This is a genomic window from uncultured Kluyvera sp. (assembly GCF_902485085.1).
Taxonomy (GTDB): Bacteria; Pseudomonadota; Gammaproteobacteria; order Enterobacterales; family Enterobacteriaceae; genus Kluyvera; species Kluyvera ascorbata.
This window is the reverse complement of sequence record NZ_CABTJS010000114.1, coordinates 1-57469: the sequence shown is the minus strand read 5'-3', so window position 1 is coordinate 57469 and position 57469 is coordinate 1. Positions and strand designations below refer to the sequence as shown.

Sequence of the window (57469 nt, the reverse complement as noted above, 5' to 3'; positions counted from 1 at the left end):
CGCTCAAGCAGCGAATTCCACGGCACCTTGCGGGTATTACCGTTCCAGCTGACTTTGTAGCGGGCAGCGATATCTTTCAAGCGCGCACGTTCAGACGGCGACCAACGGCCTTCGTACTGCTTAGAAACCAGCCAGTTACGATCCGCCGTAATAGCAGCATTCTGGCTTGTGATATAAGGCATTACCGTCCGGAGAAACGCTCTTTTCCTTGGGGTTCCGGAAGGGTATTTTCGCAAATCAGGAAGTGAACTGCTCTTTACACTATTGCGAGAATACTCTTGTTTACTGCTTGCCTTACTATAACTTGCCTTTGTTACTTTTGGTGCCGTCGCCTTCGTATGCTTTGTTACCGAGGCTTTCGGATGCTTCGTTACCGTGTGTGTTGTTGCAAACACCCCACCTGAAAATGTACAGATGAGTAACATAAGTATCGCGGCCCCATATCGTCGAATGGGAGTCGATATCATTAGGTCTCCTGGTCGGATTTAATCATTCCAACGCCTTATTATTTCAAAAAATTGAGAGCTGAATCTCAAATTATACCAAAAATACCCCGCCAACGCACGCTCAGGAAATAGTCCGATTCCGAAACGACGCGTGGACGCGATTCAGCATAGGACAAATTGCGCAGGCAAAATGTCATCCACCTCTCATTTTAGTTCATTTTTTGACCGCCATCACTCAGCCCTTTATCTCCTCCTTTCGCCAGGAGGAGTACAGCACGATAAACGGCTGGCAAACTTGGTAAAACCCGATGGCACAAGGATCCTGGAATGAAATTCGCTGCCCTGATACCGCTACTGATTCCCACTTTCGCCGGTGCTGCAAACTGGTCCACCGAGGGCTTTCCTACTTTTGCAGCGGACGGCACGGGGAAATTCAGTAGCCAAAAAACGCTCACGAAGGGTACCCGACCGTTAAGATTGAATTTTGACCAACAGTGCTGGCAGCCCACATCTGGGATTCGTCTTAACCAAATGCTCTCTCTGGAACCCTGCCAGGGGGATGCGCCACAGTGGCGTCTTTTCCGCGATGGCAACTACACGCTGGAGGTCGATACCCGCTCCGGCACGCCTACGCTCACTATCGCCGTACAAAGTGACACACAGAGCGCCGCAGAACAGGTCAACGTACGCCAGTGCCCGCGCTGGGACGGCAAACCACTGACGATGGATGTCGGCAAAACTTTCCCGGAAGGCGGCCTCGTTCGCGACTTTTATAGCGGCCAGACGGCGACGGTGAAGCAGGGAAAAATCACGCTACGCCCAGCCGAAAACAGCAATGGATTATTACTGCTTGAACGCGCTGACGTCGCTACCGCCGCGCCGTTTAGCTGGCATAACGCCACGGTTTATTTTGTGCTGACCGACCGCTACGTAAATGGAGATCCTAGCAACGACAATAGCTACGGGCGACACAAAGACGGCATGGAGGAAATCGGCACCTTCCACGGCGGCGACCTCAAAGGCTTAACCAGCAAGCTCGACTACCTGAAGAGTCTGGGCGTTAACGCACTGTGGATTAGCTCCCCACTTGAGCAAATCCACGGTTGGGTAGGTGGCGGCACAAAAGGCGATTTCCCGCACTATGCTTATCACGGTTATTACACCCAGGACTGGACGCGACTGGATGCCAATATGGGCAACGAAGAGGATCTGCGCGCGCTGGTTGATGGCGCACACCAGCGAGGCATCCGCATCCTGTTTGACGTCGTGATGAACCACACCGGCTACGCGACTCTGGCCGACATGCAGCAGTTCCAGTTTGGCGCGCTCTACCTCAAAGGTGATGAAATCACCAAAACGCTCGGGGATCACTGGACAAACTGGAAGCCCGGCCCGGGCCAGACCTGGCACAGCTTTAACGATTACATCAACTTCAGCGATAAAGCCGCATGGGAAAAATGGTGGGGCAAAGCGTGGATCCGCACAGATATTGGCGACTACGACAATCCCGGCTTTGACGATTTGACAATGTCGCTGGCGTTTTTGCCGGATCTGAAAACCGAATCCACCACGCCAAGCGGGTTGCCGAATTTCTACCGCAACAAACCCGATACCCACGCAAAAGACATCGCTGGCTTCACCCCACGCGACTACCTCACCCACTGGCTTAGCCAATGGGTACGCGACTATGGTATTGACGGCTTCCGCGTTGATACGGCGAAACACGTTGAGATGGCGGCGTGGCAGCAGCTTAAAACACAATCGGTCGCCGCATTGGCCGAGTGGAAAAAAGCCAACCCGCAGAAAGCGCTCGACGACGCGCCGTTCTGGATGACCGGCGAAGCCTGGGGACACGGGGTGATGGAGAGCGATTACTACCGCCACGGCTTTGACGCCATGATCAATTTCGATTACCAGGACCAGGCGGCGAAAGCCACCGACTGTCTCTCCAGTATCGACATGACCTGGCAACAAATGGCCGACAAACTCCAACGCTTCAACGTACTGAGCTACCTCTCCTCTCACGATACCCGCCTGTTCCGGGAGAAAGGCAATAACGCCGCCGAACTTCTGCTACTGGCTCCCGGCGCGGTGCAGATTTTCTACGGCGATGAGTCCAGTCGTCCATTCGGCCCTACCGGTTCAGATCCGCTACAGGGCACGCGCTCGCAGATGAACTGGCAGGATGTCGCCGGTAAATCCGCAGCCGAGGTTGCACACTGGCAGACGTTAGGCCAGTTCCGCGCGCGCCACCCTGCCATCGGTGCCGGTAAACAAACCACGCTCACGCTCGACCAGGGTTACGGTTTTGTCCGCGAAACGGACCACGATAAAGTGATGGTCGTGTGGGCCGGCAAACCATAATTTTTTCTTATCACGGCCCGTATCAGCCATACGGGCCTCTTTAGAATAAAAGACCATTCAAATACAAATATACCGATTTATTCTCTAAAACCCGTTCATCAAGCGCATTTGCACCCCATCGTCAGTGGCGTTATCGTTACCCACATCACAGAACAAGCAATAGAAATTCAGCTATGACATTTTCACTTTTTGGCGACAAGTTTACCCGCCATTCAGGCATTACCCGCCTGATGGAAGACCTCAACGACGGTTTACGCTCCCCAGGGGCTATTATGCTAGGCGGCGGTAACCCGGCGCAGATCCCTGAGATGAACGCCTACTTCAATAACCTGCTGACGGAGATGCTGGAAAGCGGCAAAGTCTCTGAAGCGCTGTGCAATTACGATGGTCCTCAGGGCAAGAATGCACTGCTTACCGCCCTGGCCGATATGCTGCGTAATGAATTAGGTTGGGATATTGGCCCACAGAATATTGCACTAACAAATGGCAGCCAAAGCGCGTTTTTCTACTTGTTCAATCTGTTCGCAGGTCGATGCGCGGATGGTTCTACCCGCAAGGTGCTGTTTCCGCTGACTCCCGAATACATCGGCTACGCTGATTCCGGTCTGGAGGACGATCTGTTCGTCTCAACCCGCCCGCATATTGAGCTGCTCCCGGAAGGGCAGTTTAAATATCACGTTGATTTCGATAATTTGCCGATTGGCAAAGACACCGGAATGATCTGCGTTTCGCGTCCAACAAACCCAACGGGTAACGTCATTACCGATGAAGAGCTCAAACAGCTCGACGCTCTGGCGAACCAACACGGGATACCGTTGGTTATCGACAATGCCTATGGCGTGCCGTTCCCGGGCATTATCTTCAGCGAAGCGACGCCGCTGTGGAACCCGAATACCGTGCTGTGCATGAGCCTGTCTAAGCTCGGTCTGCCGGGTAGCCGTTGCGGTATCATCATCGCCGACGAGAAAATCATCACCGCAATCAGTAACATGAACGGGATTATCAGCCTGGCACCGGGTGGTATTGGGCCAGCTATCATGTGTGAAATGATTAAACGACACGATCTGTTGCGCCTGTCAGAAACGGTGATTAAGCCTTTCTACTATCAGCGCGTGCAGGAAACCATCGCCACTATCCGCCGCTATTTACCGGAAGACCGCTGTCTTATCCATAAACCCGAGGGCGCGATTTTCCTGTGGCTATGGTTCAAAGACCTGCCGATTACCACCGAACTGCTCTACCAGCGCCTGAAAAAACGCGGCGTCCTGATGGTACCTGGTGATTTCTTCTTCCCAGGGCTGGATAAACCCTGGGACCATACTCACCAGTGCATGCGCATGAACTATGTACCGGATCCAGAAAAGATCGAAGCGGGCGTTAAAATCCTCGCCGAAGAGATAGAATTAGCCTGGAAAGAAAACCAGTAATATACGATATATCAGCCTCTGAAAATCAGAGGCTGATATTTTTCTGTGATCTTGATAGTTATTTAAAGAATAAAAACCAGAAAACCACCCTCTTTAATTCACTCGGATTACTCTCAATTTCCCACCGCCATTTAATTAACGCTTAACAGTAAAACCTATTATTCACCGCCGCTTAATATGTTAAATTCAAAGTAAGAACATGTTTCATAAGAGCATATTAATTTACATAGCAGACTTTGTTTACGCTTAAGTTAAATCGGACTTTTCCATACTTTCGTATGAAAAGAAACGCCCCATGCAAGGCTTAATTTCCGCCATACACTGACTAATACGCACTCGGCGTTTTTAACTGGTGGAGATAAGATCATGGCCTCTAAAAAAATTAGCCAATTAAGCATAATTGCTATGGCGGTGCTTCTTGCATTCTCACTCTCTGCCTGTAGCGGAAGCGGCGGGGGTTCTCATTCAACGGCCAAAAACGGTACCACAACGGGTAGTGGTTCTGGCGGCGGCGACGGCTCCGGTGGCGGCGATGGTAGCGGCGGCGGTGATGGTAGCGGCAACGGAAATGGCAATGGCTCTGGTAGTGGTCAAACGGCGGGCAGCAGCATTCTGGGTGAAACCGGGAAAGCGGTGTCCGGCGTAGGCGATACGTTGAGCGGTCTGGGCAGTCAACTGACTAGCACGGCAGGTAACAACCCGGTCACGTCAACCATTTCAACCACCGTCAGCGGTGTAGGTAACGCGGTTGATACTTTAGGGACGGGCGTCACCAACGGTGTAGGCAACTCATCAAACGCTAACGGCGTGGGGACAACGCTGCAGGGCACCACCAGTACCGTTACTGTACTGGGGAACACGGTATCCGGCGTGGGTAATAATCTCTCGACCAGCACCTCAGGTACCCCAGTCGCGGGCGTGACCGGCCTTGTTGGCAACGTGGTGAATAGCGCAGGTCAGATTGTCAGCAGCACTGGTACTGGCTTAACCAGCACCTTGCAAAGCCCAGGTGCGGTAGCCGCCACAACGGGCGTCACCTCTGTCGTTAATAACACGCTGTCTGGTGTCCAGGGCGTCACCCAGGGCGTCGGGACAACGACCGGTTTAGGTACGCCGGTTAACGGTCTGCTCACCCAAGTAGGTACCACCGTGAGCGGGGTTGGTAACAACATCAGCACCACCACACCAGTGCTCGGCGGCGTCGGACAGGTCGTCAGTAGCGTCGGGAATATCGTGACTGATACCGGTGGCTTAGTGAAACCTACCGGCACCCAGACCGGCAGCGGCGGCCTGCTGGCAAGCGCTTCGCTGGGCGGCACGGTCAGTTCATTAACGAATACGCTCAACGTTAGCACCTCTGCTAACGCTAACGCCAGCGCCAGCAGCAGCTCTTCAACCACGACGACGACCAGTAATCCTTTAGGTGGTCTGCTCGGCGGGTTAACGTTAAAAAAATAAGCTATATATTTATTAATGCTTTCCGTGCCCCCGCAATGGGGGCACGTTTTTCAGCAGAATAACAATAATCATCCTTGCACAATAAAATACACAAGGAACGCGTCATGAAAACGACCCTGGCTTATGCGCTATCGGGGGTTGTTCTGCTTAATATAGCCAGAGCAGATACATTACCCGCATTGATTGACCCCAATAACCCGGCCAAAGCGGAACATAACAGTACGCCGCAAGCCCCCCCTGCAGCAGCTCCAAGTTTAACCGTAAGCGTTCCCAAAAATAAATTAACGCCAGAAACACTTATTAAAGTCGATCATATTCAGTTTATTGGCGGCACCGTATATCCATTAAAAGAGTTATTGCAGCCTTTTGTCCCCTACGCGCACAAACAGGTCCCGTTGAAAACGCTGGTCGGGCTCATTAATAATATTACGCTGCGCTACCGCGCCGACGGCTACCCGCTCTCCTACGCCTGGCTTCCCGATGACAACTTTCATGATGGCACGATCAAAATCGTTCTGGTGGAGGGCTATGTTGCACACAGCGACATTCAAACGAACAACCCGAATCTGGCTGAGCGCTTAAAGCGACTGGCCGCCAAAATCATGGCCGAAAAGCCGCTGACGCAGGCTACTTTCGACCGCTATACCCAATTAATGACCCGCACCCCCGGCGTGACCGTCGATGCCAGCGCACAGCTACCGCAGAACATCTATGGCGCCGCGGCCATGCAGGCCAAAAGTATCCAGCCGCATATCTGGGATATTTCATCGACCATTGATACTCGTCGTAGCCAGAACATGGCGTTCGTTACCGGGTCGCTGAGTAACTTGACCAGCTATGGCGATCAGCTCGGGCTGGCGACATTGATTCCACTCGATAGCTCAACGCGGAAATCCTACTTAGGGCTTAACTATCAACAGTTCCTGACCGACGACGGGCTAATGATGCAGCTCAAAGGTAGCTACTACCGCGACAACCCACGGGACTATACGCCATTACAGTACTACTCGGGCGGCTACTTAGACTCCCGACAGGAGACCACGCAATATAACGGCGGCGCGATGTTCAGCTATCCGATTATCTTAACCGGCAAGCAGCAGCTCAACGTCAACGGAGGTGTGGACTATACCGACCGACGTAACGACAACCACGTCCGCCAGGTTGAGAACACACAAACAGTCGATAGCATCGACCTCAAAAGCCACGTTCGTTACCCGGCATTTGAATTTGGCATCAACGGTCTACAGGCGTTTGACCGCGCCAGCATTAACGGCAAGCTGACGCTGCGCCAGGGCGTGGACATTTCATCCATGGCAGATGCAGCGCCTGCATTTGGCAACGATCTCTCTTTCACGCTGTGGAAAAGCAATATTGATGCGGCCTGGATGATCACCGACAAATGGCGGCTCTCCACCTCGATGGAAGGTGACTGGTCGGATAACGATTTGCCTGAACCCGAGCGCGTCAGCTTCGGTGCCCAGCGCTTTGGGCGCGGCTATCAGGACGGAGAAGCCAGCGGTGACTATGGCTACGGCGGGCAGGTTGAGCTTCGCTACATTCATCCGATCAAAGAGAACAGCTGGGTTGCTACCGTGCAGCCTTACGTGCTGACCGACACCGCCCAAACCTGGTTCAACGCGCCGGGGCTTCCACATCAGCGGCTTGCGTCTGTCGCTGCCGGGGTGATGCTTGCTGATAACAAACACTACAGCGTGACGGTCGAGGCCGCGCGCCCGGTCGGCGATGTGCCCACCGACAGCCACAATCGTGACTGGCGCTACAGCCTGACGTTCAGTTGGAACTTCAACAACCTACATTAACCCCGGTACCGGGCGCTGGCTGACATCAACACAGGCCAGCGCTCCCGTCGGGCAAGCCGCCACGCAGGCAGGGCCATCTTCACGGTGGCGGCATAAATCGCACTTTATCGCCTGAGGCCGTCGCGCCTGCACGCTGACGTTCATCGCCCCAAAAGGGCACGCCAGCATACAGCTCTTACAGCCGATGCATCGCGCCTGCTCGACCGCCACCACGCCGTTTTCACGATGGATAGCGCCGGTAGGGCACACGTTACCGCACGGGGCATCTTCGCACTGATGGCAGGCCACCGCCGTGGAAAACGTCCCGCCCTTCACCACTCGAATGCGGGGAAGAAACGCCTCGCGCGAGACGCTAGCACACGCCTGCTCATCCTGATGCGCCACCACGCAGGCCACTTCACAGGTTCGACAGCCAATGCACTTTAAGGAATCAGCGACAATAAACGGGTTCATTCCCCACTCCGTTGCGAGAGATAAACCCTAAGAGTGCCAGAGCGGCTGGGCGATATGCTTTGATCCGAGGTGGGGAATGGGCATTTTTTGATAAATGCCCAGGTCAATGTGTCCAGCTGCCAGAATTCTTAGCTACGTACGCTAAATCCGAGCTCGTTGGAAATAGCCAGTGCGGTTTCACGCAGCGGCTTCAGGAGATTTTGCTCACCCACCTGCTTGAGTCGGGAGGTCGAAAGCGAAATCGAAATGGCGTACGGCACGCGGCCATGAATATCAAAAACGGGCACCGCCACGCACGATACGCCAAGCTCGTTTTCTTCACGATCCATCGCCATTTTGCACTCGCGAATTTGCGCCAGCTCGTCATACATCGCAGGAAGCCCGGTGATGGTATTGCAGGTCAACTGGCGAATCTCATCCTGATGATTCTCCCAATAATGCCGCACATAATCTTCCTGACCAAAAGCCATATAGAGCTTGCCCATTGCAGAACAATACAGCGGCATATGCTGACCGATATAGGCGCGAGTACGCAGCATGCCGGTTGTCGGCTCCAGTTTATAAATCAGGATCGCGTGATCGTCTTCGCGGCTGGAAAAGTTGACCGTTTCTCCGGTCGCGAGATTCAGCGTTTCCAGATGCGGCGCAGCGACATGGATGATATTGAGGGACGACAGTGCCTTTTGCCCCACCGAGATAAACTTGGTGGTCAGCCGATAGCTTCCCGCCGCCGGGGCCGGTGTGACATAGCCACAGGACTGAAGCCCCTGTAACAATCGGTGCACGGTGCTTTTATTGAGCCCCGCCAATTCAGATAGATGCGCCAACGGACATCCATTGGGATAGTTACTCAGGATTTCTATCAGCATCAACCCCCGGAATAGACTCTGGCTACCCGCAGGCTTCTCCTTATCCGACGCCACATCACTCGCTTTATTGCTCATGCTCCGCTCCTCGTCTCTGTCGCGACCTGATGGTAGCGCAAAGTGTGTTTCAGTTCACGATCTTGGCAGATAATTTGTAATCATTTGATTTTAAAACATTTTAGAAATTATGAAACAGATTGCTTTGTTAAAAAACGATCGCTATATTTGAAATCAGATTTCGCAATGTGGAATATTGAGATTAACAAACGATCTTTTTGCTGTTTCTTTAGACCATCAGGAACGCAGAAATGAAGACGCAAAATGGCCTTTAAGCCGCGTTCACCGAATGGCTAAAACGCTTGATTTAACGGAGACGATGTATGTTATTAAGCTTCGCAGACCTTAAAAACGAGTTTACCCGCGTACTCTTAGCCCGCGGCGTTGCCGCTGAAACCGCCGATGCCTGCGCCGAAATGTTCGCCAGCACAACCGAATCCGGTGTCTATTCTCACGGCGTAAACCGTTTTCCTCGCTTCATCCAACAGCTCGAAAATGGCGACATCATTCCGGATGCCCAGCCAAAACGTATCACCACGCTTGGAGCCATTGAGCAGTGGGATGCCCAGCGTTCAATCGGCAACCTGACGGCGAAAAAGATGATGGATCGCGCCATTTCTCTCGCGTCCGATCACGGTATTGGTCTGGTTGCTGTGCGGAATGCCAACCACTGGATGCGCGGCGGCAGCTACGGCTGGCAGGCTGCAGAGAAGGGCTACATTGGCATCTGCTGGACGAACTCCATCGCCGTCATGCCGCCGTGGGGGGCAAAAGAGTGTCGTATCGGCACCAACCCATTGATTGTGGCGGTGCCTTCAAACCCTATCACCATGATCGACATGTCGATGTCGATGTTCTCTTACGGCATGCTGGAAGTGAATCGCCTGGCGGGCCGTCAGTTACCGGTAGACGGTGGTTTTGATGATGAAGGCCAGCTCACCAAAGAGCCCGGCGTGATTGAGAAAAACCGTCGCATTCTGCCAATGGGTTACTGGAAAGGCTCCGGTTTATCTATCGTGCTGGATATGATTGCCACCCTGCTCTCCGATGGCGCTTCGGTTGCCGAAGTGACCGAAGACAACAGCGATGAGTACGGCATTTCGCAAATCTTCATGGCGATCGAAGTCGATAAGCTTATTGATGGCGCGAGTCGGGACGAAAAACTGCAGCGCATTATGGATTACGTCACCACGGCAGAGCGCGCAGATGAAAAGATGGCCGTCCGCCTTCCAGGCCACGAATTTACCCGACTGCTGGCAGAAAATCGCCGCAACGGTATCACCGTTGACGACAGCGTATGGGCCAAAATTCAGGCGCTGTAGGAGATGAATCATGATATTTGGCCATGTTTCACAACCGAATCCCTGCCCGCTACCGGCAGCGATTGAAAAAGCGCTCAACTTCCTGCGTACCACCGATTTCCATCAATGCGAACCGGGCGTGATTGAAATAGAAGGACGGAATATTTTTGCTCAGATAATCGATATGACGACCCGGCCCGTAGAGGAAAATTATCCAGAAGTTCACCGTCGCTATCTTGATATTCAATTTTTAGCCTGGGGTGAAGAGAAAATCGGTATTGCCATTGATACCGGAAAGAATGAAATTCGCGAATCATTGCTGGAACAACGAGATATTATTTTTTATCACCACAGCGAAAACGAATCATTTATTGAAATGGTTCCTGGCAGCTATGCCATGTTTTTCCCACAGGACGTTCACCGTCCAGGATGCAACAAGACAAAAACAACGCCAATTAGGAAGATTGTCGTAAAAGTGGCGCTGGCTGTATTGAATTAAAACGATATATTGTCAGGAGTAGCAAATGAAAACGAATAATACCGGTTATATTATCGGTGCGTATCCGTGTGCGCCCTCATTTCACCAACAAGGGGAGCAGCAGGAGAAAGAATTCTGGCGATTGCTTGCCGACACGCCAGATATTCGGGGCATTGAACAGCCGTGTCTTGAACATCTTCACCCTTACGGCGACGAGTGGCTGTTCCGCCATACGCCTGCTGAGTGGCAGATTGTCGTTACCGCCGTTATGGAGACGATGCGCCGTCGTGGCGGCGGTAACGGTGATTTTGGCCTGGCCTCCGCTGATGAACCGCAGCGTCTGGCGTGCGTGGACTACTATCGCCATCTGCTGAAAAAAATTAACCGTATTAATACGTCGCACCCTGGCAAAATTATCGCCCTCGAACTGCAGGCCGCACCGCAGGCGGGCAATACCAGCGTAACGCAAGCCACTGAAGCGTTTGCGCGCTCAATCAAAGAAATCACATCCTGGGACTGGTCATGCAATCTGGTGCTGGAACACTGCGATGCCATGAATCAAAACGCACCGCGTAAGGGATTTTTACCCCTAGAGTCAGTGCTGGAGGCGTTGTCGGGATATGATATCAGCGTCTGCATCAACTGGGCGCGTTCCGCCATTGAAGGCCGTAATCCGGCGCTGCCGCTGGCCCATACGCTGGCCGCTCAGCGGGCGGGAAAACTCGGTGCGCTCATGTTTTCGGGCACCACGGAACGTGGCCCTTACGGCGAATGGCAGGATCTTCACGCCCCATTTGCGCCGTTCTGTCCAGAGAGTCTATTAACAGCCGATCGCGCCCATGAATTATTCCAGGCCGCACCAGCCTCTACCTTACAATTTTCCGGCATTAAATTATTAGAAATTGATGCACAGGCAGATGTGCAGCATCGCATCGATATTTTGCGCGATGGCATTCGTGTTTTAAATAAAGCAGCTCATTAAAAAATAAAAACATCCTTTATTATTTAACAGAGAATATAAACATGAACACTTCCTCTCTACCATCTACACCTGTAGAAATACCACGCCAGCGCTGGTTAAGAATAATTCCACCGATTCTGATTGCTTGTATCATTTCTTATATGGACCGGGTAAATATTGCTTTTGCCATGCCGGGCGGTATGGATGCCGAATTGGGTATTTCCGCCACCATGGCAGGCCTTGCGGGCGGTATTTTCTTTATTGGTTATATGTTCCTGCAGGTTCCCGGCGGGAAAATCGCTGTTCATGGCAGCGGTAAAAAATTCATCGGCTGGTCGCTGGTCGCCTGGGCCGTCATTTCCGTGCTTACGGGCCTGATTACCAATCAATGGCAGCTGTTAGTGCTGCGTTTCTTACTGGGTGTCGCTGAAGGTGGCATGCTGCCGGTAGTGCTGACGATGATCTGTAACTGGTTCCCTGATGCAGAACGCGGCCGCGCCAACGCGATAGTCATCATGTTTGTGCCGATTGCCGGGATCATCACCGCTCCCCTCTCCGGCTGGCTCATTACCGCTCTCGACTGGCGCTGGCTGTTTATTATCGAAGGCATGTTATCCGTTGTCGTGCTGGTGCTGTGGTCGCTGACCGTTTACGACCGCCCGCAGGAGGCACGCTGGATCAGTGACGCGGAGAAAAACTGGCTCGTCGAAACGCTAAAAGCCGAGCAGTTGGCGATTGCCGGAAAAGAGGTACGCAACGCCTCGCTCAAAGCCGTGCTGTCCGACAAAATCATGTGGCAACTGATCGCACTGAACTTCTTCTATCAAACCGGGATTTACGGCTACACCCTATGGCTGCCAACCATTCTGAAAGAGCTGACGCATTCCAGCATGGGCCAGGTCGGCATGCTCGCCATTCTCCCCTACGTCGGGGCGATTGCCGGGATGTTCCTCTTCTCCTGGCTCTCAGACAAAACGGGCAAGCGCAAAGTCTTTGTCTGCCTGCCACTCGCCGGATTTGCCCTTTGCATGTTCCTGTCGGTAGCCCTGAAAGACAACATCTGGCTCGCCTACACCGCGCTGGTTGGCTGTGGCTTCTTCCTGCAATCCGCCGCAGGCGTGTTCTGGACCATTCCAGCCAAGCTGTTTAGCGCTGAAATGGCAGGCGGTGCACGCGGCGTAATCAACGCCCTTGGCAACCTGGGCGGGTTCTGCGGCCCCTACGCCGTCGGCGTCTTAATCACCCTCTATAGCAAAGATGCTGGCGTGTATTGCCTCGCTATCTCTCTGGCACTGGCGGCGTTCATGGCGCTACTGCTACCGGCGAAATGCGATCTCGCCTCCGGCGCATCTACCGATCCCCACGTTCCTGCTCGTAAACGCATCGCGTAGGGGTATCACCCGCCCGATAGCCACGGCTATCGGGCTGAAGAGAAAGTGTATTCCGGCAAATCCGGCAAAACAGAGATAAAGAGATGAGTGAAAAAGAGACCTTCTGGTTGGGTATCGATTGTGGCGGTACTTATCTGAAAGCCGGTTTGTACAACAGCCAGGGTAAAGAACACTGCATTGAACGTCAGGCTTTACACACGCTTAGCCCACTCCCCGGCTACGCTGAACGCGATATGACCCAGCTATGGGATGTCTGCGCCAGCACCATCGCACGGTTGCTGCAGCGAAATCATATTCAGGGAAGCCAGATCAACGGGGTCGGCATCTCGGCGCAGGGCAAGGGGCTATTCTTGCTGGATAAGCAGGACAAGCCGCTCGGCCACGCCATCCTCTCCTCCGACCGCCGGGCAATGGCTATCGTCCAGCGCTGGCAGCAGGATGGCATCCCGGAAAAACTCTATCCGCTCACCCGCCAGACGTTATGGACCGGACACCCAGCCTCGCTGCTCCGCTGGCTAAAAGAAAATGCGCCTGAGCGTTACGCCCAAATTGGCTGCGTGATGATGGGCCACGACTACCTACGCTGGTGCCTCACCGGCGTCAAAAGCTGCGAAGAAAGCAACATCTCCGAATCCAATCTCTACAACATGAACGACGGGGACTATGACCCTCAGCTCACACATTGGCTGGGGATTAGCGACATTGACGCCGCACTACCGCCGATCGTGGGCTCTGCCGAAATTTGCGGGGAAATCACACCTCAGGCAGCCGCCATCACCGGTCTGGCAGCGGGTACGCCCGTTGTCGGCGGACTGTTTGATGTGGTTTCCACCGCACTCTGCGCAGGGTTAAAAGACGAGCGGACGCTCAATGCCGTCATGGGAACCTGGGCGGTCACCAGCGGGATTACGCACGGCCTGAAAAGCCACGAAAAACATCCCTACGTCTACGGACGCTATGTCCAGCACAACGAATTTATCGTCCACGAAGCGAGCCCTACCTCCTCCGGCAATCTGGAATGGCTCACCACGCAATGGGGCGATATCTCTTTTGACGAGATTAATCAGGCCGTTGCCAGCCTACCGAAAGCCAGCAGCAGCGTGTTCTTTCTGCCGTTTTTATATGGCAGCAATGCCGGGATGGAGATGACCAGCGGTTTTTATGGCATGCAGGCGCTGCATACCCGGGCCCATCTTTTACAAGCGGTATACGAGGGCGTGGTCTTTTGCCACATGACGCATCTCAACCGTATGCGAGAACGCTTCACCGATGTCCACACGCTGCGAGTGACGGGCGGACCAGCGCACTCTGAGGTCTGGATGCAAATGCTGGCAGACGTCAGTGGCCTGACCGTCGAGTTGCCGCAGGTCGAAGAGACCGGCTGCTTTGGCGCTGCCCTCGCCGCCCTCGTCGGCACCGGCATCTACCCCGATTTCCACACGGCACAACGCACGCTGACTCACGATATCCGCGTGATAACCCCTGACCCGCAGGCGCATGCCGCCTACCAGCGCAAATACCGTGGCTACCAATTACTGATTGAATCACTTCAAGGCTTCCATAGCCGCATTAAGGAGTACTCCGCATGAATCGCCCACTACTGCAACTCGCTCTCGACCACAGCACGCTTCAGGCCGCGCAGAAAGATGTCGCCCTGCTATGCGACCACGTTGATATCGTCGAAGCAGGCACCATTCTGTGCCTGAATGAAGGGCTGCATGCCGTTCGCGCGCTGCGCCAGCAGTGCCCGGATAAGATTATCGTCGCCGACTGGAAGGTTGCCGACGCCGGAGAAACGCTGGCGCAGCAAGCCTTTGGCGCTGGCGCGAACTGGATGACCATCATCTGCGCCGCCCCGCTCGCCACGGTGGAAAAAGGCCACGCTGTCGCCCAGGCGCAAGGGGCAGAAATTCAGATGGAACTCTTCGGCAACTGGACGTTTGACGACGCCAGAGCCTGGCGCAGCATCGGCGTTCGCCAGGCAATTTACCACCGCGGGCGTGACGCACAGGCCAGCGGTCAGCAGTGGGGAGAAGCCGATCTGGCGCGCATGAAAACGCTCTCCGATATTGGCCTTGAGCTTTCCATTACCGGCGGCATCACCCCTGCCGATTTACCGCTCTTCAAAGAGATCAACGTGAAGGCTTTCATTGCCGGACGCGCGCTTGCGGGAGCAGCCGACCCTGTTCAGGTCGCCCGCGATTTCCATGAGCAGATTAATGCTATCTGGGGAGGTCAATAATGCGCACGCATCCGTTAGGCATTTATGAAAAAGCGCTGGCTAAAGACCTGAGCTGGCCAGAGCGCCTGGTGCTGGCAAAAAGCTGCGGCTTCGACTTTGTGGAAATGTCCGTGGACGAAACCGACGAGCGTTTATCACGCCTTGAGTGGAGCACCACGCAGCGCGCCTCGCTGGTTGAAGCGATGCTGGAAACCGGGATTTCGATTCCGTCCATGTGCCTGTCGGCACACCGTCGTTTTCCTTTCGGCAGCCGTGATGAACAGGTCCGCGCCCGCGCCCGCGAAATTATGCAGAAAGCCATCAGACTCGCCCGCGACCTCGGTATTCGCACCATCCAGCTTGCGGGTTACGACGTCTATTACGAAGAGCATGACGACGGCACGCAGCAGCGCTTTGCCGAAGGTCTTGCCTGGGCCGTTGAGCAGGCTGCCGCGTCCCAGGTGATGCTGGCCGTCGAGATCATGGATACCGCCTTTATGAACTCCATCAGTAAGTGGAAAAAGTGGGACGAACTGCTCGCCTCACCGTGGTTCAGCGTCTATCCCGATGTCGGTAACCTCAGCGCCTGGGGTAACGACGTCCCGGCAGAGCTAGCGCTCGGCATCGATCGCATCGCCGCTATTCACCTGAAAGACACGCTAGCTGTCACCAAAGAGTGTCCGGGCCAGTTCCGTGACGTGCCGTTCGGCGAAGGCTGCGTCGACTTTGTCGGCATCTTTAACGAACTGAAAAAGCTGAACTACCGCGGCGCATTTCTGATTGAAATGTGGACCGAAAAATCCAAAGAACCGGTGCTGGAGATTATCCAGGCCCGCCGCTGGATTGAAGCCCGTATGCAGGAAGGAGGATTCGTATGTTAGAGCAACTTAAAGCCGAGGTGCTGGCGGCAAATCTGGCGCTTCCTAAACATCACCTGGTGACCTTTACCTGGGGTAACGTCAGCGCCGTCGATCGCGAACGCGGTCTGATGGTGATTAAACCTTCCGGCGTGGAATATGACGTGATGCAGGCGGAAGATATGGTTGTAGTCGACATCGCGACCGGACGCGTTATCGAAGGCAAGAAGAAACCGTCATCCGACACGCCTACGCATCTGGCACTATATCGCCGCTACCCTGATATTGGCGGCATCGTGCATACCCATTCTCGCCACGCCACTATCTGGTCGCAGGCAGGACGAGATCTCCCGGCGTGGGGAACGACGCACGCGGACTATTTCTACGGTGCCATTCCCTGTACTCGCCTGATGACGCGTGACGAAATCAACGGTGAATATGAGTACCAGACCGGTGAAGTCATCATTGAGACGTTTGAAAAGCGCGACCTCGACCCGATGCAGCTTCCCGCCGTACTGGTGCATTCTCACGGTCCGTTTGCCTGGGGTAAAGATGCCGCCGATGCCGTACACAATGCGGTCGTGCTGGAAGAGTGCGCCTATATGGGGTTATTCTCCCGGCAATTAACGCCGCAGTTACCCGACATGCAGCCAGAGCTGCTGGATAAACACTATCTGCGCAAGCACGGTGCCAAAGCCTACTACGGCCAGTAGCGGCTAGTGCGAATTCACGTGTTCCTTACAGTACCGCCGCTTCCACGCGGCGGGCGTCAGCCCAGTATGCTTGCGGAAAATTTCCCGGAAATACCCGACATCGGCAAAACCGCACTGCTCGGCCACCTCCTTCAGTGAACGGGCATGATTACTCAACAGCTTCTCCGCCGCTCTCACCCGCTGGCGGTGTATGGCTTCAGTGATAGTGAGATGGAAAACGCGCCGATAAACGCGCCCCAGATAATCTGCATTGCAGTGCAGTTCACGCGCTAGCATGGAGGTCGACAGCGGCAGATGGTAGCGCGTATGAATCACCTGCTGCGCTTTCCATGCCAGTGCCGCACCGCCTTCATCCTTTGGCTCCGCCTGCTGAGCTGAGAGCGAAATATGCTGCAAAATAAGCAGCAAAATTAGCTCCAGCGATGCATTGCGCTGAATTTTTTCCTGCTCGTTGAGGAACTGGCGGAACAGCGACGTCAGGTACTGAGGGTCGTGTAGGGTGGTCTGCTGCGGGATAGCCAGCTGCGTTAACAACGGATGTGGCGGCACCGAAACGTTAACCTCGAAATGGAGCCAGTAGAATTTCAGATCCGCGGGAAAATCCTCGATGCCAACGTGTCGACGACCGGGCCACAGCAACAAACTATCACCCGCGGCAACGTGAAAAATACGATCCTCTTCCTGAATCGCTAACGTCCCTTTTTCAACAAACAACACCTCCCATGAGCGCAGTCTGCGGGCCGGATGCCGACCCACGCCCCGGGAGATAAAAAGCCCGCCGTTTTGTACCTTAATCGGAAGCGCTATGGATAGATTGAGCATAAATATTAATAATCCCGCTTGTTTGCTAAAAACAAACACTCTTTCTAATTGATTATTAACGATTAAAGCTGTTTACGCCCGATCATCTTCACACTTTTCCAATCAGGTCGGAATTACCCTCTTTTTATACTTCTTTACGACCTTGTTGCTCCCCGGTTTCCAGGCAAAATTAAACAGGTCATGACATTACAACAATATCCCTACTGAAGCAGACATCTCCACATTGCGAGGAGCACTCCATGACCGCTACACCTATTTCCACCAGCGAGGTCGTGCCGGGTTCACTGGACGATAAATTATCTGTCCGCGAAAAAATCGGCTATGGTCTTGGCGATGCAGGCGGTACCGTTATTACCTGCCTGATCATGAATTTCCTGACGTTCTTTTATACCGACGTCTTTGGCCTGACGCCTGCACTGGTCGGCACGCTATTCCTGGCACTTCGCGTTTTTGACGCGATTTCCGACCCGATTATGGGCGTACTGGCCGACCGCACGCAGAGCCGCTGGGGGCGATTCCGCCCGTGGCAGATGTGGATTGCCATTCCAATTGCGATCGTTGGCGTGCTCACCTTTACCGTGCCCGATGCCAGCATCGGCGTAAAAATCGCCTGGGCCTTCGGCACCTATCTGCTGCTATCCGTCAGCTACACCGCCATCAACGTGCCTTACTGTGCGCTTATCAACACCATGACCACGCGCCACAGCGAGGTGATCTCCTGCCAGGCCTGGCGCTTTGTGCTGTGCGGCGTGGCGGGCTTTTTAGTCTCCGTTGGTTTACCGTGGCTGGTGAAAGCATTGGGGCAAGGCAATACCGCGCAGGGATACCAATATGGCGTCGGCGTGCTGTGTGCCATTGCGGCGGTGATGTTCCTGTGCTGCTTCTTCTGGGTTCGCGAACGCGTATCGCTGGATATGATGGGCAAGTTCACCCTGCGTGAGCACATCGCCGGGCTGCGTAAAAACGACCAGCTTCTGCTGATGCTGCTGATGTCGTTCCTGCTGATTAACGTGTTCAATATCCGCGGCGGCGGCTACATGTATTTCATCACCTACGTGCTGGGCGGCTCGACGGGCTACACCTCGCTGTTCTTCACCATGGTGACGTTTGCCTCTATTTTCGGCTCGGTGATTATCAACCTGCTATCGCGCCGCTTTGATACCGTCAAACTGTACTACTACACCAACCTGGTGCTGGCCGCGATCGCAGCGGGAATGTGGTTCTTGCCTACCGGCCCTGCCTACCAGACCCTATGGCTCGCCGTGATCCTCGGCAACGGCATTATTCTGGGCTTCACGCTGCCGCTGCACTTCTCCTTAATGGCCTTCTCCGACGACTACGGCGAGTGGAAAACTGGCGTTCGCTCTTCCGGCATGAACTTCGCCTTTAATCTGTTTTTCATCAAGCTCGCCTGGGCGTCCAGCGCAGGCATTATCAGCCTTGTCTTTATTTATGTGGCTTATCAGCCAGGTGCTGCAAACCAAACCGCCTCATCGCTGGCGGGGATCTCCTCGATGGAAACCCTGCTGCCAGCCCTGTTCCATCTGCTGCTGGCGTTCTCCATCCGCGCCTGCAAGCTCAATAATCCTATGATGGCGCGCATCGCTACCGATCTTCGTGCACGTCACGTTTCGTCCTGAGGAGTTTGTCATGTCCGTTATGGAAGTCGATTTACATACGTTGAAAGTGAACGATCCGTTCTTCGCCCAATATCAACAACTGGTGCGCGATGTAGTGATCCCCTATCAGTGGGATGCGCTGAATGACCGGATAGACGACGCTGAGCCAAGCCACGCGATAGAGAACTTCCGCATCGCCGCCGGGCTGCAGGAGGGAGAATTTTACGGCATGGTCTTCCAGGACAGCGACGTGGCGAAATGGCTGGAAGCCGTCGCATGGTCGCTGTGCCAGAAGCCGGATGCCGAGCTGGAACGTACCGCCGATGAGGTTATCGAGCTGGTTGCCGCGGCCCAGTGTGAAGATGGCTATCTCAATACCTACTTCACGGCGAAGGCGCCAGGAGAGCGCTGGACCAATCTGGCCGAATGCCATGAGCTTTACTGCGCCGGGCATATGATTGAAGCGGGCGTGGCCTTCTTCCAGGCCACCGGCAAGCGCCGCCTGCTGGAGGTGGTATGTCGCCTGGCCGACCATATCCATCAGGTCTTCGGCACCGGTGAGCAACAAATTCACGGCTACCCTGGACATCCAGAGATTGAACTGGCGCTGATGCGCCTGTACGAAGTGACTCAGGAACCACGTTACATGGCGCTGGTGAACTACTTTGTCGAAGAGCGCGGTAAACAGCCGCATTTCTATGATGATGAGTACGAAAAGCGCGGTAAAACCTCCTACTGGAATACCTACGGCCCGGCCTGGATGGTGAAAGACAAAGCTTATAGCCAGGCGCACCAACCGCTTGCCGAGCAGCAAACCGCCATCGGCCACGCGGTGCGTTTTGTCTACCTGATGACCGGCGTGGCGCACCTTGCCCGACTGAGCAACGATGAAAGTAAACGTCAGGACTGCCTGCGTCTTTGGAACAACATGGCGCAGCGCCAACTGTACATTACCGGCGGTATCGGCTCACAGAGCAGCGGTGAGGCCTTCAGCAGTGACTACGACCTGCCGAACGATACGGTCTATGCTGAAAGCTGCGCTTCGATCGGCCTGATGATGTTTGCTCGCCGCATGCTGGAAATGGAAGGTGACAGCCAGTACGCCGACGTCATGGAACGTGCCCTATACAACACGGTGCTCGGCGGCATGGCGCTGGACGGCAAGCACTTCTTCTACGTTAACCCGCTAGAAGTGCACCCGAAAACGCTGCAATTTAACCACATTTATGACCACGTGAAGCCGGTGCGCCAGCGTTGGTTCGGCTGCGCCTGCTGCCCGCCGAATATCACCCGCGTGCTGACCTCCATCGGCCACTACATCTACACGCCGCGGGAAGATGCTCTGTATGTAAACCTCTACATCGGTAACAGTACGGAAGTGCCGGTGAACGACCAGACGCTGCGTTTGCGCATTAGCGGCAACTACCCATGGCAGGATCAGGTAAAGATCGCTATTGATTCCCCGGATCCGGTAAACCACACCCTGGCGCTGCGTCTGCCGGACTGGTGCAGCGCGCCGCAGGTAGCGCTGAACGGTCGTGACGTCGCCGGAACGGTGAAAAAAGGCTATCTGCATATCACCCGTACCTGGGTTGAAGGCGATACGCTCACCCTGACGATGCCAATGCCGGTACGCCGCGTTTATGGCAACCCGCTGGTGCGCCACGTCGCCGGGAAAGTCGCCGTTCAGCGCGGGCCGCTGGTCTACTGCCTGGAGCAGGCCGATAACGGCGAGGAACTGCATAATCTATGGTTGCCGGATAACGCAACGTTTACCGAGCTGGAAGGCAAAGGCATTTTCGCCCACAAGGTGCTGTTACAAGCGCAGGGCGTGAAATACGCCACGCGTCATCCAGAACAACAGTCATTGTGGCATTACGATACGGCGCCCGCCGAGCGTCAGACGCAGACGCTGACCTTTATTCCGTGGTTTAGCTGGGCCAACCGAGGTGAAGGGGAAATGCGTATCTGGGTTAACGAAGAGAAACAGGCTGGATGATTGTGCGGTCTGTTGCCTGATGGCGCTGTGCTTATCAGGCCTACGGACCTCTCCCGGCGGCCCTGCGCTTGGCCGGGCTACAATGATGTCAGACACAAAAAAAGCAGAACGCGAACGTTCTGCTTTTTTTAATACTGAGCCAGAATTACATCGCAGCGCGGAAAATCGCCATGATCTCTTCGTGGGTCGCCTGGATAGGGTTGGTGAAACCGCACGCATCTTTCAGCGCGTTGGTTGCCAGCACCGGGATATCCTCTTCTTTCACGTTCAGGTCACGCAGACCGGCTGGAATATTCACCTGACGCGCCAGTTTACGAATTGCGTCAACGCATGCCGCCGCGCCCTGCTCGTCGTTCATTGCGCTCACGTCGATATTCATCGCCTTCGCGCAATCACGCAGACGTGCCGCAGCCACTTTGCTGTTGAACACCTGAACGTGCGGCAGCAGCACCGCGTTACATACACCGTGCGGCAGGTCGTAGAAACCGCCCAACTGGTGCGCCATCGCGTGAACGTAGCCCAGGGAAGCGTTGTTAAACGCCATGCCCGCCAGGAACTGCGCATAGGCCATCGCTTCACGCGCTTCGCTGTTGCTACCGTTTTCAACGGCAGTCGGCAGGTTTTCAACAATCATGGGGATCGCTTTCAGCGCGCAGGCATCGGTAATCGGCGTTGCGGCGATAGAAACGTAGGCTTCAATCGCGTGAGTCAGCGCATCCATACCGGTGGCGGCGGTCAGCCCTTTCGGCATACCTTCCATCAGGGAAGAGTCGTTCACTGACAGCACTGGCGTCACATGTTTGTCGACAATCGCCATTTTGATATGACGCGTTACATCAGTGATGATGCAGAAACGGGTCATTTCAGACGCCGTACCCGCGGTGGTGTTAATCGCGATCATCGGCAGCTGTGGTTTCGCAGAGCGGTCAACGCCTTCGTAGTCACGAATATCGCCACCGTTCGAGGCCACCAGCGCGATCCCTTTCGCGCAGTCGTGCGGAGAACCACCGCCCAGAGAGATGACGCAATCGCAATCATTGGCGCGCAGCATTTCCAGCCCCTCTTCAACGTTGACCGTTGTTGGGTTCGGATGGGTGCCATCGAACACCACGCTCAGGATGTCGAATTCCTGCAGACGTTTCTGGATATTGCCCGCCACGCCCAGCTTGTTCAGCACTGCATCGGTGACAATCAGCGCACGACGATAGCCGTACTCTTTCATTGTGTTCATTGCGTCATTTAACGCGCCATTACCGATGACATTCACAGATGGAATGAAAAAAGTCGATGCAGCCATGATAGTTCCTTTATTTAATAAGCAGGCTGTTGAGGCTATAGCAATATTCGTCGAGAAAACCCGATCAAGTTGGCATTTTCGTCTATGGAAAAAATAAAAAGCACGCCATGTTATTGTTTATGGCATGCTTTTTAGATTTTTATATATCTATGTATTATGTTTTATATATTTTCGCACTGTTTTGTTAATTTTTATTATCCGGGAACAGTAGCGCATCGCGTAATAAATGGTCATTCCCACGACGGCGGGTAAAACCAATACGGTTAAAATATTCGAGAATTTGAATCGCCAGCTTACGACCTACATTAAGCTTGTCGCGGAAGTCCGCCGCGCAGGTTGAGCCTTTTTCCTGATCGAGTTCGCGGATCATACTCGCAAAGGTCACTATCCGGTCGTTGCGGTAATAGCGGTCTTTGACAATCGCGGTAATCATCCCCTGCTGCGCCGCCAGGCGTAATACGCTACGCATGGTGTTCTCATCGGTGCCGGTTTGCGTTGCCAGGTCACGCACCCACCAGGGTTCGTCGCCAAACAGCGGCGCGGCTTTCTGCCACACCGCCTGCTGCTCGTCGGTAAATCCGGCTTTATGATCCGGCAGATGCAGCCAGCCGTGATGGCTAGCAATCACGCCGCTTTCACGCATCTGCTCAATAAGCGTCAGCACCAGCGCTTCGTCTTCCATCGGCAGAGCGATACGGCGTAAACGCTCGCGACCTGGGCCCGGCTCATCTTTATGCTGCTCATGATAGGTCGCCAGCGCGTCCATCAGTTTCCGCTGCCAGCGGGCCGCCAGCGGCGCATCCAGCAGGCTGTCGCCCGCGAGAATAAAGCCCGGCTGGGCAATCAGTTTCTCAAGACCCTGGGTACTCAACTGGCGCGCCCAGGCAAAATCACGCAGATTCACCGCATCGCGGGTCAAATGGACTGCCAGCGCCTGCGCATCTTCTTTGGCCAGCGCCAGCGCGGCAACCCACGCCAGATACTCGGGCTTGCGCTTACCACGGCGCGGCGAGTTGAGCGTCACCACGCGCGCCCCAGCCAGCGTCACTTTTGCCGAGATATCGCGCAGTACCAGCCGGTCGTTATCCGCCAGCCACAGCGGCGCATCGAGCACCAGTTCGGCCAGATTATCTTCCAGCAGCGACACGCGACCGGTGATATGGCTGGCCGCATGGTGAATGTGCAGCGGCTGCCACTGGGTCAGCGGCACGTGGCTTTGCAGCTCGACAATCACCCGCTCGGACGGCGCAGGCGGTGCCTCACTCAGCAGCCAATCTCCGCGGTTAAGATCTTCTTTTTGCGCCGCACCGGCGATATTCAGCGCAATACGCTGGCCGCCGTGGGCCTGCTCCACCGGCTGGTTCTGCGCATGCAGACCGCGAACGCGCATCGGCGTGTCCATGCCGGTCAGCCATAAAGTGTCGCCCACACGCACATCGCCCGACAGCGCCGTACCGGTCACTACCAGCCCTGCGCCCTTAACGGTAAACGCGCGGTCAATCGCCAGACGAAAACGCTGATTCTCCGGATGTTCGCGAGCGCTCAACTGGCGCAAATGGTCGCGCAGCTCGTCAATGCCGCGGTTTTCCGTGGCAGCGGTTTCAAACAGCGTCGCCTGCTCAAAACCGTATTCACGCAGTACATCGGCAACTTCACGGCGAACGTCGTCGATACGGGCAGTATCTACGCGATCCACCTTGGTTAGCGCCACGGTCAGCGTCGGGTTACCCGTCAGCTGGAGAATCGCCAGATGTTCACGGGTTTGCGCCATCACGCCGTCATCACATGCCACCACCAGCAGAGCGTGGTCAATGCCGCCAACGCCAGCCAGCATATTGGAGAGGAATTTTTCATGCCCGGGCACGTCGATAAAGCCCAGTACGCGACCATCAGGCTGCGGCCAGTAGGCGTAGCCGAGGTCAATCGTCATACCGCGGGATTTCTCTTCCGGCAGGCGGTCGGCGTTAATGCCGGTGATCGCCTGCAGCAGGGTGGTTTTGCCGTGGTCAACGTGACCGGCGGTGGCAATAATCATTTCAGCAACATCTCCAGGAAACGGGGTTCATCTTCAAGGCAGCGCAAATCAAGCCAAAGACGCCCATCATAAATTCGGCCAATCACCGGGACGGGCAGGCTACGCCAGGCGGTAGAGAGCGCTTCAAGTCGGCTCCCTTTACCATCCAGCGGGGTCAGCGCAATCGCCGCGCTCGGCAGGCTTTCGGACGGCAGGGAACCGCTGCCAATCTGCGACGCACACGGCATCACCTGCACCGCAAACTCATCGCCATAGCGCTGACTCAGCGGTTCACGCAGGCGCAGCGCCTGCTGGTGAATCTCTTCTTCCGTGCGGCTTAACAGGCGCAGGGTCGGGAGTTCAGCCGCCAGCTTTTCCGGGTGTAAATACAAGCGTAAGGTGGCTTCCAGCGCGGCCAATGTCATTTTATCGGCACGCAGCGCGCGCTTGAGCGGATGCTGCTGTAGCTGGGCTATCAACGCTTTTTTGCCGACGATAATGCCGGCCTGCGGGCCGCCAAGCAGTTTATCACCGGAAAAACTAACCAGACTCACGCCTGCGGCAATCATCTCCTGCGGCATCGGTTCTTTCGGCAGACCGTAACGGCTGAGATCGATAAGCGAACCGCTGCCGAGATCCGCCACCACCGGCACGCCAAGCTCGCGGCCAATCTCCGCCAGCTCCGCTTCTTCTACCGATTTGGTAAAGCCTTCAATGCTGTAGTTGCTGGTATGCACCTTCATCAGCAACGCGGTGTTATCGTTAAATGCCTGACGGTAATCTTTCGCATGAGTACGGTTAGTGGTGCCAACTTCATGCAGTACGCAGCCAGCCTGACGCATCACGTCGGGAATGCGAAACGCACCGCCAATCTCCACCAGTTCGCCGCGTGAAACGACCACTTCTTTACCGCTTGCCGTTGCTGCCAGCATCAGCAGTACCGCCGCGGCGTTGTTATTCACGATACAGGCATCTTCCGCGCCGGTTATCCGGCACAGCAGGTCGGCCAGCGCACGGTCGCGGTGGCCGCGTCCTGCGCCGTCTAAATCATATTCCAGCGTCACCGGGTCGCGCATCGCCTGGGTGACGGCATCAATCGCCGCCTGCGCCTGCTGCGCGCGTCCAAGGTTGGTATGCAATACGGTGCCCGTCAGGTTGATTACCGGGCGTAATGCGCTTTGCGCATCGCGGCTCAGACGACGCTGCGTCTCCTGCGACCAATCCGCGCTCCAGGCGGGGAGCGTCTGCTGCTCACGAATGCAAAGGCGCGCCTCATCCTGCATCTGGCGAAGCTGTTCCACCACCTGCGAGTGGCCGTGGGCATCAAGTAAACGGGCAAAAGCGGGATCGCGGAGCAGGCGATCGGTCGCGGGAAGCTGGCTGTAGAGCGAACGGGTATCGGTAGTCATGAGTCGGCCTGACGGTTAAATGTTACCCCTCCCGACGGGAGAGGGAGTCATAAGGGAGGGATTGTACAATGTACAGCGGCTCCGCGTTATAGCGTTCAATCAAGCCTTTGGCGGTTCGGTGCGCGCAAAACTCTCACGCAGGAAGAGCGTTTCCGCCAATTTCACAAGGTGAGGTCTCTCCACGCACCAGCCCGGCGCAATGCGGCGGAAGTTCAGATAGCCAATCGCGCAGGCAATAGCGATGGTCGCGAGGTTCAGGGTGTCAGTCTTCAGCGTACCGTCGGCCAGATAGCCTTCCAGCGCATCCAGGCTGCGGCTTATCTTCTCACGCTGGCGCAGCACTTCGGCTTCCGATTGTTGTGCTGCCGGACGCGCCTGTTCACGTACAGAGGCAAGGCCAGCATCCATAATGCCGTCAGCCAGCGATTCCATCTGGCGCACTTTCAGTGCGGCAAGCGGTTCACGCGGCACCATCTCCGGCGCCACGCCCAACAGCTCGATGTACTCGGCGATAATCGGCGAATCAAACCAGCACTGGCCGTCGTCCGTCACCAGCGCGGGCACCTTACCTAGCGGGTTGTACTGTGCCACGCCGTTTTCGGCGTTGTAGGGCTGTTCGTTAACAAACTCAAAGGCGATCCCCTTTTCCAGTAAGAGGACCGATATTTTGCGTACAAATGGGCTGGTGTAGCTGCCGACCAGTTTCATCATCATCTCCTTTGCGCCAACAAAGTAATCAGTATGGCTCAGCTCGCTGCTTTCGCCTTCTGGTTTTTACCTGCTTGGTTCTCCAGATAGAGATAATGTATCCAACTGCCATGCACAAAATGCATGGACGACATGCTTGAAGTAAACGCTAGCCCGCCGCGATAGCGACGCTATTTTTTCTCTGTATCGACAGGACGATACAGGTTGCGATAGTAGGCCAGACGCTCAAGGAACATCTCGGCTTTGTCCTCCGGTATGTCATTAGGCACCTGATTATTTTCCGGTTTCTTATGCAGATACTCGACAAATGCCTGGCTGGAGGCCATGAAATCGACGGCCTTATCGATAATCCGCGGAATGTTTTCACCCATTTTATTGCTCATCGCATGTCCTCCTCATCGATTAACCTTATTCTAAGAATGGATAAAAAGACGCCAGGCGGTTGAGGAAAATGTGCGGATTTTTATCGCTTATTTTCAAAAAAGCGATCGTGTTAACTCATTTTTGATATTACCTTTAAATTCATATCGTTAGATAAGTAACATACTTATTATCACGCGAAGAAACTTCTCCATTTTGTATAATTAACTACCAGAAATGAGCTACAACGCGCATACTAGGGGTTATTACGTCTATTTTGTTATCAGATACCAGCAACATGAAAGAAATCGAAAAGAACGAAATTAAACGCCTGAGCGACATGCTTGATGCTATCCGCCACCAGCAGGCCGCGCTGTCTCTGGTAGAAGGTGCCGAGAAGTACGCCGAGCTTGAGGTTGAAAAAACCAAACTTGAAACGGAAATCGCGCGTCTGCGTGAAGTCCGCACTCAGAAACTCAGCAAAGAAGCGCAGCAGCTGACTAAACTGCCGTTCAGCCGCGCGATTACCAAAAAAGAACAGGCCGACATGGGCAAGCTGAAGAAAAGCGTCCGTGGTCTGGTTGTCGTGCACCCAATGAGCGCGCTTGGCCGCGAAATGGGTCTGCAGGAGATGACAGGGTTCGCCAAGAGCGAGTTCTGATTCCCCTCCCCTTAACCTTCTCCCGCCCGGGGGAAGGTTTTGTTTTCCTCTGCAATCCCCAAACCAATTGGCCCAACCAATTTCACAACCAAATCTCTATTGGTTCACACTTCCATAATCTTTAATCACAAAGCGATTGCTAGAACATAACAATTAGTTAACCATTCATTGGCATTATCCCTACATCACCATATTGGCAGGGCCACTTTTACACAAACCGTGACGCAGAGCTGAGCATAGACTCACCGCAACCGGCGCGTGTGGCCCCCTGGAGACCTGCATGAGCCTCTGGCAACAAAACTACGATCCGGCTGGGAATATCTGGTTATCCAGCCTGATAGCATCGCTTCCGATTCTGTTCTTCTTCTTCGCGCTGATTAAGCTAAAGCTGAAAGGCTATGTCGCGGCAAGCTGGACGGTGTTTATCGCGCTGGCCGTGGCGCTGCTGTTTTACAAGATGCCGGTCGACCGCGCCCTGGCCTCGGTTGTTTACGGCTTCTTCTACGGCCTGTGGCCAATTGCCTGGATAATTATCGCCGCCGTTTTCGTCTACAAAATCTCGGTGAAGACCGGGCAGTTCGACATTATTCGTTCGTCGATCCTGTCGATTACGCCAGACCAGCGTCTGCAAATGCTGATTGTTGGCTTCTCCTTCGGCGCATTCCTCGAAGGGGCGGCGGGCTTTGGCGCACCGGTGGCGATTACCGCCGCGCTGCTGGTTGGCCTTGGCTTTAACCCGCTGTATGCCGCGGGCCTGTGCCTTATCGTCAACACCGCGCCGGTGGCGTTCGGTGCGATGGGCATTCCGATTCTGGTTGCCGGTCAGGTGACCGGGCTTGATAGTTTCCACATCGGTCAGATGGTTGGCCGTCAGCTGCCGTTCCTGACGATTATCGTACTGTTCTGGATCATGGCGATTATGGATGGCTGGCGCGGCGTCAAAGAGACCTGGCCGGCGGTGATGGTGGCGGGTGGCTCGTTTGCTATCGCCCAGTACCTCAGCTCTAACTTCCTCGGGCCGGAACTGCCGGACATTATCTCTTCGCTGGTGTCACTGGTGTGCCTGACGCTGTTCCTCAAGCGCTGGCAGCCGGTGCGTATTTTCCGCTTTGGCGATATGGGCGCTTCGCAGGTCGATATGGATCTGTCGCGCACCCGCTACACCGCAGGACAAGTGGTTCGCGCCTGGTCACCGTTCCTGTTCCTGACCGCGACCGTCACGCTGTGGAGCATTCCGCCGTTTAAAGCGTTATTCGCCCCAGGCGGCGCGATGTACGATCTGGTTATCAACATCTCGGTACCGTTCCTCGACAAGATGGTTGCACGCATGCCGCCGGTTGTTAGCCAGGCGACCGCCTATGTGGCGGTGTATAAGTTCGACTGGCTTTCCGCCACCGGCACCGCGATTCTGTTTGCCGCCCTGCTCTCTATCGTCTGGCTGCGTATGAAGCCGAAAGAGGCTATCAACACCTTCGGCTCCACGCTGAAAGAGCTGGCGTTACCGATTTACTCCATCGGCATGGTGCTGGCGTTCGCCTTTATTTCGAATTACTCCGGCCTGTCGTCGACGCTGGCACTGGCGCTGGCGCATACCGGTCACGCCTTTACCTTCTTCTCACCGTTCCTCGGTTGGCTCGGCGTGTTCCTGACTGGTTCAGACACCTCCTCCAACGCATTGTTCGCCGCGCTTCAGGCTACCGCCGCGCAGCAAATTGGCGTGTCGGACGTGCTGCTGGTTGCGGCCAACACCACCGGCGGCGTGACCGGGAAGATGATTTCACCGCAGTCTATCGCCATTGCCTGTGCGGCGGTCGGCCTGGTGGGTAAAGAGTCTGACCTGTTCCGCTTTACCGTGAAACACAGCCTGATCTTCACCTGTATGGTGGGCGTGATAACGACGCTGCAGGCTTACGTCTTAACCTGGATGATTCCGTGATAATACTGCCCAAACGTCTGTCAGACGATGTCGCCTGCCGCGTGCGGGCATTGATTGAAGAACAGCAACTGGAGGCGGGGATGCGATTACCCGCCGAAAGAAAGCTGGCAGCCCAGCTTGGCGTCTCGCGCAACTCTCTGCGCGAAGCGCTGGCGAAGCTGGTGAGCGAAGGATTGCTGCTCAGCCGTCGCGGCGGCGGCACCTTCGTGCGCTGGCAGCATGAGGGCTGGTCTGAACAGAATATTGTGCAACCGCTGAAAACTCTGCTGGCCGATGACCCGGACTACAGCTTCGATATCCTCGAAGCCCGCCACGCCATTGAAGCCAGCACCGCATGGTACGCCGCGATGCGCGCGACCGATGCCGATAAAGAAAAAATCCGCCTCTGCTTTGAAGCGACACAAAGCGACGACCCGGACCTCGCCTCACAGGCCGACGTTCGCTTTCATCTGGCCATTGCCGAGGCGTCCCATAACGTGGTGCTGCTGCAAACCATGCGCGGCTTTTTCGACCTGCTGCAGTCTTCGGTTATTCAGAGCCGCGAGCGCATGTATCTGGTGCCGCCGGTCTTTGCGAAGCTCACCGAACAGCATCTGGCCATCCTCGACGCCATTACCGCTGGCGATGCTGAAGGCGCGCGTCAGGCGATGATGGCGCACCTCGGCTTTGTCCACACCACTATTAAACGTTTTGATGAAGACCTGGCCCGCCAGGCGCGGAGTACCCGCCTGCCCGACGACCACACTGAACTTTCCAGGGAGAAAAAAGCATGATTATTTCCGCCGCGAGTGACTACCGTGCCGCTGCCCAGCGCATTCTGCCGCCGTTTCTGTTCCACTACATTGACGGTGGCGCGTATGCGGAACACACCCTGCGCCGCAACGTGGAAGACCTGTCAGATGTGGCGCTGCGTCAGCGCATCCTGAGAAATATGTCCGACCTGAGCCTCGAAACCACGCTGTTCAAAGAGCAGCTCTCGATGCCGGTGGCGCTGGCGCCGGTTGGTCTGTGCGGCATGTACGCTCGTCGCGGTGAGGTTCAGGCCGCCGCCGCCGCCGATGCCAAAGGCATTCCGTTTACGCTTTCCACCGTGTCAGTCTGCCCGATTGAAGAGGTCGCGCCGACCATCAAGCGCCCGATGTGGTTCCAGCTGTACGTTCTGCGCGATCGCGGCTTTATGCGCAACGCCCTGGAGCGCGCCAAAGCGGCAGGCTGTTCAACGTTGGTCTTTACCGTCGATATGCCAACCCCAGGCGCGCGCTACCGCGATGCGCACTCCGGCATGAGCGGCCCGAACGCCGCCATGCGCCGCTACTGGCAGGCCGCCACACATCCACAATGGGCATGGGACGTCGGTCTGAACGGTCGTCCGCACGATTTAGGCAATATCTCCACCTACCTCGGCAAACCAACCGGGCTGGAAGATTACATCGGCTGGCTGGCGAATAACTTCGATCCGTCTATTTCGTGGAAAGACCTGGAGTGGATCCGCGAATTCTGGGATGGCCCGATGGTGATCAAAGGGATCCTCGACCCGGAAGATGCCCGCGACGCGGTACGCTTCGGCGCCGACGGGATCGTTGTCTCTAACCATGGCGGCCGTCAGCTTGACGGCGTACTCTCCTCCGCCCGCGCGCTACCGGCAATTGCTGACGCCGTAAAAGGCGATATTACGATCCTGGCCGACAGCGGTATTCGTAACGGTCTGGACGTAGTGCGCATGATTGCGCTGGGCGCAGATAGCGTGCTGCTGGGACGTGCGTATTTGTATGCGCTCGCGACTCACGGCCAAGCGGGTGTCGCTAACCTGCTGAATCTGGTTGAGAAAGAGATGAAGGTGGCGATGACGCTGACAGGGGCAAAATCGATTAACGAGATTAGCCGCGATTCGCTGGTGCAGAGTGCGGAAGTGGCGCAGGCGTTTGGGGCTATTCAGCAGGGGAGCGCGGCGTAGGTCTGTACGGTTTCCCCCCTCACCCTAACCCTCTCCCCAGAGGGGCGAGGGGACGGTTTTGTATCGTTTGCTCGCTCGCGGACCGGTTCTTCTCCCTCTCCCTTTCAGGTAGAGGGCCGGGGTGAGGGTTTCCCCAAATTCTGCTATCCTGCCCCCCGCAATCCAAGGGGGCAGCATGCTTAACATCGTTTTATTCGAACCTGAAATCCCGCCCAATACCGGGAATATCATCCGTCTTTGCGCCAACACCGGTTTTCGTCTGCACATCATCGAACCAATGGGCTTTGCCTGGGACGACAAACGCCTACGCCGCGCCGGGCTGGACTACCACGAGTTCACCGCTGTCACGCGCTATGCCGATTACGCCGCGTTTGTTGAGAGCGAAAATCCGCAGCGTCTGTTTGCCCTGACCACCAAAGGCACGCCCGCGCACAGCGCGGTGAGCTATCAGGACGGTGACTATCTGATGTTTGGTCCGGAAACCCGCGGGCTGCCCGCGACCATTCTGGACGCACTGCCGCCTGAGCAAAAAATTCGTATTCCAATGATGCCGGATAGCCGCAGCATGAACCTGTCGAACGCGGTGTCGGTGGTGGTGTATGAGGCGTGGCGCCAGCTGGGGTATCCGGGCGCGGTATTGCGCAGTTGATATTTGCCGGATGGCGGCTACGCCTTATCCGGCCTACGGTGTGGTAGGCCCGGTAAGCGCAGCGCCACCGGGCAAAGAATCAAATCCCGTCGCCGTACTCAAATCCGTGGTTGATGCCGTTGAAGTGCTGGTCCATATCCATTGCCGGTTTGTCCGACTCCGGCTTACCAACGATACGCGCCGGTACACCCGCCGCGGTAGTGTGTGGTGGGACAGGCTGAAGAACCACGGAACCCGCGCCAATCTTCGCACCGCGACCTACTTCGATATTGCCGAGGATCTTCGCCCCGGCGCCAATCATCACGCCTTCGCGGATTTTTGGGTGACGGTCGCCGCTGGTTTTACCGGTACCGCCAAGGGTAACGGACTGTAGGATAGAGACGTCGTTTTCAATAACGGCCGTTTCACCCACTACAATACCGGTCGCATGGTCGAGCATGATGCCACGGCCAATCTTCGCCGCTGGGTGAATATCCACCTGGAACGACACCGATACCTGATTTTGCAGGAAAATGGCCAGCGCGCGTCGCCCTTGCCCCCACAGCCAATGGCCAATGCGATAGGCTTGTAACGCGTGGAAGCCTTTCAGGTACAGCAGCGGCGTTGAGTATTTGTCGACCGCCGGGTCGCGGGTGCGCACGGCCTGGATATCACAGGCGGCAGAGGCGATCATTTCCGGGTCGGCGGCGTAGGCTTCCTCTACCACTTCGCGAATGGCGATGGCGGGCATAATCGGTGAAGCCAGTTTGTTGGCAAGCATGTAGCTTAAGGCACTGCCGAGATTTTCGTGCTTGAGTAGCGTCGCATGATAGAAGCTGGCGAGCATAGGCTCACAGTCCGCCAGAGCCCTGGCTTCCGCTTTAATATTGTTCCAGACAATTTCCAGTTCTTCACACGACATTGCTTACTCCAGACATATTGGAACGATCGGCAAGTCTGCGCTTGCCGGATCGTCGGGATGACAAAGGTTTCCTGCGATTAGTTGCCGCTATGCTCATCCTTGCGTGCACGACCTAATAAGGTCAATGCTGCCTCGCGCGCGTTTTTTCCGCAATATAATACCTGATAAATTTCCTCGGTTATTGGCATTTCGACACCTACACGGTGCGCCAACTCGCGGACTTCTTTGGTATTACGGTAACCTTCGACCACCTGGCCAATACTGTCTTGCGCTTCCTGAACCTGTGCCCCTTTCCCGAGCGCCATACCGAAACGACGGTTGCGCGACTGGTTGTCGGTACAGGTCAGCACTAAATCACCGAGCCCTGCCATGCCCATAAAGGTCACCGGGTCTGCACCCAGCGCCACGCCAAGGCGTGACATTTCAGTCAACCCACGGGTGATAAGCGCCGTACGCGCGTTCGCGCCAAAGCCGATGCCGTCAGAGATGCCTGCGCCAATCGCAATCACGTTTTTCACCGCGCCGCCCAACTGGACGCCGATGAAATCCGGGTTGCTATACACGCGGAAGCTCTTACCGCAGTGCAGCAGCTGCTGCAAATCGTCGGCAAAGACCGGGTCCGTCGCCGCCAGCGAAATCGCCGTTGGCAAACCGGCGGCCAGCTCTTTGGCAAACGTCGGTCCAGAAATCACCGCCAGCGGAATATCCGGGCCCAGCGCTTCACGCGCCACGTCCTGCAGCAGGCGACCAGTTTCAGCCTCCAGCCCTTTCGTTGCCCAGACCAGACGAGCATCAGGACGCAGCAGCGGTTTCATCTGACGTAATACGTCGCCAAATACATGGCTTGGCACCACCACCAGAATATCGCGACTGGCGGCCAGCGCGGTCGCTAGGTCGCTTTCGAGGTGGAGCGTATCGGGGAACGGAACGTCGGGAAGGAATGCCGCGTTGCAGCGATCGTGCTGTAGCATCGCGACATGGTTGGGATCGTGGCCCCAGAGTATAACCGGATGGCCATTTCTTGCCACGGTGATGGCAAGAGCGGTGCCGTACGAGCCGGCACCGATCACAGTCATTGAAGCATTAAGTGCGTTCATCAGGCATCCTGATGTTGTTCTGCACCTTCGCCAGCCTGCTGTTGCAGATAGTTCATGAACAGCGCATCAAAGTTAACCGGCGCAAGGTTCAGCTGTGGGAAAGTCCCACGGGAAACCAGGCTGGTGATGCATTCACGCGCATACGGGAACAGGATGTTCGGGCAGTATGCACCCAGGCAATGGGCCATCTGAGTCCCTTCGATACCTTCGATAGAGAAGATACCCGCCTGTTGAGTTTCGCACAGGAACGCAGTTTCTTCGCCAAGGCTCGCCGTTACGGTGACACGCAGCACCACTTCATACACGCCGTCAGCCAGTTGGTTGGAAGCGGTATCAAGATCAAGTTTAACCTCTGGCTGCCAATCTTTCTGGAAAACGTGTGGCGCATTTGGTGCTTCGAAAGAAACATCTTTGGTGTAAATGCGCTGAATCTGGAAAGCCATTTCTGCGTTGTTTTGTTCTGACATGTGTAAAAACCCTTTCGTGTTGTCCTTAAAAAAAGCGGAATGCCTCACGCCCGCCCAGGTCAGGCGTGAACGCTTCGCAAAGCATTAGCGCAGCAGGGGATCGAGTCCACCACGTGCATCAAGCGCATACAAGTCGTCGCAGCCGCCAATGTGCTGTGCATCAATAAAAATCTGCGGAACCGTCGTGCGGCCGCTGCGCTGAATCATCTCTTCGCGCTTTTCGGCGTTGCCGTCGATTGGCAGTTCTTCGAAGGTGACGCCTTTTTCAGCCAGCAGCGCTTTTGCACGATGGCAATAAGGGCATGTCGCTTTGGTATAGATTTCAATCTTGGCCATTACAGCTCTCCTGACGTTACCCGATCTACGAGTCGGTATTATTTGCCGCGAACCAGAGGCAGGTTTTCACCGCTCCAGCCTGCGATACCTTCTTTCAGTACGAAGACTTTTTCAAAGCCCGCTTTCAGCAGCGCGCTAGCAGACTCAGTTGCCTGCATGCCGGAGCCGTCGGTGACGATAACCGGTTTGTCTTTGTGTTTTTCCAGCTCGCCGACGTTGTTGGCTTTGATTTCAGCCGGCAGCAGGTTCACGGAACCGGCAATGTGGCCTTTACGGAAATCATCACGCTGGCGCAGGTCGACGACAATCGCGTCTTCTTTGTTAATCAAACGGGTCGCTTCACCACGGTTGATGACCTTAACTTTAGACATCAGCCCTTTAAAGGTGGTGAACAGCACGGCCGCCAGCAGCGCGATCCACGCGATGCTCAGCACAGGGTGACGACCAACAAATTGCATAATCTCTTGCATGGGGGGTAACAGCTCCCGACGTGTAATGTTTAAAAACCAGGGATGGAGTATACCTGCGGCGTGGCGCAAATACAGCCAGCGCGCGCGATGTAATGTGTTTTCTGCGGAGTGCTACGGAAAAAAGGGAGGTTTTGTACGTTTTTCAGCGCCCATCTCCCCGCTTTCTTTGATCTCTCGTTGTTATTTTATCGATTCAGCTGTAGTAAAATTACGCAAATTTTCTGTCTTTAGAGCATGAGGTTGTCGCAATGTCGGTTACTAAAAAACCTATGGTACTGGTGATTCTGGATGGCTACGGCTACCGCGAAGAGCATCAGGATAACGCTATTTACAGCGCTAAAACTCCGGTTATGGACGCGCTGTGGGCAAAACGTCCGCATACCCTGATCCACGCTTCTGGCCTGGAAGTCGGTCTGCCAGACGGTCAGATGGGTAACTCTGAAGTCGGTCACGTGAACCTGGGCGCAGGCCGTATCGTGTATCAGGACCTGACCCGTCTTGACGTCGAAATCAAAGAGCGCACTTTCTTCGCTAATCCGGTGCTGTCTGGCGCGGTAGACAAAGCCGTCGCTGCGGGTAAAGCGGTACACATCATGGGCCTGCTGTCCGCCGGTGGCGTACACAGCCATGAAGACCACATCATGGCAATGGTAGAGCTGGCCGCTGAACGTGGCGCAGAAAAAATCTACCTGCACGCGTTCCTCGACGGTCGCGACACCCCACCGCGCAGCGCCAATGGCTCCCTGCAGAAATTTGAAGAGAAATTTGCCGCGCTGGGCAAAGGCCGCGTGGCCTCTATCATCGGTCGTTACTATGTGATGGACCGTGATAACCGTTGGGATCGCGTTGAACAAGCTTACAACCTGCTGGTTGAAGCCAAAGGCGAATTCCAGGCTGACACCGCGGTTGCCGCGCTGGAAGCTGCCTACGCTCGCGATGAAAACGATGAATTCGTGAAAGCCACCGTTATCCGTGCAGCCGGCCAGGCCGATGCCGCAATGGAAGACGGCGATGCGCTGATCTTCATGAACTTCCGTGCTGACCGTGCGCGTGAAATCACCCGCGCGTTCGTGAACGCCGACTTCGACGGCTTCAAACGCCACAAAGAAGTGAAGCTGGGCGATTTCATCATGCTGACCGAATACGCAGCAGACATCAAAGCACCTTGCGCTTACCCACCAGCCTCCCTGGAAAATACCTTCGGTGAGTGGATGGCGAAGCATGAGAAAACGCAGCTGCGCATCTCCGAAACCGAGAAATACGCGCACGTGACCTTCTTCTTCAACGGCGGCGTAGAAGAGCCGTTCAAAGGCGAAGATCGCATCCTGATCAACTCCCCGAAAGTGGCGACCTACGACCTGCAGCCGGAAATGAGCTCCGCTGAGCTGACCGAGAAGCTGGTTGCCGCTATCGAAAGCGGTAAGTACGACACCATCATCTGTAACTATCCGAACGGCGATATGGTTGGCCATACCGGCGTGATGGAAGCTGCGGTGAAAGCGGTTGAAGCGCTGGATCACTGCCTGGATGAAGTGACTCGTGCGGTCGAGAAAGTAGGCGGCCAGCTGCTGGTTACCGCTGACCACGGCAACGCTGAGCAGATGCGTGACCCGGCTACCGGCCAGGCGCACACTGCACACACCAGCCTGCCGGTTCCGCTGATCTACGTTGGCGATAAAACCGTTAAAGCGGTGGAAGGCGGCAAGCTCTCCGATATCGCGCCAACCATGCTGACGCTGATGGGGATGGAAATCCCGCAACAGATGACTGGTAAGCCGCTGTTCATCGTGGAATAATCCCTCCCCATGAGGGGAAAGGCGATTTATTCCATTAAATGGGCCGAGGCGACGCTTCGGTCCACGTTCTACGCCAGCGCGCTCAGCGCTGGCGTATTGCTGTGCGCCGCGCCCGCCCATGCGGACGACCGTTCACAGCTCCAGTCTATTCAGGCCGATATCGCCGCCAAAGAGCGCGCGGTACGCCAACAGCAACAACAACGCGCTACCCTTCTCGCCCAGCTTAAAGCGCAGGAACAGGCCATTGCCGCCGCCGCGCGTCAGCTCCGTGAAACGCAAAACTCACTGGCGCAGCTTAACGCGCAGATTGCCGAGATGAACGCCTCCATCGCCAAGCTGGAAAAACAGCGGGCGGCGCAGGAGCGTAATCTGGCCGCACAGCTTGATGCCGCATTCCGTCAGGGCGAGCACACCGGCATTCAGCTTATCCTCAGCGGTGAAGAGAGCCAGCGCGGCCAACGCCTGCAGGCCTACTTTGGCTACCTGAACCAGGCACGCCAGGAAACTATCGCCGAGCTTAAGCAGACCCGCGAAGAAGTCGCCGCGCAGAAAACCGAGCTTGAAGAGAAGCAGAGCGAACAGCAAACGCTGCTGTACGAGCAGAAAGCCCAGCAGGCCAAACTCGAAGCGGCGCGTAATGAACGTCAGAAAACCATTTCCGGGCTCGAATCCTCCATTCAGGCAGGCCAACAGCAACTCGGCGAACTGCGCGCCAACGAATCCCGTCTGCGGAGCAGCATTGCCCGCGCGGAGGCTGCTGCTAAAGCCCGCGCCGAACGCGAAGCGCGTGAAGCGGAAGCCGTGCGCAACCGTCAGCAAGAAGCCACCCGTAAAGGCACCACCTACAAACCTTCCGAAAGTGAACGTTCGCTGATGGCCCGTACCGGCGGCCTGGGCGCACCACGTGGTCAGGCTTTCTGGCCCGTACGTGGCACAACGCTTCATCGATATGGCGAACAGCTCCAAGGTGAGCTACGTTGGAAGGGGATGGTGATAAGCGCAGCGGAAGGCACCGAAGTGAAAGCCATCGCCGATGGGCGCGTCATCCTTGCCGACTGGCTTCAGGGTTACGGCCTGGTAGTCGTGGTCGAGCACGGTAAAGGCGATATGAGCCTGTACGGTTATAACCAAAGCGCGCTGGTCAGCGTTGGCACACAGGTGCGCGCCGGTCAGCCTATCGCTCTGGTGGGCAACAGTGGCGGTCAGGGTAGACCGTCGCTCTATTTCGAAATTCGCCGTCAGGGTCAGGCGGTCAATCCACTGCCGTGGTTGGGAAGATAAGTTTTGCTTCAATTTCGCAGGATAGCTTTACTCGGTGCGCTGGCATTAGCCGCACCGAGCTACGCCGGTAAATTATCAATCGTTATCGATGACTTTGGTTATCGTCCACAGACGGAAAACCAGGTGCTGGCGATGCCCTCCACCATTTCCGTCGCGGTGTTACCCAACGCGCCTCACGCGCGTGAAATGGCCACCAAAGCCCATAACAGCGGGCACGAGGTGTTAATTCACCTGCCGATGGCGCCGCTCAGCAAGCAGCCGCTGGAGAAGGACACCCTTCGCCCGGACATGAGCAGCGATGAGATCGAACGCATTATTCGTGAAGCGGTGGATAAGGTGCCGTACGCCGTCGGGCTGAACAACCATATGGGCAGCGCGATGACTTCCAGCCTGTTCGGGATGCAAAAGGTGATGCAGGCGCTCAGTCGCTATAACCTCTATTTCCTCGACAGCATGACCATCGGCAACAGCCAGGCAATGCGCGCCGCTAACGGGACCGGCGTGAAGGTGATTAAGCGCAGGGTTTTCCTGGACGATACGCAGAACGAAACGGATATCCGCGTGCAGTTTAATCGGGCTATCGATTTAGCGCGCCGCAACGGTTCGGCCATCGCCATTGGTCACCCGCACCCGACCACCGTCCGCGTACTGCAGCAGATGGTCTACAACCTGCCATCGGACATTACTCTGGTTCGCCCAAGCAGCCTGCTTAACGAGCCGCAGGTTGATACCTCAAGACCAAACAACAGTTTGCCAACCCAAAGTCAGCCAACCGCACCGCGCAATCCGTTCCGCGGCGTGAAGCTCTGCAAACCGAAAAAACCGCTGGAGCCAGTTTACGCCAGCCGTTTCTTCAATGTGTTAAGCGAGAGCATCACCCACAGCACGCTGGTGCAGTATATGCAGCTGCAGTGGCAGGGGTGGCAGTAGTTAGTCGTTCAATTCTAGCGTTAATCGTGACAGGCGACGTGGCGTGAGTGATTTATCACGCCATTTGCTGAACCGCAAAGCCCAGAGTAAGACCTGATAGCCCAGCTTAACGCTGCGGATGTTACACACCATGCGTTTAAACATGCCTGATACAAACACCTCGGCAATCATCCGCTGGCGGATCTGTGGATCGGGTTCTTTACGAATGCAGTGGCATACTCGCAGCCCTTCATAAATCACCTGTTGCTTAAACTCAGGATAGATAGGGATACGGTTAGCGTAGCTATGATTAAGCTCATCCAGCAGGCGAGTTATTTTAATATAGTGCCGTTGATAATTTAAATTCGCTTCACCCTGCCGCTTCATATGGCTAATTGAGCCATCGTGTTGGTAGTACTTATATAACGGTTTTTCCGTATATCTCACACGAGTGGCATTAAACATAAATGCCGTACTCCACATGACATCCTGATGATGTAACCCTGGGATAAATCTTATATTGTGTTCTTTAATGAGGTCATTTCTATATACCCCCATCCAGAGAACATGCGTCCAGCGCCGCGAAGCAAGCCCCATACGCAACCAGTCCGGGCCGGACAGGACACCGGTAGAACGCAGGCGATCGGTTGGAATGGATACCCAAACTCGGGACGTTTCCCGCGAACTCCAGTCCGCGTTGCCTTGTGCAACATCAAGATTATCCTGTAAAGCCATCCCCATCAGCGTTTCATACATATCTGGATAGACTTCATCATCAGCATCAACGAATGCGATGTAATCCCCTACGGCCACATCCAGGCCAAGGTTACGCGCAACGGAGACACCCTGGTTAGCCTGATGCAGCAGCCGAACATGGGGATACTTATCCACATAGTATTGCGCAATATCGACGGAGCAATCCGTAGAACCATCATTAACAATAATGATTTCGAGATCTTTCCAGGTCTGCGCAATTAACGACTCCATACAGTCACGAAAGTAACCACCGGCATTATATAACGGGATAATAACGCTTAATTTATATTTACTTTGCATAGTAGGGTAATCAGCTAATCTATGGGATTGTGGTTACTCTATCACTCGATTATTAAGATACTATTAAGGTTTAAAAAGACGCACAATTTCTCGGAAAATAGGCCAGCCCCCATACAAATTTATATTAACTACTTTTATAACCTCTTGTTTTACACGTCTGAGTTACAGAAAATAGCACAAATTGCTAACTTTGTTTCTACCTGAGTATGGCAAAGGATTTTGTAACGCAGATTTGATCTCTCTCACAAAATGAACAATACGCAGGTGATGATGGTGCGGGCATCTTTGCGGCCTCGATGCTTTACATCGAAAAAGCCTCATTTCACCCCTTAATAAATCTATATTTTTCAATTAGATAAAATAAAAAGTCGTTATTTCTGCTCATTTCACATAAAAGCATGTATTAACTAAACGTTAGCGACACAGTTTTGTATAATACAGAGCGTTATTATTTCAACAAGATTAGATATACGGAGGTGAATTTAATGAATATTATTCAGACTGAATTGGATGGTTTTAACGTCTATTTCAAGAAAAAAAATATTAACTTCCCTTCGTTGATGGAAAAATTCGCGCGCAATGAAATAAAGGGAAAACCACTAAATGCTGAAAATGGTTTTCGGAGTGTTTATCTTGTCGAGTATGATAATAAAAAGTTTATCGTCAAAAACGATCGCGAAATTGACCATCGCTTTGAGAAAAAAGCATTAAACTTTATTTTTGGCCCCTTTTATTCAAACATGATTAAGCGACTTGGGCGGCTAACACCCGAGCAGCGTTCCTGCACCGCAGATCTCTACTACGTGGCTGAAAAATGTCAATTACGTCAATGTGTTGAAGTATCTACTATTCATGAATATATTGACGGCGAGCCTCTTACCGAGATTAACGAAAGTAACGCGCAGGATGTAAAAGACTGTATTATCAAACTTCACAACGCTGGTCTTGCTTCAAATGACATTCACCCTGGCAATTTTATCAGGACACCATCAGGTGAACTTAAAGTTATCGATCTCTCATGCAAGGGCAGTCTGAAAATATGCCAGGCGAACGATATCATAACGCTCCGGAATAAGTACAACATCGATATTCAGGGTCATGGTTTCGTTTATAAGCTAATTTTATTAAAAGAAAATCTTCGCCGGCTTTCACGAAAAATTCGTGGCAAGTAAAAAAATAGCCAGATAATTATCGTATCTGGCTATTCGCTATTTATCCTACCAGCTTAATACCTAATCCCAACTCAGTACCACTTTGCCCGACTGACCGGAACGCATGGCGTCAAAGCCTTTCTGGAAGTCATCAATGCCGAAACGGTGGGTAATCATCGGTGACAGATCCAGACCAGACTGGATCAACGCCGCCATCTTGTACCAGGTTTCAAACATTTCACGACCATAGATACCTTTAATAAACAGTCCCTTAAAGATAACCTTGGTCCAGTCGATAGACATATCAGATGGCGGAATCCCCAGCATCGCGATACGCCCACCGTGGTTCATGGTGTCGAGCATAGAACGGAACGCCGGCGGCGCGCCGGACATCTCCAGGCCCACATCGAAGCCTTCGGTCATACCCAACTCAGCCATCACATCGTTCAGATTCTCTTTGGAAACATTAACCGCGCGGGTAACGCCCATTTTGCGCGCCAGATCCAGACGGTATTCGTTCACGTCGGTGATCACCACGTTACGCGCACCCACGTGTTTCGCCACGGCTGCCGCCATCACGCCAATCGGGCCCGCACCGGAGACCAGCACATCTTCACCCACCAGGTCGAAGGAGAGCGCCGTGTGCACCGCATTGCCGAATGGATCGAAGATAGAGGCCAGATCGTCAGAGATATTGTCCGGGATTTTGAAGGCGTTAAACGCAGGGATCACCAGATATTCCGCGAAGCAGCCTGGGCGGTTTACGCCCACGCCAATGGTGTTACGGCACAGGTGAGTACGACCGGCGCGGCAGTTACGGCAGTGGCCGCAGGTGATATGGCCTTCACCGGAGACGCGGTCGCCGATTTTAAAGCCACGCACTTCCTGACCAATCCCGACCACTTCACCCACGTACTCGTGGCCGACAACCATCGGAACCGGGATGGTCTTCTGTGACCATTCATCCCAGTTGTAGATATGCACATCGGTACCGCAGATAGCGGTTTTGCGAATTTTAATCAGCAGGTCGTTATGGCCGAGTTCCGGTTCCGGAACATCGGTCATCCAGATCCCTTCTTCCGCTTTCAGTTTGGATAACGCTTTCATCTCACACCCTTAGGCAATGACGCCCAGTTGTTTACCGATGCGGGTAAAGGCTTCCACCGCACGTTCAATTTGTTCCGTCGTATGCGCCGCCGACATCTGGGTGCGAATACGCGCCTGGCCTTTTGGTACGACCGGGAAGAAGAAGCCGGTCACGTAGATCCCTTCTTTTTGCAGCTCACGGGCAAAGTTCTGCGCGATAACGGCATCACCCAGCATCACCGGAATAATGGCGTGATCGGCACCCGCAAGGGTGAAACCTGCCGCGGTCATTTTTTCGCGGAACAGACGCGCATTGGCCCACAGGCGATCGCGCAGCTCAGCGCCGGACTCGACCATTTCGAGTACTTTGATAGACGCGGCAACGATGGCTGGCGCCAGGGAATTGGAGAACAGGTACGGGCGAGAGCGCTGACGTAGCCACTCCACCACCTCTTTGCGCGCAGCGGTATAGCCGCCGGACGCGCCGCCGAGCGCTTTGCCCAGCGTGCCGGTGATGATGTCCACACGGCCCATCACGTCGCAGTATTCATGGGAGCCACGGCCGTTTTCGCCGACAAAACCGACGGCGTGGGAGTCATCGACCATCACCAGCGCATCGTAAATGTCTGCCAGATCGCACACGCCTTTCAGGTTGGCGATCACGCCGTCCATGGAGAACACGCCATCGGTGGCAATCAGCACATGACGCGCACCGGCAGCACGCGCTTCTTTCAGGCGTTCTTCCAGCTCAACCATATCGTTGTTGGCGTAACGGAAACGCTTCGCCTTGCACAGACGCACGCCGTCGATGATTGAGGCATGGTTCAGGGCATCGGAGATAATGGCGTCTTCTGCGCCCAACAGCGTCTCAAACAGGCCGCCGTTGGCGTCGAAGCAGGAGGAGTACAGAATCGCATCTTCCATACCGAGGAAGCTCGCCAGCTTCTGCTCCAGCACCTTGTGGCTGTCCTGGGTGCCGCAGATAAAACGGACTGAAGCCATACCAAAGCCGTGGCTGTCCATGCCCGCTTTCGCGGCGTTAATCAGTTCAGGATGGTTCGCCAGGCCAAGGTAGTTGTTGGCACAGAAGTTGATGACGTGGCTGCCGTCACCCACGGTGATGTCCGCCTGCTGAGCGGAGGTGATAATACGTTCTTCTTTAAACAACCCTTCCGCGCGAGCGGTGTCCAGGTCGTTCGTTAACTGTTTGTAGAAATCACCACGCATTGCAACTCTCCAGATCCGGTAAAATTTGGCACATATTACCCAAAGCTATACGCAGATACGAGATGATGCATTTCTGAATGAATTATTTGCAGCATAAATCACGTGGCCTGATGTTCACGACACGGCGAAAGGCTGAAGGCTTAGCAATGTGATGATATGATAAAGGGTATTCGTGCCCGGGATTGTCCAGGGCCTATTCATTTCAAAGGTTACAGTTATGATTATCGTTACCGGCGGCGCTGGCTTTATTGGCAGCAACATCGTGAAAGCGCTCAATGACAAAGGCATCACCGACATTCTGGTGGTGGATAACCTGAAAGATGGCACCAAGTTTGTGAACCTGGTCGATCTGGATATCACCGACTACATGGATAAAGAAGACTTTCTGATCCAGGTTATGGCCGGTGAAGAGTTCGGTGAAATCGAAGCGGTCTTCCACGAAGGTGCCTGCTCTTCCACCACCGAGTGGGACGGTAAGTATGTGATGGATAACAACTATCAGTACTCCAAAGAGCTGCTGCACTACTGCCTGGAGCGTGAAATTCCGTTCCTGTACGCCTCTTCCGCAGCCACCTACGGCGGCCGCACCAGCGACTTCATCGAGTCCCGTGAGTTTGAAAAACCGCTGAACGTTTACGGTTACTCCAAATTCCTGTTCGACGAATACGTACGTCGCATCATGCCAGAAGTGGATTCCCCAATCGTCGGTTTCCGTTACTTCAACGTCTATGGCCCACGTGAAGGGCACAAAGGCAGCATGGCGAGCGTGGCGTTCCACCTGAACACCCAGTTGAACAATGGCGAAAGCCCGAAACTGTTCGAAGGCAGCGACGGCTTCAAACGTGACTTCGTCTACGTTGGCGACGTTGCCGCAGTGAACCTGTGGTTCTGGGAAAACGGCAAATCCGGCATCTTTAACCTGGGTACCGGCCGCGCAGAATCCTTCCAGGCCGTTGCAGATGCCACCCTGGCGTACCACAAAAAAGGCAGCATCGAATACATTCCGTTCCCGGACAAACTGAAAGGCCGCTATCAGGCGTTCACACAGGCCGATCTGACCAACCTGCGCGCAGCAGGCTACGATAAGCCGTTTAAGACCGTCGCCGAAGGCGTAACGGAATATATGGCCTGGCTGAACCGCGACGCGTAAGAAGTTAGCATGAAAATACTGGTGATCGGCCCGTCATGGGTGGGCGACATGATGATGTCGCAAAGTCTCTATCGCACGCTCAAGGCGCGCTATCCCCAGGCGATAATCGACGTGATGGCACCCGCATGGTGCCGTCCGCTGTTATCGCGGAGGCTGGAAGTCAACGACGCGATCGCGATGCCGCTTGGGCATGGCGCGCTGGAAATTGGCGAACGGCGCAAGCTCGGTCATAGCCTGCGTGAAAAGCGCTATGACCGCGCGTACGTCCTGCCTAACTCGTTTAAATCGGCGCTGGTGCCGTTCTTTGCAGGTATTCCGCTGCGAACCGGCTGGCGCGGAGAAATGCGCTACGGCCTGCTGAATGACGCGCGCGTGCTGGACAAAGACGCCTGGCCGTTGATGGTCGAGCGCTACGTCGCGCTGGCTTATGACAAAGGCGTGATGCGCTGCGCCAAAGATCTGCCGCAGCCGCTGCTATGGCCGCAGCTGCAGGTTAACGAAGGGGAGAAATCCCTGACCTGCAACGCGTTTTCACTTTCCAGCGAGCGCCCGATGATCGGCTTTTGTCCCGGCGCTGAGTTTGGCCCGGCGAAACGTTGGCCGCATTATCACTACGCGACGCTGGCAAAACAGCTCATTGATGAGGGTAACCAGATTGTCCTCTTCGGCTCGGCGAAAGATAACGACGCCGGCAATGAGATCATCGCTTCACTGAGCGACGAACAAAAAGGCTGGTGCCGCAATCTGGCCGGGGAAACCCAGCTGGAACAGGCCGTCATTCTGATTGCCGCCTGCAAGGCTATCGTCACCAATGATTCCGGCCTTATGCACGTTGCCGCCGCGCTTAACCGCCCGCTGGTCGCGCTCTATGGGCCAAGCAGCCCTGACTTTACGCCGCCGCTTTCCAATAAGGCGCGCGTGATTCGCCTTATCACCGGCTATCACAAAGTGCGTAAAGGCGACTCCGCCCAAGGCTATCACCAGAGCCTGATTGATATTACCCCAGCCCGCGTGCTGGAAGAGCTCAATGCTCTGATGTCGAGCGAGGAAGCCTGACGCATGCGGGTTCTGATCGTCAAAACATCTTCCATGGGTGACGTGCTGCACACGCTGCCCGCACTCACCGATGCTATGCGCGCCATTCCAGGCATCCGTTTCGATTGGGTTGTCGAGGAGGGCTTCGCGCAGATTCCCTCCTGGCATGAAGCCGTCGATCGCGTAATACCGGTGGCGATTCGCCGCTGGCGTAAAGCGTGGTTCTCTGCGCCGATAAAAGCCGAGCGGAAAGCCTTTAAAGAAGCGGTTCAGGCCGTTGCCTACGATGCCGTCATTGACGCTCAAGGGCTGGTTAAAAGCGCTGCGCTGGTCACTCGCCTCGCCCATGGCGTCAAAAATGGTATGGACTGGAGCACCGCGCGTGAGCCGCTGGCGAGTCTGTTCTATAACCGTAAGCACCATATCGCTAAAGCGCAGCATGCCGTGGAACGTACGCGCGAGCTGTTTGCCAAAAGTCTGGGGTATGTCAAACCAGAAGCTCAGGGTGATTACGCCATTGCGCAACACTTTGTAAAACAGCAGACGTCTGAATCACAGCCCTACGCCGTATTTTTGCATGCGACAACGCGCGATGATAAGCATTGGACAGAAGCTCACTGGCGGGATCTTATTGCGCTGATACCGAAGACAGGGATTCGTATTAAGCTGCCCTGGGGGGCACCACATGAAGAGGAAAGAGCAAGAAGAATTGCGGAAGGGTTTGATAATGTCGATGTGCTGCCGCGGATGAGCCTTGAGGAAATTGCGCGCATCCTAGCCGGCGCAGAATTTGTGGTGTCGGTTGATACTGGTCTTAGCCATCTGACCGCCGCGCTCGATCGCCCAAACGTGACGCTCTATGGTCCCACCGACCCTGGCCTCATCGGTGGTTACGGCAAGAACCAGTTAACGTGCATTGCTCCGGAAGGTAAACTGCGGTTACTCACCGCTCAGCAAGTACTAAAACACCTACCTTCCGATACATAAACCTTCGGCTCTGCACGCTTAACAGAACATGCAGAGCATCGATGAACTTACTGCAGGAAGGGTTTTACATGCACCATGATCTCTTCACAACTCACCTTCTCAAGCGCTGAACGGTACTTAATTTCATCCAGTGTTGTATAGGCTTTGTAAACCACCTTGTGCAATTGAGGGTCCTGATAGGGACCATAGAGATAAGGTGAAGTGATCACATACATACTCACCGTCGGTACTCGCATTGCCACAGCAAGGTGCATAGGGCCCGTATCTGATGTTACCAGCAGGTCCATATTCTTCACTTCCTGAATCAGCCCCTTGAGCGTCGTTTTACCGATAAGCGGTTTTACACGATCATGAAAGCGGCTATCCAGTTTTTGCAAAAATTCATCCTGCAGAGGCACTTCATTCGGCGCACCAATCAGGACGACACGCACGTCATCATGGGCAAACAGTTGGTTTGCGAAAGTGACAAATCGCTCAACAGGCCAGCATTTCTTAAAGGATGACGCTCCCATTTGAAAACCAATCCAGCGCAGCTGCGAATCTGCCTCACTCACCGTACGTTCGACAGGGAATGGCAGGTGCATGCTGTTATCTGGTTTTTCATTCAGCAAAGGCATGATGAGCTCCAGCTTTCGCTGAATAGTATGCCCAACAAATTTGCTGATTCTGTTGGTCGCCCATTTGCTGACGAGCGGGATGTCCTGTTTATCGTTATCAACAAAGACATACTTCGTGCCAGCCATAATGGCGCTGAGGAAATCGTAAGGTGTATGGGAGTGAAGAATCACCGTCAGATCAGGCGTTCCACGCTTTTTGATCTCTTTAACTAACGCCGGGAGGGTTGTGAGCTTATTGTCCCACGAAATAAGATCGTCCCAGTCTCTCCCCCCCTTGAGGAAGTCATACATCTTTTTGTGGCATATCAAAGTGATTGCCGCAGAAGGATATGTCTGGCGAAGCGCATGAATTGCTGGAGAGTTCATCATGAAATCACCCAGCGCCGTTGAAGAATAAATCAGGATATTCTTCAGCTGACTTTTATCCTGATTTTCAAATTCTTGCTGACTAAAAGAAAAATCTTTCTTACGAGTATGTATCATTAAAAAAAGATTAACCAGTAATAGCTGAATTCTTTTTCTCAATGCTCTAATCATTAAATAAAACCTATTTAACCTATCGCCAGACAGAGATCAATATAGCAACTTACCTATATCAATAAGTAAGCTTATGCTTCATCCGTTACCGTATTTTTTCGCACCTGCTCCTGCAGGCTGACAAACCGCGTGAATACATCATCGACGCTAATGTTGCGAGCATCGTAATCTTTTCCTTGCAGCATCTCGTACGGCACTCCCCATGGGGTCCATAGCCATGCGGCTTTGTTGCCGAATAGTGCAACTACCGGTTTATGTACCCCAGCAGCAATATGCAAAGCACCGCCGTCGCTGGTCACAATCTGATCGCATAGCGACATACCGGCCATCAGTTCACGTACGGTGTTGGTTCTTACTGGAATAATCGGCAGATCGGCACACTGCTCGGTGATAAAGTCAGCCTTCTCGTCATCACCGGGATGTAATTTATTATCTGACTTTCCTGGAGACCAGAATAACAGGATATGACATGCCTGCTCGGCAGCAAGTTTATGCGCAAGCGCAACAAACTTTTCTTTTTGCCATTGTTGTTCTTCTCTTCGCGAGCTTATCTGCAACCCATAAACAGGCAGGTCATCCTGAGGAAAATCTATCTTTGCTTTTATGTCAGTCAGTTCTTTCGGCGTGACATACAGCTCCAGCGGGCCAGGTTTAGAAGTACAGCCTAGCGGTCCCGTTAATCTGTCCAGTAAATTGACCAGATGAAGCTGCTCCTGAGTTTCAGGAATAGCATCGGTGATAATATCAGGGCAGTCATTGCCAATCGCGATAATTCTTTTTGCGCCCGCTAATTTTGCCCACTGTAAAGGACGTTTATCCCAATGTTCTTTCGCAATAATCGCAACATCATATTTAGCACGGCGCAGATCAATAATCGTCTTCAGTCGCTGAAACAACACCTTAAGGCTAGATGTACCTTTAGAGCGATGATGTAGCTTACTGTATAAGAAAACTTTACCGACATGAGGGTTATTTTCGATGATCGATTGGTTGTAGGTGTTAACTAACAAATCAACCTTACAATTCATGTCTTTTGCAATAGTGGAGATCAGCGGCGTTGTCAGTATCAAGTCGCCAATATTATCTCTACGAATAATTAAAACTTTCATTTTTTCGCCTGTGATATTTTATTACTCGTAAAGATCAGGCCTAGCATTAAACCGGATAACGCAAGGTTTTGCTCAAGGAAGTGATCGCGCATCATGTTATCCACACCGCTACGGAACAAGAAGCTCACGGTGAAGAGAGATAAGTACAAACCTGGAATAATTAAATCACGCGAGAATGCACGCCAACCAATAAGGATCATCAGCAAGACGAATGCTAGCCAGTTGATAAGCCCAAGGACACCGTTCTGAAGCGTGACATCAATCAGCCCGTAGTGGCTGTTAGACTGTTGAATAATAGGGTCGTGATATTTTTCCTGCAGCAACACTAAGAATGCGTCTTTTCGCGGACCGGCGCCAAACGGGTGTTCCGCAATTAAATCAGTCCCCTGGCGGAAGAACGATGCTCGGCAGCTATTAGAGTCATCCATTATACGGCCAGTGCTGTCCTGCATTAACGGACCATCAAAACCGTTATAGCAACGGCTGTGCATACCCAGATCCCAGCCAGCGACCATATCCATACTCAGGCTTTTCCAGCGAGCATCCTGATGCCAGGAAGTGTAACCCACAATACCTACAACCATCGCTACCACTAGCGCGGCCAGACTAAGCTTCGGCAAGTTCTTACGGCTAATCGCCTTCAAGGCAATAAAAACGCAGATAGAAATCGTGCTACCAATCAGGCCGATGGTGCCCCAACGAGTCTTCGCTAACGCAGAACAGATAAAGCACAGCAGAATAAAGGCTGCCATCAGTTTGTTGCTGAAGAGCAGATATTTGCGGCCCAGGAACAACCGGCAGGCAATTTCTGCCAGCAAAATGCCCGTTACCATGTTGATCTGGAAGCTCATCTCGGTACGAGTTGGCACGATCCACGTATGACCCCAGAGTATCGTGCCTGTCTTGATGTAAAAATAGATATTCTGCAGCAGGTGAATAAATAGAACCCCTAACGAACACAGAACAACTAAAGACATCACTTTATTGGTGGTTATATTTTTAAAGTGATATTTACAGATTGGGTACAAAAAAAGCCCAACAAAGAACAATAGCCCCGCTCGTAGGTATTGTCCCTGCCAACTACGGATCATCTCTTTCACATCAACCGCAACAAATAGACCATTGAGCAATGTGAATACGAGGAAAAGAAGAATTAAACCGATAGCATATTTTGCCAATCGACTAAGCTCAATATGCATATACTTTTTACGCACGCAAAAATATAGCGTTAGCGCAGTGCCTAAGTATATGAAAAGATTCCTATTAGTTGGCAGAATTGAATTCTGGATAGGCCAGACAAAACATAAAACACAAAAAGAAAATAACAACAAATAAGCTGCAATACCTTTAGATGGAGATTGCATTTGTGTGTTTGAATTCATATAAACCCTATTGGAACAAAATCCAGCACATATTTATAAATTAAAAATGCAAGAAGAGAAGTAGTGTTGTTTCGTTCCATGAAATACAAAATCCATTTACAAATCATTCTTTATAGCTAAAATTACAGTGATTTACGAATTGTCCTTTCGCGAATAAGTTTGGCTTTTCCTTCAACCTGCTCAATAAACGTATTTTCGTTCTTAATAATATCTTTCAGGCTACCATTGAAATATATCTTTAAAAATCGATAGTAGTCACGGGTTGTTAGGCCGATATTATCGGAGGAAAAATAAAGCCCGGTAAGATCTTTGTTACGCCAACGCAAAGGTACTTTATTTCTGATTTGCGCTCGATGCAGATCGATCACCGAAATTTTCAGATCATTGCCATTTTTCTCATCAAATGGGAGATGAAGTAAGAAATGACAAATATAGCAATCGCGGTGGTTAACGCCGCCAAGATGCATCGCCCGAACCATATTGGCTACACGTTGAATCAGCATTCTTTTTATGCGCGGCTGCGGAGGTTCAACACGCCACTTTGCACAATAATCTTCCAGGCTAATGGTCGGCGTTAAATCTTCGGTAATGATAAAGGAGGTTTTCTTAACAGGATTCCAGCCTGTTTCGCCAAATGCAACGCCATGCATCGTATCAACGCCCAAAGAAGCTAAACGGTGTATAGCATTCCACTCACGGTCAGCCCCGAGTACCGGCATACGCAGTGAAAGCAGATTCTTAATAACTTCTTTATAAGTAGTACCTCGGTGCCACTTCAAAAAATAGCTCTTATCAGCGACGCTAAAACGAAGTGTGCGACGGGTTTCTAGCTCCCGAAAGACCTCACCCTGAAGCTTTCTAACCTCGATGAATGGGTCTTTTCCCTTCCACAAAGTGGCAAAGGGTTCATGTAACTCAACCATGCAATTCACCTGTAATAATATCCGCAACATGTTCTGGCAGACTATAGAGATCCTGCGTATCCGCATAATGCCGCGCTTTTTGCGCCCACTCTTCACGCAGTGAGCTATCCGTCAGGACTTTCTGCAACGCACCATCAAGCGCATTTTGCTCAAAAGGTTCACTAAACACGGCACCGCATCCTGCCGCCGCAACATGAGGCGCATATCCGCAAACCTCTGTTACGAGTACAGGCAAACCTGCCGCGATAGCTTCAACCAGTACAATTCCCGCGGCTTCCTGCTTCGCCGGATGTAATAACACATCCGCGGCCGCCATCAGATGAGCAACATCATCACGCCCCGCAAAGAAATGGACATTTTCTTTCACACCCAATTTTTCTGCCTGCGAAGCGAAGGTGCGCGGTTTATCCTGGCCGACAACAAAGAGCTGGGTTTGGCGACGAATAGCCTCAGGCAGTGCAGCGACAGCAGCAATTGAGCGGCTGACCCCTTTACGTGAGAAGTCAGAACCCACCTGCAGCAATAAAAACTGCTGCGGGGTGATACCGTTGGCTTCACGGTAGCGTTCACGACTGCCAGGCGGCTGATTGCTGTATTTTCTGTCGGGGTAGATACCGGGAGGAAGGAGCTGAAAGCGATCGTCTTCCGTATGGTAAAACTTTTTAAAATCAACAATTTGCTTTGTTGTCAGCATCAGCAGCTTTGTCTTTACGCCAGGTTTAAACACCGCTTGCTCAAAGGCCGCATAGTGACGGTATCGTGCAGTTAAGCGATACAAAAATCCCTTTTCTTTCGAGACTTTAGCCGCATAACACACGTCGGCGGCGTAGTAGTAATCCAACCCCGGCATTTTGTTAAAGCCCAGCACGCGGTCTGCCGGATGTTGAGTTAAATGCTGTTGAACCCACGTTTGATACTGCTTATCTCGCCCATGGTTAGAATGCGCCGTCACCGGAACATCAACGCACTCAAACTCCGCCGGGCGTTCCCCTTGCCAGGCTCGCGTATAGACCCGGACATGATGTCCGCGCGCAGCAATTGTCTTAGCGATGCGCATAAAGTCGCGCTGTAATCCCCCATAGGGGAAATATTTGTACAGGCAGAGAGCAACAATCATTGTGCATTCACCTTGGCTTCTGGCGCTGCGCCATTGAGCACTTGTCTGGCCGCGTTAATAACATCCACCGCAGGGATCACTGACGGATATTTATAGCTGCGGTCCAGTCGCTCTCTTGGCGGTACTGGTTGATAGTGGCCGGCCCATAGCAGCGTGACATTTTCCGCCCATGGTCGCCACGCGATATGATCCGTTGCGCCAAATAGACAAATGATAGGGGTCTTCACCGCGGCTGAAATATGCATTGGAGCGGAATCAACGCCGATAAACAATGCCGCATGGTCAATGAGAGCCGCCAGTTCAGGAAACGTCGTTTTACCCGCCAGTGCGGTGACGGGAGGTAATTTGCATCCTTCCGCAATATCACGGATGCACTCCTGGTCATCCTTCCCTGGTCCAGAGGTCAGCACAACCGGATAACCCTGTTCCTGTAAGGCATCGATAACCTCGCGAAATTTCTCGTTATCCCAGCATTTAAAAATCTGACGTGCGGTTGGCTGAATAACGACATAGCGCTCACCCACGTTGAGCTGTTCTAGCTGTTCATGGATGTTTTGCCAATGGGCAGGAGCATAGTTCATAGACAGTTCGCGATTGAGCGTGCTCAGCCCAAGCGGATTCAAAACCGACAGGTTACGTTCAACGATATGATCGCCAGTAATCGGCACAAGGTGCGTAAAGCTCTTCTGCCAGAAAGGTTTCTGGCGGTGCGGGAAATCAGGGGAAAGTTTTGTACCAGCCGACAAAAAACGGACCAATAGTGCAACCAGCCACTGATCGGTCAAGTTGATCACTAAATCATATTGGTTTTGGCGTAATTTTTTTATTAATGAAATGAAGTTAGCGATTTTCTTTTTTGTTGTGGCGTTTTTCTTACTGATTCCATACAGCGCATTAATTTCCGGATTTTCAGATAAAATCGGCTTTGTGTCTTCATAAAGGAGCACATCGATTTTAGCATCGGGATAGTTACGTTTTAATGTACTGATGACGGGGGTTGTCAGCAGCATATCGCCATGAAAACGCATTTTAATGACCAGGATATTTCTGAATAACTTTTCCACAAGCGGCTCTTTTGTTGAGAGTGTCCGATACCGTTAAGCAAAAAAAAGCACGCTACCGCCCCAAGCTCAACAGTTGCCTGATTACTGATATCGCACTTAAATTTTGCGCGCTAGTGTACCACTTCTTTAGTGGCAATCCGATACGAATAAAAGTTAAGCACATTTTCTTTTAGTCTTTCCAATCAACTCATTAGCACAGATTGGTGTCGATCTCAGGACCAATCTTGTTATCTTCTTTAGCCCCTGACTTTAATTTCAAAGAGTTACGCAGGAATACAACATAATGGTCTATCACACGGTAGATTGACCACTTTAGCGCCTAATTGGTCCCTTAATGGCAAAAGTAATAGCAAAGCACCGGGTAAATACATAGAATCCCCAGCACATCCATTAGCCAGCTAACGCCCATGCTTGAGTTGCTCTACACCACATTGCTCTATCTTATTCAGCCTCTCATCTGGATACGGCTTTGGGTGCGCGGACGTAAAGCTCCAGCCTATCGCAAACGCTGGGGTGAACGTTATGGCTTCTACCGCCAGCCGCTTAAGCCTGGCGGCATTATGCTGCATTCGGTTTCCGTCGGTGAAACACTCGCCGCTATCCCTCTGGTTCGCGCGCTGCGTCATCGTTACCCTGATTTACCGATTACTGTGACCACGATGACCCCAACGGGTTCAGAACGCGTTCAGTCCGCTTTTGGCAAAGATGTTCAGCACGTCTATCTGCCGTATGATTTACCCGATGCGCTTAATCGCTTCCTCGATAAGATTGACCCTAAGCTGGTGCTTATCATGGAAACGGAGCTATGGCCGAACCTGATTGCCGCGCTGCATCGTCGCCATATTCCACTGGTCATTGCCAACGCCCGTCTTTCCGAACGTTCCGCTGCCGGTTACGCAAAACTGGGCTCGTTTGTTCGTACGCTGCTGCAACGCATCACGCTGATTGCTGCGCAGAATGAAGAAGACGGAAAACGTTTTGTTGCCTTGGGGGCAAAAAACAATCAGGTCACTATTACCGGCAGCCTGAAGTTTGATATCTCGGTAACGCCACAGTTGGCGGCCAGAGCCGTCACGCTGCGCCGCCAATGGGCTCCGCATCGCCCGGTATGGATTGCCACCAGCACCCATGATGGCGAAGAGAGCATCATCATTGCCGCGCATAAAGCGCTGCTACAGCAATACCCCGATCTTCTGTTGATTCTGGTGCCTCGTCATCCTGAGCGTTTCCCGGATGCCATCAACCTTACCCGTCAGGCAGGCCTGAGCTATACGACTCGCTCTTCCGGCGAAGTGCCTTCCGCCACCACTCAGGTGGTGATTGGCGACACGATGGGTGAACTGATGCTGCTCTACGGCATTGCCGATCTGGCGTTTGTTGGCGGTTCACTGGTTGAACGCGGCGGGCACAACCCGCTGGAAGCAGCCGCCCATGCGATTCCGGTGCTGATGGGGCCACACACCTTTAACTTCAAAGATATCTGCGCGCGTCTGGAGCAGGCGAGCGGGCTGATTACCGTCACCGATGCCGCCAGCCTTGAGAAAGAAGTGGCTTCGCTGTTAGCCGATGAAGACTACCGTAGTTTCTATGGCCGTCATGCCGTTGAGGTTCTTTACCAGAATCAGGGCGCACTGCAGCGCCTGCTACAGCTTCTGGAGCCTTACCTGCCACCGAAAACGCATTGAGGATGACTATGCAAAAACGGGCGATTTATCCAGGCACATTCGATCCGATTACCAACGGTCACCTTGATATCGTGACCCGTGCAGCCTGCATGTTTGACCATGTCATCCTCGCTATTGCCGCCAGTCCCAGTAAAAAACCGATGTTTGATTTGAGCGAGCGTGTGGCGCTGGCACAGCAGGCCACGGCGCATCTTGCTAACGTCGAGGTGATGGGGTTCAGCGATCTGATGGCGAACTTTGCCCGCACGCAGCAGGCCAATATTCTGATTCGCGGCCTGCGTGCCGTCGCTGACTTTGAGTATGAGATGCAGCTGGCGCATATGAATCGCCATCTGATGCCGGAGCTGGAAAGCGTCTTCCTGATGCCTTCCAAAGAGTGGTCATTTATCTCATCATCGCTGGTAAAAGAGGTGGCGCGCCATAATGGGGACGTTACCCACTTCCTGCCGGTGAACGTGCATCAGGCGTTGATGGAGAAGCTGAAGTAGGTTTTGGGGTCGTTCCCGGCGGCGCTTCGCTTGGCCGGGCTACCTGGATGAGTTACTTCTGGCACTGTTTGCAGTAAAACGTCGCCCGCTGCGCATGCTTGCTCGCCACAATCGGCGCCCCGCATACCCGACACGCTTCCCCTTTACGCCCATAGACCTGCAGCTCCTGAGCAAAATAGCCCGGTTTGCCGTCGCTTTGCAGGAAGTCTTTTAGCGTTGTCCCACCCTGTTCAATCGATCGCGCCAGCACGGCTTTGATCGCGCCGACTAACCGTTCACCCTCTTCTCTTGAGAGCGATGACGCCAGCCGATCCGGATGGATCCGCGCGGCAAACAGCGATTCGCTCGCGTAGATATTCCCCACGCCCACCACCAGCTTATTATCCATCAGCCAGGGTTTAATCGCCGTTTTCTTCTTCGCGCACTTCGCCAGCAGATAGTCGGCGTTAAATTCCGCACTCAGCGGCTCTGGGCCGAGATGAGCGAGCACGCTGTGCCCTTCCAGCTCCGTGGTCCATAGCCAGGCACCAAAGCGGCGTGGGTCGGTATAACGCAGTACTTTGCCGTTGCTCATCACCAGGTCAACATGGTCATGTTTCTCAGCAGGCAGTTCTTCGGACAGGATACGCAGGCTACCCGACATTCCCAGATGGATAATTATCCAGCCGTCAGGGAGTTCCAGCAGAAGGTATTTAGCGCGTCGCTGAACGCTCAGGACGGGCTTGTCGCTCAGGCGGTAGATTTCATCAGAGACGGGCCAGCGAAGGCGACCGTTGCGGATAACGGCGTATTGAATGGTCGCACCGACCAGGTGGGGTTCAATGCCCCGGCGGCTGGTTTCAACTTCGGGTAATTCAGGCATAGCGTCTCCGGCTCAAATACAGATCTCTCTATTATGGGGACGCGTAGAAAACAAAAAACCCCGCCGAGGCGAGGTTTTTCATGACATCGAAACTAAAATTATTTGATTTTAGCTTCTTTGTACAGAACGTGCTGACGGACAACTGGATCGAATTTTTTCAGTTCCAGTTTTTCCGGTTTAGTACGTTTGTTCTTCGTGGTGGTGTAGAAGTGACCTGTACCAGCAGAAGAAACCAGCTTGATTTTCTCGCGAATACCTTTAGCCATGATTTATTTCCTCGTTAAGTACTTAGTACTTTTCGCCACGGGCACGCAGTTCGGACAGAACTGTATCGATGCCTTTCTTATCAATAACACGCATACCTTTAGCAGATACACGCAGGGTGACAAAACGCTTCTCGCTCTCAACCCAGAAACGGTGAGAGTGCAGGTTCGGCAGGAAACGGCGTTTAGTCGCGTTCAGTGCGTGGGAACGGTTGTTACCGGTCACCGGACG

The 57469-nt window shown here is 53.8% G+C and carries 54 protein-coding genes (1 of these 54 cut by a window edge); 28 read left to right on the top strand and 26 right to left on the bottom strand.

Translation table 11 applies throughout. The annotated features are described in order from the left end of the window. A protein-coding gene (locus RDN66_RS13565; protein WP_035893127.1) for a protein bax crosses the window boundary here: on the bottom strand, positions 1 to 467 show its 5' portion. 388 nt of this gene lie to the left of the window's left edge; 467 of the gene's 855 nt are visible here — the first part of the coding sequence; the start codon lies at positions 465 to 467; its stop codon lies off the left edge, out of view. A 306-nt stretch (positions 468 to 773) separates the two neighbouring features. Between RDN66_RS13565 and RDN66_RS13560 the strand changes: the two genes are divergently transcribed. The 4 genes from RDN66_RS13560 (at position 774) to RDN66_RS13545 (ending at position 7515) form a co-directional block, all read left to right on the top strand. Next, a complete protein-coding gene (locus RDN66_RS13560) occupies positions 774 to 2810 on the top strand; it encodes an alpha-amylase (protein ID WP_202216992.1) in 2037 nt (678 codons plus the stop codon). A 173-nt stretch (positions 2811 to 2983) separates the two neighbouring features. Then, a complete protein-coding gene (gene avtA, locus RDN66_RS13555) occupies positions 2984 to 4237 on the top strand; it encodes a valine--pyruvate transaminase (RefSeq protein ID WP_202216991.1) in 1254 nt (417 codons plus the stop codon). 405 nt (positions 4238 to 4642) lie between these two features. Continuing rightward, entirely contained in the window at positions 4643 to 5695 is a 1053-nt protein-coding gene (locus RDN66_RS13550; RefSeq protein WP_308537917.1) for a collagen-like triple helix repeat-containing protein, read from the top strand. A 104-nt stretch (positions 5696 to 5799) separates the two neighbouring features. Beyond that, positions 5800 to 7515: a ShlB/FhaC/HecB family hemolysin secretion/activation protein gene (locus RDN66_RS13545; protein ID WP_202216989.1), complete on the top strand. Its 1716-nt coding sequence runs from the start codon at positions 5800 to 5802 to the stop codon at positions 7513 to 7515. On the opposite strand, the gene RDN66_RS13540 is transcribed toward RDN66_RS13545, so the two are convergent. After that, the gene (locus tag RDN66_RS13540) at positions 7507 to 7968 is read right to left on the bottom strand and encodes a 4Fe-4S dicluster domain-containing protein (RefSeq protein WP_035893131.1); all 462 of its coding nucleotides are present in this window, start codon (positions 7966 to 7968) and stop codon (positions 7507 to 7509) included. The two genes, RDN66_RS13545 and RDN66_RS13540, sit on opposite strands and share 9 nt — an antisense overlap. A 128-nt stretch (positions 7969 to 8096) precedes the next feature. Then, positions 8097 to 8912: an IclR family transcriptional regulator gene (locus tag RDN66_RS13535; protein ID WP_035893132.1), complete on the bottom strand. Its 816-nt coding sequence runs from the start codon at positions 8910 to 8912 to the stop codon at positions 8097 to 8099. A gap of 302 nt (positions 8913 to 9214) precedes the next feature. On the opposite strand from RDN66_RS13535, the gene yiaK reads away from it, so the two are divergent. From yiaK to araD, 8 genes are all read left to right on the top strand, one after another. Continuing rightward, positions 9215 to 10213, top strand: coding sequence for a 3-dehydro-L-gulonate 2-dehydrogenase (gene yiaK, locus RDN66_RS13530; RefSeq protein ID WP_035893133.1), 999 nt, complete (start codon positions 9215 to 9217; stop codon positions 10211 to 10213). A 10-nt stretch (positions 10214 to 10223) separates the two neighbouring features. After that, positions 10224 to 10691, top strand: a complete 468-nt coding sequence (locus RDN66_RS13525) for a YhcH/YjgK/YiaL family protein (RefSeq protein WP_123651068.1) — start codon at positions 10224 to 10226, stop codon at positions 10689 to 10691. A 25-nt stretch (positions 10692 to 10716) separates the two neighbouring features. Next, entirely contained in the window at positions 10717 to 11652 is a 936-nt protein-coding gene (locus RDN66_RS13520) for a DUF4862 family protein (RefSeq protein WP_202216988.1), read from the top strand. A gap of 41 nt (positions 11653 to 11693) precedes the next feature. Next, positions 11694 to 13022: an MFS transporter gene (locus tag RDN66_RS13515; RefSeq protein WP_035893137.1), complete on the top strand. Its 1329-nt coding sequence runs from the start codon at positions 11694 to 11696 to the stop codon at positions 13020 to 13022. Positions 13023 to 13105: 83 nt separating this feature from the next. After that, positions 13106 to 14611 (top strand): FGGY-family carbohydrate kinase, encoded by a 1506-nt coding sequence (locus tag RDN66_RS13510; protein ID WP_035893139.1) that lies wholly within the window; start codon positions 13106 to 13108, stop codon positions 14609 to 14611. Continuing rightward, positions 14608 to 15264 carry a 3-keto-L-gulonate-6-phosphate decarboxylase UlaD gene (ulaD, locus tag RDN66_RS13505; RefSeq protein ID WP_035893140.1) on the top strand — a complete coding sequence of 219 codons (657 nt, stop codon included), beginning with the start codon at positions 14608 to 14610 and terminating at the stop codon, positions 15262 to 15264. Before RDN66_RS13510 ends, ulaD begins: the two co-directional genes overlap by 4 nt. Further along, on the top strand, positions 15264 to 16124 hold the full coding sequence (locus tag RDN66_RS13500; protein WP_035893141.1) for an L-ribulose-5-phosphate 3-epimerase: 861 nt from the start codon (positions 15264 to 15266) through the stop codon (positions 16122 to 16124). Before ulaD ends, RDN66_RS13500 begins: the two co-directional genes overlap by 1 nt. Beyond that, positions 16118 to 16813 carry an L-ribulose-5-phosphate 4-epimerase gene (araD, locus tag RDN66_RS13495; protein ID WP_035893143.1) on the top strand — a complete coding sequence of 232 codons (696 nt, stop codon included), beginning with the start codon at positions 16118 to 16120 and terminating at the stop codon, positions 16811 to 16813. Before RDN66_RS13500 ends, araD begins: the two co-directional genes overlap by 7 nt. A 3-nt stretch (positions 16814 to 16816) precedes the next feature. Here araD and RDN66_RS13490 read toward each other — a convergent pair whose 3' ends face one another. Further along, on the bottom strand, positions 16817 to 17635 hold the full coding sequence (locus RDN66_RS13490; protein ID WP_035893145.1) for a helix-turn-helix domain-containing protein: 819 nt from the start codon (positions 17633 to 17635) through the stop codon (positions 16817 to 16819). A gap of 239 nt (positions 17636 to 17874) precedes the next feature. Between RDN66_RS13490 and RDN66_RS13485 the strand changes: the two genes are divergently transcribed. Next, positions 17875 to 19275 carry an MFS transporter gene (locus tag RDN66_RS13485; protein WP_202216985.1) on the top strand — a complete coding sequence of 467 codons (1401 nt, stop codon included), beginning with the start codon at positions 17875 to 17877 and terminating at the stop codon, positions 19273 to 19275. Positions 19276 to 19285: 10 nt separating this feature from the next. Next, a complete protein-coding gene (locus RDN66_RS13480) occupies positions 19286 to 21253 on the top strand; it encodes a glycoside hydrolase family 127 protein (RefSeq protein ID WP_202216984.1) in 1968 nt (655 codons plus the stop codon). 145 nt (positions 21254 to 21398) lie between these two features. Here RDN66_RS13480 and yiaY read toward each other — a convergent pair whose 3' ends face one another. The 5 genes from yiaY to RDN66_RS13455 all read right to left on the bottom strand — a co-directional run bounded on the left by yiaY (position 21399) and on the right by RDN66_RS13455 (position 27064). Beyond that, positions 21399 to 22550 (bottom strand): L-threonine dehydrogenase, encoded by a 1152-nt coding sequence (yiaY, locus tag RDN66_RS13475; RefSeq protein WP_202216983.1) that lies wholly within the window; start codon positions 22548 to 22550, stop codon positions 21399 to 21401. Positions 22551 to 22734: 184 nt separating this feature from the next. Next, entirely contained in the window at positions 22735 to 24585 is a 1851-nt protein-coding gene (gene selB, locus RDN66_RS13470) for a selenocysteine-specific translation elongation factor (RefSeq protein WP_308537916.1), read from the bottom strand. After that, complete coding sequence (gene selA / locus RDN66_RS13465; RefSeq protein WP_202216982.1) at positions 24582 to 25973, bottom strand: L-seryl-tRNA(Sec) selenium transferase; 1392 nt, start codon at positions 25971 to 25973, stop codon at positions 24582 to 24584. The genes selB and selA overlap by 4 nt, the downstream gene beginning before the upstream one ends. A gap of 99 nt (positions 25974 to 26072) precedes the next feature. After that, positions 26073 to 26681: a glutathione S-transferase gene (locus RDN66_RS13460; protein ID WP_123651079.1), complete on the bottom strand. Its 609-nt coding sequence runs from the start codon at positions 26679 to 26681 to the stop codon at positions 26073 to 26075. A 170-nt stretch (positions 26682 to 26851) separates the two neighbouring features. After that, on the bottom strand, positions 26852 to 27064 hold the full coding sequence (locus RDN66_RS13455; protein ID WP_123651059.1) for a hypothetical protein: 213 nt from the start codon (positions 27062 to 27064) through the stop codon (positions 26852 to 26854). Between the two features lie 275 nt (positions 27065 to 27339). On the opposite strand from RDN66_RS13455, the gene RDN66_RS13450 reads away from it, so the two are divergent. The 5 genes from RDN66_RS13450 to trmL all read left to right on the top strand — a co-directional run bounded on the left by RDN66_RS13450 (position 27340) and on the right by trmL (position 32241). Further along, positions 27340 to 27702, top strand: coding sequence for a YibL family ribosome-associated protein (locus RDN66_RS13450; protein WP_035897274.1), 363 nt, complete (start codon positions 27340 to 27342; stop codon positions 27700 to 27702). A 280-nt stretch (positions 27703 to 27982) separates the two neighbouring features. Next, positions 27983 to 29638, top strand: coding sequence for an L-lactate permease (gene lldP, locus RDN66_RS13445; RefSeq protein WP_308537915.1), 1656 nt, complete (start codon positions 27983 to 27985; stop codon positions 29636 to 29638). Beyond that, the gene (gene lldR / locus RDN66_RS13440; RefSeq protein WP_202216981.1) at positions 29635 to 30411 is read left to right on the top strand and encodes a transcriptional regulator LldR; all 777 of its coding nucleotides are present in this window, start codon (positions 29635 to 29637) and stop codon (positions 30409 to 30411) included. Before lldP ends, lldR begins: the two co-directional genes overlap by 4 nt. Further along, on the top strand, positions 30408 to 31592 hold the full coding sequence (gene lldD, locus RDN66_RS13435; RefSeq protein WP_035894710.1) for an FMN-dependent L-lactate dehydrogenase LldD: 1185 nt from the start codon (positions 30408 to 30410) through the stop codon (positions 31590 to 31592). The genes lldR and lldD overlap by 4 nt, the downstream gene beginning before the upstream one ends. A gap of 175 nt (positions 31593 to 31767) precedes the next feature. Then, complete coding sequence (trmL, locus tag RDN66_RS13430; protein WP_123651055.1) at positions 31768 to 32241, top strand: tRNA (uridine(34)/cytosine(34)/5-carboxymethylaminomethyluridine(34)-2'-O)-methyltransferase TrmL; 474 nt, start codon at positions 31768 to 31770, stop codon at positions 32239 to 32241. A 79-nt stretch (positions 32242 to 32320) separates the two neighbouring features. Here trmL and cysE read toward each other — a convergent pair whose 3' ends face one another. The 5 genes from cysE to RDN66_RS13405 all read right to left on the bottom strand — a co-directional run bounded on the left by cysE (position 32321) and on the right by RDN66_RS13405 (position 35512). Then, the gene (cysE, locus tag RDN66_RS13425; protein ID WP_035894708.1) at positions 32321 to 33142 is read right to left on the bottom strand and encodes a serine O-acetyltransferase; all 822 of its coding nucleotides are present in this window, start codon (positions 33140 to 33142) and stop codon (positions 32321 to 32323) included. A gap of 77 nt (positions 33143 to 33219) precedes the next feature. Further along, positions 33220 to 34239 (bottom strand): NAD(P)H-dependent glycerol-3-phosphate dehydrogenase, encoded by a 1020-nt coding sequence (gene gpsA, locus RDN66_RS13420; protein WP_202216980.1) that lies wholly within the window; start codon positions 34237 to 34239, stop codon positions 33220 to 33222. Further along, a complete protein-coding gene (secB, locus tag RDN66_RS13415; RefSeq protein WP_035894706.1) occupies positions 34239 to 34706 on the bottom strand; it encodes a protein-export chaperone SecB in 468 nt (155 codons plus the stop codon). Before secB ends, gpsA begins: the two co-directional genes overlap by 1 nt. Before the next feature lie 84 nt (positions 34707 to 34790). After that, positions 34791 to 35042 carry a glutaredoxin 3 gene (grxC, locus tag RDN66_RS13410; protein WP_035894705.1) on the bottom strand — a complete coding sequence of 84 codons (252 nt, stop codon included), beginning with the start codon at positions 35040 to 35042 and terminating at the stop codon, positions 34791 to 34793. A 38-nt stretch (positions 35043 to 35080) separates the two neighbouring features. Further along, positions 35081 to 35512: a rhodanese-like domain-containing protein gene (locus RDN66_RS13405; protein ID WP_035894704.1), complete on the bottom strand. Its 432-nt coding sequence runs from the start codon at positions 35510 to 35512 to the stop codon at positions 35081 to 35083. 248 nt (positions 35513 to 35760) lie between these two features. Here RDN66_RS13405 and gpmM point away from each other — a divergent pair, with 248 nt between their 5' ends. Genes gpmM through RDN66_RS13390 form a run of 3 tightly spaced genes read left to right on the top strand, consistent with a single transcriptional unit; the run spans position 35761 to position 39519 of the window. Next, positions 35761 to 37308: a 2,3-bisphosphoglycerate-independent phosphoglycerate mutase gene (gene gpmM / locus RDN66_RS13400; protein ID WP_308537914.1), complete on the top strand. Its 1548-nt coding sequence runs from the start codon at positions 35761 to 35763 to the stop codon at positions 37306 to 37308. Positions 37309 to 37317: 9 nt separating this feature from the next. After that, the gene (gene envC / locus RDN66_RS13395) at positions 37318 to 38589 is read left to right on the top strand and encodes a murein hydrolase activator EnvC (protein ID WP_035894699.1); all 1272 of its coding nucleotides are present in this window, start codon (positions 37318 to 37320) and stop codon (positions 38587 to 38589) included. 3 nt (positions 38590 to 38592) lie between these two features. Continuing rightward, positions 38593 to 39519 carry a divergent polysaccharide deacetylase family protein gene (locus RDN66_RS13390; RefSeq protein WP_308537913.1) on the top strand — a complete coding sequence of 309 codons (927 nt, stop codon included), beginning with the start codon at positions 38593 to 38595 and terminating at the stop codon, positions 39517 to 39519. Here RDN66_RS13390 and RDN66_RS13385 read toward each other — a convergent pair whose 3' ends face one another. Further along, entirely contained in the window at positions 39520 to 40554 is a 1035-nt protein-coding gene (locus tag RDN66_RS13385) for a glycosyltransferase (RefSeq protein ID WP_202216979.1), read from the bottom strand. 485 nt (positions 40555 to 41039) lie between these two features. Between RDN66_RS13385 and RDN66_RS13380 the strand changes: the two genes are divergently transcribed. Then, positions 41040 to 41726 (top strand): lipopolysaccharide core heptose(II) kinase RfaY, encoded by a 687-nt coding sequence (locus tag RDN66_RS13380; RefSeq protein ID WP_202216978.1) that lies wholly within the window; start codon positions 41040 to 41042, stop codon positions 41724 to 41726. A gap of 60 nt (positions 41727 to 41786) precedes the next feature. Here the strand turns inward: RDN66_RS13380 and tdh are convergent, their stop codons facing one another. Together tdh and kbl are read right to left on the bottom strand one after the other, a co-directional pair. Then, entirely contained in the window at positions 41787 to 42812 is a 1026-nt protein-coding gene (gene tdh, locus RDN66_RS13375; RefSeq protein WP_035894695.1) for an L-threonine 3-dehydrogenase, read from the bottom strand. Between the two features lie 9 nt (positions 42813 to 42821). Then, entirely contained in the window at positions 42822 to 44018 is a 1197-nt protein-coding gene (gene kbl, locus RDN66_RS13370; RefSeq protein ID WP_202216977.1) for a glycine C-acetyltransferase, read from the bottom strand. A 217-nt stretch (positions 44019 to 44235) separates the two neighbouring features. On the opposite strand from kbl, the gene rfaD reads away from it, so the two are divergent. The 3 genes from rfaD to rfaC are packed head-to-tail and all read left to right on the top strand — an operon-like array spanning position 44236 to position 47190. Further along, the gene (rfaD, locus tag RDN66_RS13365) at positions 44236 to 45168 is read left to right on the top strand and encodes an ADP-glyceromanno-heptose 6-epimerase (protein WP_123651048.1); all 933 of its coding nucleotides are present in this window, start codon (positions 44236 to 44238) and stop codon (positions 45166 to 45168) included. 9 nt (positions 45169 to 45177) lie between these two features. Further along, the gene (rfaF, locus tag RDN66_RS13360) at positions 45178 to 46224 is read left to right on the top strand and encodes an ADP-heptose--LPS heptosyltransferase RfaF (protein WP_308537912.1); all 1047 of its coding nucleotides are present in this window, start codon (positions 45178 to 45180) and stop codon (positions 46222 to 46224) included. 3 nt (positions 46225 to 46227) lie between these two features. Continuing rightward, positions 46228 to 47190: a lipopolysaccharide heptosyltransferase RfaC gene (rfaC, locus tag RDN66_RS13355; protein ID WP_202216975.1), complete on the top strand. Its 963-nt coding sequence runs from the start codon at positions 46228 to 46230 to the stop codon at positions 47188 to 47190. A gap of 47 nt (positions 47191 to 47237) precedes the next feature. Here the strand turns inward: rfaC and RDN66_RS13350 are convergent, their stop codons facing one another. The 6 genes from RDN66_RS13350 to rfaQ all read right to left on the bottom strand — a co-directional run bounded on the left by RDN66_RS13350 (position 47238) and on the right by rfaQ (position 53939). Then, positions 47238 to 48344 carry a glycosyltransferase family 9 protein gene (locus tag RDN66_RS13350; protein ID WP_051910762.1) on the bottom strand — a complete coding sequence of 369 codons (1107 nt, stop codon included), beginning with the start codon at positions 48342 to 48344 and terminating at the stop codon, positions 47238 to 47240. A gap of 71 nt (positions 48345 to 48415) precedes the next feature. Beyond that, positions 48416 to 49453 carry a glycosyltransferase family 9 protein gene (locus RDN66_RS13345; protein WP_202216973.1) on the bottom strand — a complete coding sequence of 346 codons (1038 nt, stop codon included), beginning with the start codon at positions 49451 to 49453 and terminating at the stop codon, positions 48416 to 48418. Beyond that, on the bottom strand, positions 49450 to 50835 hold the full coding sequence (locus tag RDN66_RS13340) for an O-antigen ligase family protein (RefSeq protein ID WP_308537911.1): 1386 nt from the start codon (positions 50833 to 50835) through the stop codon (positions 49450 to 49452). Before RDN66_RS13340 ends, RDN66_RS13345 begins: the two co-directional genes overlap by 4 nt. A gap of 122 nt (positions 50836 to 50957) precedes the next feature. Continuing rightward, positions 50958 to 51758 carry a lipopolysaccharide core heptose(I) kinase RfaP gene (rfaP, locus tag RDN66_RS13335; RefSeq protein ID WP_202216971.1) on the bottom strand — a complete coding sequence of 267 codons (801 nt, stop codon included), beginning with the start codon at positions 51756 to 51758 and terminating at the stop codon, positions 50958 to 50960. Continuing rightward, on the bottom strand, positions 51751 to 52875 hold the full coding sequence (locus tag RDN66_RS13330) for a glycosyltransferase family 4 protein (RefSeq protein ID WP_202216970.1): 1125 nt from the start codon (positions 52873 to 52875) through the stop codon (positions 51751 to 51753). The genes rfaP and RDN66_RS13330 overlap by 8 nt, the downstream gene beginning before the upstream one ends. Next, a complete protein-coding gene (gene rfaQ / locus RDN66_RS13325; RefSeq protein WP_035894684.1) occupies positions 52872 to 53939 on the bottom strand; it encodes a lipopolysaccharide core heptosyltransferase RfaQ in 1068 nt (355 codons plus the stop codon). Before rfaQ ends, RDN66_RS13330 begins: the two co-directional genes overlap by 4 nt. A 407-nt stretch (positions 53940 to 54346) precedes the next feature. Between rfaQ and waaA the strand changes: the two genes are divergently transcribed. Together waaA and coaD are read left to right on the top strand one after the other, a co-directional pair. Beyond that, entirely contained in the window at positions 54347 to 55624 is a 1278-nt protein-coding gene (waaA, locus tag RDN66_RS13320; protein WP_035894683.1) for a lipid IV(A) 3-deoxy-D-manno-octulosonic acid transferase, read from the top strand. 8 nt (positions 55625 to 55632) lie between these two features. Further along, positions 55633 to 56112, top strand: coding sequence for a pantetheine-phosphate adenylyltransferase (gene coaD / locus RDN66_RS13315; protein ID WP_035894711.1), 480 nt, complete (start codon positions 55633 to 55635; stop codon positions 56110 to 56112). 52 nt (positions 56113 to 56164) lie between these two features. Here coaD and mutM read toward each other — a convergent pair whose 3' ends face one another. The 3 genes from mutM to rpmB form a co-directional block, all read right to left on the bottom strand. Continuing rightward, the gene (mutM, locus tag RDN66_RS13310; protein ID WP_202216969.1) at positions 56165 to 56974 is read right to left on the bottom strand and encodes a bifunctional DNA-formamidopyrimidine glycosylase/DNA-(apurinic or apyrimidinic site) lyase; all 810 of its coding nucleotides are present in this window, start codon (positions 56972 to 56974) and stop codon (positions 56165 to 56167) included. 98 nt (positions 56975 to 57072) lie between these two features. Then, positions 57073 to 57240 (bottom strand): 50S ribosomal protein L33, encoded by a 168-nt coding sequence (gene rpmG, locus RDN66_RS13305; RefSeq protein ID WP_003024094.1) that lies wholly within the window; start codon positions 57238 to 57240, stop codon positions 57073 to 57075. 22 nt (positions 57241 to 57262) lie between these two features. Beyond that, a partial coding sequence (gene rpmB / locus RDN66_RS13300) for a 50S ribosomal protein L28 (protein ID WP_308537910.1) occupies positions 57263 to 57469 on the bottom strand: 207 nt, incomplete at its 5' end.

Coding starts and splice junctions, on each gene's coding strand:
- RDN66_RS13560 (WP_202216992.1), top strand. CDS start 774: ATGAAATTCGCTGCCCTGATACCGCTACTGATTCCCACTTTCGCCGGT.
- avtA (WP_202216991.1), top strand. CDS start 2,984: ATGACATTTTCACTTTTTGGCGACAAGTTTACCCGCCATTCAGGCATT.
- RDN66_RS13550 (WP_308537917.1), top strand. CDS start 4,643: ATGGCGGTGCTTCTTGCATTCTCACTCTCTGCCTGTAGCGGAAGCGGC.
- RDN66_RS13545 (WP_202216989.1), top strand. CDS start 5,800: ATGAAAACGACCCTGGCTTATGCGCTATCGGGGGTTGTTCTGCTTAAT.
- RDN66_RS13540 (WP_035893131.1), bottom strand. CDS start 7,968: ATGAACCCGTTTATTGTCGCTGATTCCTTAAAGTGCATTGGCTGTCGA.
- RDN66_RS13535 (WP_035893132.1), bottom strand. CDS start 8,912: ATGAGCAATAAAGCGAGTGATGTGGCGTCGGATAAGGAGAAGCCTGCG.
- yiaK (WP_035893133.1), top strand. CDS start 9,215: ATGTTATTAAGCTTCGCAGACCTTAAAAACGAGTTTACCCGCGTACTC.
- RDN66_RS13525 (WP_123651068.1), top strand. CDS start 10,224: ATGATATTTGGCCATGTTTCACAACCGAATCCCTGCCCGCTACCGGCA.
- RDN66_RS13520 (WP_202216988.1), top strand. CDS start 10,717: ATGAAAACGAATAATACCGGTTATATTATCGGTGCGTATCCGTGTGCG.
- RDN66_RS13515 (WP_035893137.1), top strand. CDS start 11,694: ATGAACACTTCCTCTCTACCATCTACACCTGTAGAAATACCACGCCAG.
- RDN66_RS13510 (WP_035893139.1), top strand. CDS start 13,106: ATGAGTGAAAAAGAGACCTTCTGGTTGGGTATCGATTGTGGCGGTACT.
- ulaD (WP_035893140.1), top strand. CDS start 14,608: ATGAATCGCCCACTACTGCAACTCGCTCTCGACCACAGCACGCTTCAG.
- RDN66_RS13500 (WP_035893141.1), top strand. CDS start 15,264: ATGCGCACGCATCCGTTAGGCATTTATGAAAAAGCGCTGGCTAAAGAC.
- araD (WP_035893143.1), top strand. CDS start 16,118: ATGTTAGAGCAACTTAAAGCCGAGGTGCTGGCGGCAAATCTGGCGCTT.
- RDN66_RS13490 (WP_035893145.1), bottom strand. CDS start 17,635: ATGCTCAATCTATCCATAGCGCTTCCGATTAAGGTACAAAACGGCGGG.
- RDN66_RS13485 (WP_202216985.1), top strand. CDS start 17,875: ATGACCGCTACACCTATTTCCACCAGCGAGGTCGTGCCGGGTTCACTG.
- RDN66_RS13480 (WP_202216984.1), top strand. CDS start 19,286: ATGTCCGTTATGGAAGTCGATTTACATACGTTGAAAGTGAACGATCCG.
- yiaY (WP_202216983.1), bottom strand. CDS start 22,550: ATGGCTGCATCGACTTTTTTCATTCCATCTGTGAATGTCATCGGTAAT.
- selB (WP_308537916.1), bottom strand. CDS start 24,585: ATGATTATTGCCACCGCCGGTCACGTTGACCACGGCAAAACCACCCTG.
- selA (WP_202216982.1), bottom strand. CDS start 25,973: ATGACTACCGATACCCGTTCGCTCTACAGCCAGCTTCCCGCGACCGAT.
- RDN66_RS13460 (WP_123651079.1), bottom strand. CDS start 26,681: ATGAAACTGGTCGGCAGCTACACCAGCCCATTTGTACGCAAAATATCG.
- RDN66_RS13455 (WP_123651059.1), bottom strand. CDS start 27,064: ATGAGCAATAAAATGGGTGAAAACATTCCGCGGATTATCGATAAGGCC.
- RDN66_RS13450 (WP_035897274.1), top strand. CDS start 27,340: ATGAAAGAAATCGAAAAGAACGAAATTAAACGCCTGAGCGACATGCTT.
- lldP (WP_308537915.1), top strand. CDS start 27,983: ATGAGCCTCTGGCAACAAAACTACGATCCGGCTGGGAATATCTGGTTA.
- lldD (WP_035894710.1), top strand. CDS start 30,408: ATGATTATTTCCGCCGCGAGTGACTACCGTGCCGCTGCCCAGCGCATT.
- trmL (WP_123651055.1), top strand. CDS start 31,768: ATGCTTAACATCGTTTTATTCGAACCTGAAATCCCGCCCAATACCGGG.
- cysE (WP_035894708.1), bottom strand. CDS start 33,142: ATGTCGTGTGAAGAACTGGAAATTGTCTGGAACAATATTAAAGCGGAA.
- gpsA (WP_202216980.1), bottom strand. CDS start 34,239: ATGAACGCACTTAATGCTTCAATGACTGTGATCGGTGCCGGCTCGTAC.
- secB (WP_035894706.1), bottom strand. CDS start 34,706: ATGTCAGAACAAAACAACGCAGAAATGGCTTTCCAGATTCAGCGCATT.
- grxC (WP_035894705.1), bottom strand. CDS start 35,042: ATGGCCAAGATTGAAATCTATACCAAAGCGACATGCCCTTATTGCCAT.
- RDN66_RS13405 (WP_035894704.1), bottom strand. CDS start 35,512: ATGCAAGAGATTATGCAATTTGTTGGTCGTCACCCTGTGCTGAGCATC.
- gpmM (WP_308537914.1), top strand. CDS start 35,761: ATGTCGGTTACTAAAAAACCTATGGTACTGGTGATTCTGGATGGCTAC.
- envC (WP_035894699.1), top strand. CDS start 37,318: ATGAGGGGAAAGGCGATTTATTCCATTAAATGGGCCGAGGCGACGCTT.
- RDN66_RS13385 (WP_202216979.1), bottom strand. CDS start 40,554: ATGCAAAGTAAATATAAATTAAGCGTTATTATCCCGTTATATAATGCC.
- RDN66_RS13380 (WP_202216978.1), top strand. CDS start 41,040: ATGAATATTATTCAGACTGAATTGGATGGTTTTAACGTCTATTTCAAG.
- tdh (WP_035894695.1), bottom strand. CDS start 42,812: ATGAAAGCGTTATCCAAACTGAAAGCGGAAGAAGGGATCTGGATGACC.
- kbl (WP_202216977.1), bottom strand. CDS start 44,018: ATGCGTGGTGATTTCTACAAACAGTTAACGAACGACCTGGACACCGCT.
- rfaD (WP_123651048.1), top strand. CDS start 44,236: ATGATTATCGTTACCGGCGGCGCTGGCTTTATTGGCAGCAACATCGTG.
- rfaF (WP_308537912.1), top strand. CDS start 45,178: ATGAAAATACTGGTGATCGGCCCGTCATGGGTGGGCGACATGATGATG.
- rfaC (WP_202216975.1), top strand. CDS start 46,228: ATGCGGGTTCTGATCGTCAAAACATCTTCCATGGGTGACGTGCTGCAC.
- RDN66_RS13350 (WP_051910762.1), bottom strand. CDS start 48,344: ATGATTAGAGCATTGAGAAAAAGAATTCAGCTATTACTGGTTAATCTT.
- RDN66_RS13345 (WP_202216973.1), bottom strand. CDS start 49,453: ATGAAAGTTTTAATTATTCGTAGAGATAATATTGGCGACTTGATACTG.
- RDN66_RS13340 (WP_308537911.1), bottom strand. CDS start 50,835: ATGAATTCAAACACACAAATGCAATCTCCATCTAAAGGTATTGCAGCT.
- rfaP (WP_202216971.1), bottom strand. CDS start 51,758: ATGGTTGAGTTACATGAACCCTTTGCCACTTTGTGGAAGGGAAAAGAC.
- RDN66_RS13330 (WP_202216970.1), bottom strand. CDS start 52,875: ATGATTGTTGCTCTCTGCCTGTACAAATATTTCCCCTATGGGGGATTA.
- waaA (WP_035894683.1), top strand. CDS start 54,347: ATGCTTGAGTTGCTCTACACCACATTGCTCTATCTTATTCAGCCTCTC.
- coaD (WP_035894711.1), top strand. CDS start 55,633: ATGCAAAAACGGGCGATTTATCCAGGCACATTCGATCCGATTACCAAC.
- mutM (WP_202216969.1), bottom strand. CDS start 56,974: ATGCCTGAATTACCCGAAGTTGAAACCAGCCGCCGGGGCATTGAACCC.
- rpmG (WP_003024094.1), bottom strand. CDS start 57,240: ATGGCTAAAGGTATTCGCGAGAAAATCAAGCTGGTTTCTTCTGCTGGT.